The following is a 57,671-nucleotide window of genomic DNA, read 5'->3' on the forward strand; positions in this document are numbered from 1 at the left end:
TTCAAACAAACTGAACCACTTCTCTGGGAATCACTCATAAGATTGTTGTGAAAAATTAAAATAATGGAATAAATATAGAAAACTACATTAATCACCTAACACCATTTAGCCTCACATTGCACTTTGTAATTAATCTTGTATAAGTGTCTTATGAAAACAATATTGCTTACGATTTTACTAATATCGAAGTAACCGGAGAAAAGATGGAGAGCGAAGAAAAGATGCCGTACCTCACAGAGAATGGAGAACTCATAATCTCAAGTGACGCGTGCGATAAATACAAATGGTGGGCCGGTGGTCAATCGGTAAAGGAGACTTTAGAAGAGCTTGAGGCTCCGGAAGAAGTAGTTCATAGATATATCAGCCAGATGAAAGGGCTTAAAACTTGATGATTAAGATTATATATATATGGCTACTCCAGATTTTACTGATTGCCGCCCTTCCTCTGCAGGCCCAGGCACTGACTGGCAAAGTTATCAGTGTTGCAGATGGCGACACCATCACTATACTCGATTCCTCCAGGAGGCAACATAAGATCCGCCTCTACGGTATCGATACCCCTGAGAAGAAGCAGGCCTTTGGTAAAGCTGCCAAGAAGTACACATCACCCTTACCTATAAGAAACAAGCAACTGTAACCACCTACGACACCGACAAGTACGGCCGTACTGTGGGGGTTGTGAAGGTTGGCGGCACGAACGTGAATGAAAGTTTGATCAGGTCTGGTTATGCCTAGCAGTATTGGAAGTATTGTAAGGAGAAGTTCTGTAAGAGTTGGCTACGGCTCGAGGAAAGAGCCAAGACCTCAAGCATCGGTTTGTGGAAAGATAAAGATCCGATACCGCCATGGCAGTGGAGGAAGGGAAAGCGTGACAGTAGCAGCGTGAAAAACGTTTCAGGAAAGTATTCTGCTGTTTCTGGGGGCTATCATGGTAACGTGAAGTCTCATGTGTTCCATTCACCATCGTGTAGGCATTATAATTGTAAGAACTGTACTGCTACGTATTCAACTAAGAAGGATGCTTTGAAGGTTGGATATCGTGCTTGTGGGCAGTGTAATCCTTAGACCTTATACAGCGATGAAATTCATAGACACCATTCCAGAGCATCGCAAGACTCCTGACATCACACTTGACCTGCATACTAAGTCAAAACGCGATCAACTGTGTAAGGAAATATCGGGTCGAACAAAGATTTATTTAGATACAAATTTTTGGATAAGATTTCGGGACGTTCTTTTAGGAAGAATTACAGACACTACGATTCAATCAAGCCTAGATGTCCTGCGTAAACTTGTTGCTGAAAACAAAGTGATTTGCCCAATCAGTGATGCGATTTACTATGAACTACTTTTACAAACTGACCATCTCACATTACGTAAAACTGTTGAAATAATGGATGAGTTGTCTCAAGGGGTGACGATACTCTCCACCGATGAAAGAGTTAGGTTTGAGATACTGTATTTTTTGCGTAGTTTTTATGATGGCCAAGATTCGATTTTACAACCAGATGAAATGATTTGGAGTAAAGTCGCCTATAGCTATGGTTTAACTCATCCAACCAATACATTTTTCAATGAAGCTGAAGAACTTGTTATTCAAAAAAGTTTTTTTGATCAAATGTGGTCGATGACCTTAAATGACCTAATAGAAATAATGGGGATGGAAAACATACGCAAATGGCCGAGGCATAAAGATCTTTCGGGAAAACTTACAAGAGAAAAGGTGCAGTATGCGCATGAGAATAATTCTTTCAAGCAGGTGTATTTATCTGAATTAGCAGGTGTTTTAGATGTTTATAAATCAACAATAGTAGAGGGGTTTATATATTTTTACAGAGAGAAAACGGGTTCAACAGAGACGATAACAGACCATGAGAAGAAGGAGTCTCAGAAGTTTGTAAACGCAATTTACAACCTCTTCAAACTGAACAAATTGGGGGTGTTTTTCCCAAGCTTTATAGTTGAGGCTGGCCTGTATGCTTCTGTTCGCCATGATATCAGGAGAACCTTCAAGAAGAATGATCTGCCAGATTTTAGTCATGCTAAAGCAGCGATACCATATTTTAACGCCTTTTTTACTGAAAGAAGCTTAAAAGATCTAATTTGTCGTAACAATGTTGCATTGGATTTGAAGTACTCTTGCAAAGTCTTCTCGAAACCCAAGGAAGCGAAGGAATACTTAGTTTCTTTACATAAATAGGAAGTGAGATGGCCAATAAAGCAAAACCAGAAGATGTTGTACCGCTTTGTGACGCTTTGAACATGGAGATCATGACCAACCAGGCATTAATCAATCTACTAGTTTCAAAAGGTACCATTACCCAGGAAGAGCTGATGGCGAAGATTGACCTAAAGTCCACATCTTTCCACTCGGTCTTTCCAGGTCCATAGCAGATATCTTTACTTTTGACCTCGGCGACATCTATCTAGCCCCCCCTGCACATTTTCATAAAAGGATGCAAATCTTTCTTTCAGGACCAAAATCAAACTGAAAGGAGGATATCATGAAAGTAGCCGACACGATCACCTATTACATCAATTACCACAAAATAAACTCACGGCCAACCACTCTCGCAAATTACGAATATCTTCTTGGGAAATTTGGACATTGTTATCGGAACAGAAACATTAATGCCATAACGACAGAGGAAATGATAGCATTTCTGGCCACTATAACTGAAGGGAGAAGAAAAAATACCAAACGGACCAGATACACAACCCTATCAGCTTATTTTAACCTCATCATCAGCACTTTATAGCCTGAGATGAGAAATCCATGTCTATCACCTGCTGTCAAAAGTCTCTTCCAGAAGCCCAAAGCAACTCACTGGAAGATCTTCGACAAAGACATCATTGATGAAGCGACCTTCAGGACACTGAATATCCGAAACAGGTTACTCCTTGAACTTATGGCCAGAGGTGGCATGAGGATAAGTGAAGTGCTTGAACTTAAACCTAAGGATCTCGACGGTCAAAAGCTCTTACTCCATACACCCAAAAGTGGGAGGGAACAGGAGATTGTCTTTATTCCAAAAAATTAAGTAACCGCCTACACAATTACATTCGAGATATACCCATTGCTTTTGACCATCTTATTTTTCCTATCACATATGCTGGTGCTAGAAAAATAGTAGTTAAAGTTGGATATATGGTTGGAATTAAGTTAAGACCCCATGACCTTCGACGCCATGCTGCAACCTATATGCTTCAAGATCAGGAGTTCCAATCGAGATTGTCAGCAAAGTAATCCTTAGACATGCTGATCTATCCACAACACAACGGTATCTCGGTAAGGTATCCGATCATGAAGCGATTAGATGGATTGAGAACCTCCATGGGTAGATATGTAGGTGGGATTAATTACACATAACAGTAGAAATCGTAAGGTGGTGCTCTGTTACATTTTTGAAAGATGTCCTTGGTAACTCTTCTTTAGAGTTACTCCACTTCTATACCATCTCATGAAAGTAGGCATGTCTGCCCTCACTGGAATAATGTACACATCAGGTAAGAATAGAATCTCAAGATATTCATATTGCCACTACCAACATGTCATTATCGGGCGATTTGAAAGTGACCGTACTTTTCCCAAAGGTTTTGCTTGAAATGCCTAACAGGTCCTCATTCCTATCGAGCTTGTAAAGGTGTAGTTTCAGTCTTGTTGTCCTCACAATAACTAAAGAAGTTGATACTCCTATCAATAAATGGTAGCATTAATACACGCAAAGGAGGGTGTTGTATGAGTTAGGAGTGACAAGGGATAAATATCTGAAACCTAATCGTAACTATTTGCTATGGGACATTTTATATGGGAACAATAGAACCTGTTACTAATGATGCAGATGAACGGCTACCAGGAATCAATGACATTCCAAATGATGCTGTCATAGACAGAAGCACTACTTGGGTGCTTGTAGTTGGAGTCATTTTTGTAGCCGCGGCTATTGTCTTTCTTATGTCTGTTACTGTTGTTAGTTTTTTTAAAGAAAGTTTGCCAGCTGATGCGAGGCCTCTTATTATTTTCATATTTTCTGCGTGTATGTCTATGGGGTCAGGTTTTATTGGTGGATATGCAGTTGCAGAAGGTAAATTACCTATGCTTAATGATAAAAGTCCATTAACCTTTGGGGTTGGAGGTGGAGTGGCTGTTTTAATAATATTATTAGGTGTTTGTTCATTAATATATCCCTCGAAAGTGATTCAAAACAAAGATCAAAATCAGTTAACTACATCTGAACAACAGGTTAATTCTTTACGGAGAGATATAGCTGCTCTTCGAGGCTCATTTGAAACTCTAGGTGAAGGGAATAGTTCTGCATTAGATAGAGTATCAATCGATGCACCTAGGTTAGGTGACAAAATAACAGGACTCGACTCCAATAAGATGAAATTGGGCTACCAAATTGACCAGTACCAATACGGTGCTTACGCGTACATGATGGCAGCTGATGCTGCATCAAGAAAAAAGGGTTTTACAACAAAAAGAAATGAATACATCGATAAAGGAATGGAACTAGCGAATAAGGCGCTTTCACAGGTTGAGAAAGCACGTATTAATTATTCGAATGATATAAATATGAAATATACGGCTAAATTGATAGATGAAATTGAAAGTAACAACGATAAAGAAAGGATTAAGTATATAAAAGTAATGCTCATGGCCAATGATGCTCTCACCAGAGGGAAATATAGCAGAGAAGACGTTGTTGATGCTCTTAATTCAATCGACAAAACAATATTGTCCCAACAGTTAGAAGTATTCCCAGAGAAAGATGCGTGGATTAGTCAGGTTATCAATAATGGAGGAAATTGATATGAAAAATGTATTCACCAAAATGTCAGTTACATTTTGTCTCGTTGTGGTAATTACTGCGGGATCAAGTATGTTTTTAACAATGCTTGATATCACTTCACCTGCCTTTGCTACAGAACAATCTAATAAAGATAAACAAGATCCAAATGAACGTGATACTTTTAAACGTGCACCACTTCCAGGTCAAGATAAGAGCTAACATTTTATCTGTAAGAAATCATCGTGTGTTAAATTTGATACTGCTAAGATGAGTCATAGCGTCCGAATATTACGAAACATATTACACACTGAAATTTAGGGCATGTCAATATGCTTAGACAACGTAAGGGCCGTCCTCCCTGCCTTACTGGAAGCCGTCAAGTAGATTTATTAATACCAATTAACAAGTGATATTTTTGTTTCATGTAACAATTTATTGGCTGTGAGCGATACCTTGTGCCGACATTGAGAGCATTGGTGAAGATTTCTGGTGGTAATAAATCTATATCAACACAGTCTGATAACCTGTGGTTTTAGTTTTTTTCTACTGATTGCCACCATGGTTTCCACTATGTCGAAATCCGTGAAATTCCACAAACACTTGCAGTATTACGACAATCACAAACGCTGCTTATGACTGTACCAATGACATACATAGTGAGGACATTTAAAACAAATGAAGATAATTATTGCTACCGCTATAGCATTATTTTTATCAGCAGGCTTGGCCACCGCTTCAGTCCCAGGAGCAACCATAACTGAGACAACCATTGTTTCCAACTCTAAAAATAATTTTTCAGTCCGTGGCGGTGCTGGTTTTGTATTCGGCCAGAGTGATGAGTATGTGTTTAAGACTAAGGATAGAAACAAAAAAGAATCTGAGCTCAACTGGACTGTTGATAGTTTATTGATGGTGGGTGTAGGCGCCACATGTACCTATAATTACAGGTTTAAGGTGAACGTTGATGGTTGGTTTAAAGCCACCGAAGGTAGTGGCAATATGGACGATTATGATTGGAGGAGCATGGACCCATCTGGTAATGGGTATTGGTCTGATCATTCATGGCATGACTCTGAGATAACCGATGCTTCTATGGTTGATATCAATCTCGAGACTGTTGCCTATAAGACAGAGGATATGACCTTCTCAGGAATTGTTGGATACAAACGTGACTATTTTAGATGGGACGCCACTGGTGACTCTTACATCTACTCAGAAAATGGCGGCTTTAGAAATGAGGTGGGTACCTACCCAGATGGATGGAAAACAGTCAGTTACGAGCAGATTTTTGAATCAGTATACTTTGGAATTGGCACCACCTATCAGGCTGGACCTGTTGCAATTGCAGGTCGCATTATCTATTCTCCATTCGTAGAAGGTGAGGCAATTGACAAACATTGGTTCAGTATGGGGTCATCAGATGAAATCGATAATGGCGATATGTATGGATTCGATGTGTCAGCCACATATGCCTTAAGCGACACTCTTGGTCTGGAACTAACGTACCATTACCAGAATTACTCTAGAGAGCAGGGTGATTCTACTTACTCCTGGGAGGACGGTTATACCAAAGAGTATACAAATAAAATTGGTATGGAGCACTATTCCAGTCTTGTATCTGTCGGCCTGCAGTATACTTTCTAAAGTATTATACTATCGTATCTGTGTTTTTTATACTGTCGTGAACAATTCCACACCCACAACAATAGCTTTATAGAGGATTTGATTTTTCTGGTACAGTATTGATCCACGGTTAGGGGGATGATTTCCATTAAGCATGGAAGTTAAATGTAGCCCAGGTTAAAAATGACCCGATCCACTGCCTGTACGCCATATTATAGAGCACTCAAAGAACTTAGCAGTGCTTCACCTTTGCAGCGGACCTCCGTTTCAAGAATCAAGGTCTACCCCCATACTGAGACAAGGCTTTATCTTGAAAAATAGGCCGTTCTAAAAACCTAACCACAAAATTGCAACTCCATACTAGGACTTAGTCCATGAACACCTTTGCCTAAGAGGTGAGGTAGCTGTAGCTGAGCTAATTCCTGATAAGGTTGCTGTCCAGTATACGTAACAAATCAGCTTGACCAAAAGTCAACATATTTCCACTACACCTTGAATTTGACTCCTGACTCAGAGTTAAAAAGGTAAGTCACCACAATGTATCACATATGAGTATTATAATTTCAAACTCATCGGAACAATACCAATAACATGTTGTGATTACAAAAGGTTTCTATCCAAAAAGTGCAGCTCACAAGAGCGGTTTTCATATGAAGAGCTGAAAGTAAACTGGTTACCCAAATTTCTCCAAAAAAACTGCGGTCACCTACCCGTCTATAACTGTAAGTCCATGTCCAAGAAAAAAGGAAGGGGGAGAGGCTACTTTGCAGGCCACCGCTTAGTGTAGTTGACCGCCTATTAATCTGTGTTCAGAAAAGTATATAATGACGAACAGTCTACAAACTGCCATTCCACATGTTCTTTAACGTCTAAATTTCATTTTTGAACACAATGTATAAGATAAGCTTAGGAGTTGCTGAACAGTCGACACAGGAGCAAAAATGGCTTGAATCCATTGAAACAAATGCGAGCAATTTATCACTTAGAACTGAAGGTTGTATCTCTTGATTTTCTTATCCAGCCCTTGTCTGGAAATTTTCAGTAATTTAGAAGCTTTGGTTTTGTTGAGGTCACAACGCCTCATAGCTTTATTAATAAGTATGATTTCCAGGCGTTTAACCTGATCTACCAGTGCCAAATCCCCTTCAGCTTCCAAATTTGACTGCTTTGCCAATTTAGTATAGAGGGAATAAAGGTCGCCCGAAAGCTGCACTGATCTAATCAACTCGCCATTTTCGGTAAGCGCTACAAGGCGCTCTATTTCTTTTTGTAACTGCCGAACATTTCCAGGCCACCAATAATTTTCGAAGACAGACAGCACCTCTGGAGAGAAGCCAATAACATTTTTTCCAAAACGTTCATTGGTTGATCTCAGAAACGACAAAGACAGAGGCAGAATGTCATCTTTTCGATCTCGCAATGGAGGAATGTGGATTTCTACCGAAAAAAGACGATAGAACAGATCTTCTCTAAAACTGCCCTGCTTGACCTCATCTGCTAAGTTACGGTTAGTAGCACTTATAAGTCTTAAGTTATACTGTCGAAGATGATTACTACCAAGTCTCTGCCCTTCGCCCTCCTGAATAGCTCTTAATACTTTGGGTTGGATCATAATTGGCATTTCACCAATTTCATCCAAAAACAAGGTTCCTCCGCTGGCCTCCTCAAATAACCCACTTCTACTACTGTCAGCCCCAGTAAATGCCCCTTTCTCATGACCAAAGAATTGACTCTCTGCCAAACTTTCTGGCATTGTTGCACAGTTAACAGGCAGAAAAAGAGAACTTTTTCGGTCACCATAGTGGTGGATCATTCGAGCAATTAACTCCTTACCAGTACCATTTTCTCCTTGGACAAGTACATTTACCGGAGATTTACTCACCATGCGTACCATATCCAGTACCTCCCTCATGGCAGGGCTCTCAGCAATTATTGTCACCCCATGTATTGTTTCTTGCTGTAGGTTACCTACTTCTTTTCCCATAGACTCGGCTATACGAGATATTTCATTGATAAGTACAATAGACTCAATTGAGAACGATAGGTAATAAGCTATCTCTTCAAGCCTTGCAAAATCCTCTTCAGTAAACTGTTCCGAGTGTAATTTATTAATCAGCTGGACTGCACCAGACACACCATTACCGCTAAGACTATTTATTGGGACACACAGCATATTGTGTCCTGTAAATCCGGTGAGTTGTTCGATGTGTGAGTGATAGCCTGCATGATTTTGCAGATCGTTGATCATTCTTCTTTGACCAGATTTAATAACATCCCCTACAATACTTCCGTCCATGGGAGGAACAAGTTTTTGGTCTAGGCCCGTTCCATAAACAGAACAAATCCTGTCACTTTTTAGTTCTAAAACAAAAACCGTACATCGTTCAACCCCCATTATATTTGGGATAATCGAAGAGTAAAATCGAATAAAATTCTTATAATCATCAGTACTCCAAATCCCTGCTATCTTGGATAGTTTCCACTTTAGTTCAGTGAGATATGAATCAAATCTACCCGAATCATTCATCTTCTTATTACCTCTGTAAACTTTGTTTACTACACTTACGACAATCCAAAATTATCTTCAGAACTCCTCAAGGTCAGACAGTTACAAAAACACATTTTTGATATCAATCCGACCACACGCATTTCAAGTACCACTTCAAGTACCTAATGTTTTGCATGTTTATGTGATCATAGATAGAACCTCTATCTATGCAGTCAAATATTGTCACCTTCAAGATGAGTGTCAACTTTGTTTACAGTATTCTTTATTCGCCGCGATTTACAAATTGTCGACATAGAATAAATAGGAAGCCAAAGGGATAATTTTCTTTTATCTCGGCCCAATCACCACCATAACCAACTAGAATAATATATATTTTACCATTCTCATCACAGACAACAATATTGTCGTCATACTTCTGGCACAGGAAGTGCTATTACAACACAAAACAGGGCAACTATTGACCTAACCTAAACTTCACAGGTAATAATTATGAGAATTGACAAGAACAAATTACAACTTCGACAAAATGGAAAAGGCTTTATCGTTGTTAACATTGATGGATTAGCTGGAAGAAGACTCACAAAAACCTTCATCGACCAGAGTAGGAGAATCTATGTCAAAATCAACGGTGAACTCACTCTGCTTACGGCGGCACACAACCTACTACCCATAGATTGACCATAGTGAAAAAAATCGCTGATACTTGAGCCTAATCTAGTAATAATAAATTCAGTGCGTACAAAAATGTAAACTCGAACAGTATCTCAGTTTTTAGCTTATTAACTATTTGTATTCAAACGAGGGGAGATTCAATTTGGCTTTCTTTATGATTCGTGATCCAACCACGCCAAAGAATAATAGATGCAGGCACATGAAAAGCCGTAAAAAGAGAAGGAGGTTTACTCTTACTACATACAGTTTTCAGTAATATAATTTTTGCAACCTACAATTTCAGCCGAGGCTTTCGATAACCGGTCAAGAGATGATTGGTCCGCCTTGCCGGGGTCTTCTAAGATAGACCTGACACGTTTTACCACATCTTCCATTTCATTTTTTGTGTGACTTTGGTCTTTATAATCGTAGTAGAGAGCGAGACACCTGCCGCTGGATATTTCCTCATATTCATGCTTGTCTTTAATACCGCACATACTATTTTTATATTCTTCCAGAAAGTCGACGTCTGCTTTCATTTTCGACGGTGACTCACCGTACAATGAGGAATAGGGATTGCTACAGGAGCTAAGTAAAAGCACTGAAGCTATCAACGGGAAAACAATAGTGAGTAGCTGATTTTTTTTGATAAAAATTGACACCGTTTTATGATCGTGTGATGAGTTTGGAATGTACATTAGTAACCGATGGTTGGCTTCCTCCATAAATAGGGCCTCCGCTATTAGAGTCTTATGAATCAATAGATTGTAAAATTTGATCATCCTTACTTACGATAGTAGTAGTTTCAGTATGATGATCAAAGACAATAAAGGCATCTTTAGATTTGAGTTGACGTAAAACTTGGGTCATTTTAGCTTCAAATGAGATTTCGGTTTCACCGTAATCAGTCCCATTACGTGTTACAAATTCTTCAATAACACCGTTCAAGGCCTCTTGGCTCAATTGATCATGTGGAATTTTAACAGCATTCATTTTATAATTTTCAAATAGGTGAGACCCTGAAGGCACAGGCCTGAAGGCTCTCCAGTTGGGATATATCAATCAAACTAAGCTGACTAGAAAACCAAATGCATTGAGCATGGGGTATAAGAATTACTCTTGAGTCTCTGCGTCCTTAACTTGCTGAGTATGTTGATTAGCCAGCTCAGCAGTTTCCTTGGCCTTATCCAGCGGATCTTTTATGTAGTCAACTGCTTCCTGGGCAATCTTATCTTGCGTCTCTTTGAGGCTTCCTTTCTCACCAGTATCTTCAGGACCAGAACATGAAACCATCAGAGACAAGACAACTATCTGAAATATATACAAACCTGTTCGTACCATCATAGTGATATGACCTTTGCAAGAGTATTATAGTATTATAAATAAGAATCAAACAACTTCAAAATTACCATAGACGAGGAGGGAAATACATTATTTTCACAGCCAGGACTATTCTTACCTTGTTCCAGTTATGATCAGGAAAACAGTACTTCCAAAACCTGAATTATCGCTACAAATACAACACCCTACCTAAAACTATTATAAGAAAAATTCAGTCACATAGTAGACAAGTAAAACTGGACAATAAAAAACGACCTACCGAATGATGAGCCCGACAGGTCGTTTAGGAGAATTAAATGGATTAAAAGAGCAAGGGGAGAATCCTTGCTGAGTCTGAATAATAACCGATTAAATATTCTTTGCAATAAAAAAGTTAGGTGTTCCTTATTTTTTATTTGTCATCAAACAACAAACCTCCCCCCTCTCTCGCAAACATCAAAAAAAACGAGTCAACTCTCCTTCAATCCGACAGACTCCAAGGTTAATTGTTCACACCTCCTGCGCCGCCCAACCATAAAACAAAATACAAAGAGATAAAACTGAGGTAAATAAAACGGCTTATATGTACCACCTCAATCTTGCAATTAACAAGTTTACCGGAGATGCGAGGCACCGGAGTTACATACGTATAAATATACTGCAAAACTCCGGAAACAACGCAAATTCGGTGAAATTGTTAATCCCGAAGGGTAGCAATTATGAAAAAATATGACTCATAAAAAAGTAAGCAGTCAGTGTAGATAATTCATCCATAAAGCATTGTTATTTCGTTGAAAAATTATTTTTTAAATTGCGCGGGCAAGATTTAGGTACCATATATAAACAATACAATTACGGGGTAATGATTTTACATAATCAGGTGTCTGCATTAATGAGGATGGTATGCAATTGAAAACAATAAAAATCTTGATGGTTCTACTCGCTCTAATCTTGCATTATGAACAAGTATTAGCTGATGGTAGTAGGTTGTTACGGTCGTGTGAAATATTATTAGACTGGCCTGCTGATCCCGCAAAAGGAGAGCGCTATGAGGCTGGATTCTGTTTAGGGTATATTTCAGGTGTATATGATCTCAATGCCTCATACCAAAATGATCTTAAAATTCCCAATCCATATTTTTGCGCGCCAGATAAAGGTGTAACCAACGGCCAAAATGCTCGTATTTTGATAAACTATCTTGAGGAGCACCCCGAGAAGCTTCGGCAAGGAAACTTAAACCTCACACTCGCAGCTTTCATTGATGCCTTCCCATGCCAGAAATGAAGCAGATCGTGAATTAAAATATTGCTCAAAATGTAACATCATACGTAACGGCGCAGAGAAGTGTGCCCCAAGGTTTGCCATAGAGGAGCGCATTTTTTAATTTTACAGATATGCCACATTGTCATACACTGTAGTTATGAAACAACAGTCTAAGAAACAATGGAGGATTTTATGACGGACCCTAAAGATATGTACCAATGCCAAATCACCAATTGTGGATTTGTCTATGATCCAACGAAGCCAAATCGGAAAACCAAAACGCCGGTAGGAACAAAATTCGAAGCTCTACCAATGCATTGGAAATGTCCGGTTTGTGGAGCATCAAAGGATAAGTATAGACCGGTCATCGGACCTGGATCCGTAGCCGAGGACGGATCATAACATTCACTCCATTTTTAATGGAAAACGTTATCGTCATTACTTAAGAGCAACCGAGTCAGCTCACCAAAAAGCTGACTCATGCTACATCAACGAACTGCTATTTAGAATTGCAAGTCTATTATGTATCGTAAGCAACTAGCCTGACACAAAGTTTCTTTTCCAGGTTTTTAATCTTTAAAAGATCATTCTCATCCAGATTAGATGTCGCTGGTGGGGTATAGTAGGCCATAAGTCTTTTGCCTAATTTTTGTTCCAATTTTGCTATTGCCTTGATTTCTTTTTCGCCGAGATAGTCCGCATACGTGTAATCAAAATCCATTTTAATCTCCTTTGATTTTGCAGCTGAGTATTAATTGCCGGAAAGCACTTAATCGGCTGTTATAGTGGCCCAAGCCACCATTGAATATACATACATTAAGAACTGACATAAAAAATAACAGGTCTCACCATACATTAGCTTACGTGGAACAGTTTGAGAAAAAGGTTTTATTATCACTTATAAGGTGTGAGTTTTAATAGACGTCCACCAACTTTGTCTTCTAAAACCCAAATAGCACCATCCGGTCCCTGTTCCACTTCTCTTATTCGTTTCCCCATTGGGAATCGTTCAACTTCTTTAGCGGAGTCTCCTGAAATTTCCACTCGAATAAGAGCTTTAGAGGCAAGACCTCCTATAAATACATCCCCCTTCCAGCTTTCAAAAACATCCCCCGAATAGATGACAAGACCGGATGGAGCAATAGTTGGAACCCAATATGCTTCAGGAGCGTGAAAATCGGGCCGTGTGTCATGATCCGGAATATCAAGACCAGAGTACTGATTGCCCCAGGAAACAATTGGCCAGCCGTAATTATCTCCCTTCACTATCAAGTTGAGTTCATCCCCATGCTTAGGCCCCATCTCATGGGTCCAGAGCCTTCCTTCTCCATCAAAGGCGATCCCCAAAAGATTCCTGTGCCCTAGTGACCAAAAAGATTTTGCCAGCTTCCCCTTATCCTGGAAGGGATTATCTTTTGGGACTGAACCATCATCATTGAGCCGGATGATCTTGCCTAGGTTCTGTGACCAGTCCTGTGCAGGCTTCTGTTTTTGTCGCTCACCTGAGGTGATAAACAATTTTCCATCAGGACTAAAAGCTATTCTATGGGAATAGTGACCCCTTCCCTTCACTTTTGGAGTTTGCCGCCAGATAACGTTAAGATCTTTCAATGCAGGACCATCCTGATCCACGACAAATTTTGCTCGCCCGACAACTGCCCCTCTTCTGCCAAAGCGCCCCTTCTCTGCATAGGACAAATACACCAGTTTATTGTCAGCAAATTCCGGATGCAGAACGACATCACCTAAACCACCCTGTCCACCATAGGCAACCTCGGGAACTCCAGCAACCTCACGTTTTGCAAAACTATCTTTACTCACAAGGTACAAGATGCCTGGCTTCTCAGTAACCAGCATATTTCCGTCTGGAAGAAAGGTCATGGCCCACGGCTCATTAAATTCAGTAATGCTTTGAGCATTTAATATTGACCCTGCCGTCCCCGTTATCCGCCGTAACTGTGACGCCTCAAGCGCACTATTAAGTGGCATAACAATCCCTACAACGAACAAGATCAACACTACAGTAACTAGGGGAAATGTTGGTATATTACGTACTACAATTTGTGCAAATCTCTTACGAAAAAGAGAAATCATAGCAATTCTCCTCTGATGATTTTTTAGCTCTTCAAATAGAATATGCATTCAACTACCAAGAGTCATGCAGATTCATATTTATTGTTAGAAAACAACGTTTCAGAGAACTTGCATTAACAGGAGTAGTAAAAGAAGTAGTGGCAGGCTTAGCCAGTCATTACGGGAGGCTGTCAGCACAAGGCCGGTTCTTTCTTCAGTGTAACACCTTGAAGTCATGGCGATTGCCAGTTGATCACCATTTGTAAAGATCCGATACATGAGTGGGATGGTGAGCTTAACCAGCCTATAGACCGGATTTTTCCGCACTTCCACACATCTTGCCTTTTGTGCATCAAGAGTATCCTGAACCTGACGCAGGATGAGAGGTATGAATCTGATGAGAAGACTGAGCATTGTGGAGACCCTTTTTTCCGGAACCCCAGGCACCTTTGAAAAATAAAATTCCACTGCTGCTTTTATCTGATTAGAAGTGGTGCTGGTGATAAAACCAAGACTTATGAGAACAATAAGGGAAAGACGCCAGCAAAAATGTAGCCCTTCAATGGCTCCCTGATAGGTAGGAGAAATAACTGAAAAAACAAATATTGGATCGCCCGGAGTGGTGAGGCTTCTGGTACAAAAAATAAAAAAGAGAAAATAAGGGAAAACTTTAAGTTCTTTTGGCACTGCGAGAATGTTTACCTGCGCTGCAAACAGTGCTGTAAGTATCACAATAGTCACTATTGCAAGCCCAACAAATCCGCACGACACAGTTCCCATACTAAGCAGAACCATGTATAGCAACTTAAACCTTGGGTCCAGTTGGTGGAGTTGCGAGTCGCCCTTCTGGTAACAAAATACTGTTACTCCAGCCATGACCTCACCTCTCCACCAATCCTGGAACTACAGGGCTGACGAACCCCAAACTCCTCTAACTCATGAAAGAGTGACTGCGGTTTATCATCACGCACTATCATGCCACCTTCCATGATCAGTAACCTATCTGCATGGGCTATCACTTTTTCAAGGTCGTGGGTGGTGAGTAAGATGGTATGTCCCTGACTATGAAGGGAGACTATTTGTCTGAGCACAGAAATAATGCCAGGAAAATCCAGGTTTGAAAATGGTTCATCAAAAACAAGAATGGCCGGTTCCATGGCAAGAATTCCGGCTATGGTGAGACGCCTTTTTTGACCACCTGAAAGAAGATGGGGGCGATCATCAGTACGTCCTGATAAACCTACTACCTCAAGAGCCATTTCAACCCTTCTGTTAATTTCAGCTCTACCCAGTTTCAGGTTTTCAGGGCCAAAGGCAATATCTTCAAAGACGGTTTCTCCCACGATCTGGCTGTCAGTATCCTGGAAGACCATACCGACCTTTTGCCTGGCCAGTGTAAGATTATCAGAAACTGAAAAACCTTCTACCCTCACCTCGCCTTCCGTTGGAAGGAGTAAGCCATTGAGGTGGCGTAACAGTGTTGTCTTACCAGAGCCATTTCGGCCCCCAAGCACAACAAAACTACCTTTATCAATACTAAGATCTATATCCTTAAGGCCAAGTGAACCATCACTAAAACGGTGGGTAAGATGGTCTATTTCAATAATACTTGTCATTCTGGCCCACTACTTTATTAATTTCTTTGAAATAAGTGGGGATAGCGCCCTGGCAATAAGAACCGCTGCCACAATTTTAATAACATCCCCAACTAAAAAAGGAAGCATGCCTACAGCCAGGGCTTTACCAAATGTCATACCAGTCGCCACCTTTAACCAGGTCACACCTATACCAAAAATAACTACATGGGCGACCACCAAGCTCCCGGCCCTGACAACCAGGGCTGTTGATCTTTTTGCAACAAATCCTACAATAAAAACTGCGGGTAAGTAGCTGATAAGATAGCCTCCGGTAGGGCCAAAGAAGTGTCCTAACCCGGCACCTCCTCCGGAAAAGACAGGCAGACCGCAGATTCCTGCAAGTAAATACAGACCGACACTCGCCATACCCCACCGAGCACCAAGCAGGAGGCCCGCAAGCATCACAAAAAGATTCTGCAAAACGATTGGGACCGGCCCGATGGGAATAGCAATGAAGGCACCCACCGCAATAAGGGCTGCGACAAGAGAGCTATAAACGGTCATTTGCAGCTGGCTGGAAATATTTAAGTCATTTTTTTGTTCAATTGAAACACTCATAACTGAATCCCTTGTGTTGATTAAGGTGTGACTACCTTAGAAGTTCGTTTGAAGTTATCGTTTTTCTGATATTTTATGAATCGATTTTTTTTTTATACAGACCTCTACAGATGAAAACAATCACCGTAGATAATTTTCTTTACTGTGCCATCGTCCTGCTGCAACATCAGTGCTCCTGAATCATCGACATCGATGGCCTTACCCTCAGCAGTTTCTTTTAAGGTGACAATTTTCACCTGTCTACCAATGGTCATAGTGTATTTTTTCCACTCTTCTACTGCATTACCCGTTTGCAGATTATCAAGCCTCACGGCAAGTCTATCCAAAAAGCCTGTCAGCAGATCTCTTCTTTTCACTTCTCGGCCCAGCTCGTTTTTAAGAGAGGTCGCCGTTTTTTCTTTTTTTGTTGGATCATTATTCACGTTGATCCCTATGCCGATATTAACAAACGACACCAGCTCCTCTGATGCCTCAAGCTCTGACAACATACCTGAAAGTTTACTCTCACCAATCAGGATATCATTGGGCCATTTTACCCGTGCGTCCAAACCGGTCTGTTCTCGTATTGTCTCAACCAGTGCAGTGGACGTGATAAAATTCATGAGAAATGCTGATGTTGCGGGAATTTCTGGTCGAAGAATGAGAGTGAAGTAGAGTCCGCCTCTATCGGAAAACCAGATGCGCTGCATCCGTCCTCTTCCCTCTTTCTGATAATCAGCCAGTACGACTGATTGATCAGGAGCTCCCTGCCGAGCGACTTCCTTGGCCTTGCTCATGGTCGAGGCCAAACTGTCAAAGTAATAAATTTGCGACTCTCGGCCTGCAAACTCCCAGGCGAAAAGAAAATCATTATCGGCGCTATAGCTGTAACCCTTTGGACTCGTGAGGATATTATACCCCTTCTCCTGCAGGGCCTTTATATGCTTCCAGATTGTAACTCTGCTCACCTGAAGTTCCAAACTCAACTCTTCACCGGAAATTACATCAGGGGCCTCTTTTAGAAGCTGCAATATTTTTGATTTCATTACAATTGTTTGATATCGTTTTTCTCGTTAACCTCATCCAGAGACAAGGGTAACGAAATTATCAATATTGTCAATTAAATTCAGATATGAGACATCAAGGGTTGCTACATATTTATAGGATTATGACTCAGCGGAAGGACTCCGCAACGATTATTACAAGAAATAGAATGTAATACACAACTACAGTCAGGATAAATCACACTGGGACTCGTGGACCAACCGATTCCAGAGTTGTTCTTGAAGGTCGGTATCAACATCTTCAAAACGTACACAAAACCTATCACCATCTACCCATGTGACGACAGCCTTTGTCTTAAACTCTTCCAGCAATCCTTCATGGGCAGCAAACTTAACAGAAAAGGAGATACTATCTTCCTCCTCAAGGGCAAAAGTCGCCTTCTTCATTTCACATATATGCACTGACAGGGATACAACTATTGCAGTACCTTCCCGATCTCCGTGAACATAGCTGGCATCTTGCCCCTGAAGAGCAAAGGAGAGTCCCGAGGTCGTTGTAGAATTGGCTAAAAACTCATCAGCTGCTTCAAGGCTATTGAAGATATCAGCTGTATAACCTTGCATTTGACCAGCCATATTGATCATTTGTTTTTTTATGATTTTCGTTTCATCTATGACCCGAACCACCCTCCCCACCCTGGCATTCACAAGGTGATTGGTGATTTTCCTAAACGTTGGCAAACTATTCAATGCAGCAAGGGAACAGGCAGAAAGGTCTGTAATAACATCAAAACCAGGCTTAAGATCAGCCACACCAAACCTGATTTCCGTATAGATATTGTCCACACTCTTTTTCGTTATTTCCTCGGCAACAGTTATGGTCAATCTGTTTTTCTTTATGTTAACCGCCACTTTAGATTTTTTTACAGTCATCCTGAACACACTATGAAGTTATCAATTGTACTAAGAGATTTCTCCAAATAATGTTATCGCAAATAGCTGTGAAATAAAAGGCAGCAAGTTGGCCCGCTTCAAAGCAAATGAAACTGATTTTACGTTAACCAAGGGCCTTTACAGTGTCATACCGACAACAATCTACCAGATGATCATTTACTATGCCCATGGATTGCATGTAGGCATAGCAAATTGTCGGGCCTACGAATTTAAAACCTTTTTTCTTCAGATCTTTGCTCATCTTTTCTGAAAGTGGCGTTAAAGCGGGAATCTCGCTGGTATCCTTCCAAGCATTCTGAATAGGTATTCCATCAACAAACTTCCATAGATACCCACCGAGGGTCTCCCCCTGGTCATAGAGATCCAACACACACTTTGCATTTTGCACCACCGCCCCAACCTTTAGCTTGTTGCGGACAATCCCTGAATCAGCAAGCAGTCTTTGAATGTCTTCATCTCTATACCGAACAATCTTTTCCTTATCAAAATTATCAAAGGCACGCCTATAGCCCTCTCTTTTTTTAAGGATTGTTATCCAACTTAAGCCCGCCTGGGCCCCCTCAATACAAAGTAATTCAAACAACTTTTGCTCATCATGCAGTGGGACTCCCCATTCTTTATCATGATAGTCAATATATATGGGATCTTCACCGCACCATGTACATCTTTTTTCCATTCTCTTCTCCCATATCCTTAGTACATTTCATTATCACCCAAACGATTACAACTCGCGCGAGTCAGACTTGATTAACCAGACTAAAAAAAAACATTTCACCTATATTACGAATACATTATGCAGACAGGCAAAGATTGATTATGATTTGAGGAGGTATAAAATTCCAGCCAATGCTATGCAACCTTACCCTAGATAACCTGAAATGGAGGCCTATGCAATCCATGCTCAGACAAAATCTACTCAAGCTACGATCTGAAAGCCCAAATGATGATGCCCTTATCCAGAACATTGAAATACTCGTAAAAGAGGAAGGGCCACTCGCCATCCAACAGACGTTTCATCTCTTAGGTGACGTCGATCTACCTTTGTCTGAATGCTATAGACACTGGCGCAACCTCCTTGACCATCGCCAGGAGATGATGACAAAATTAGGGCGACCTGTCAATCTCACCACCGTATTCTGCGATTACCTGCAGAACACGACACATTTTTTAGATTACCCACGCATCATTGAGACTGCTCGCTACGAAAATGCAGTGCGTAAAAGCCATTACGACACCCTTACCGGACTTTTTAACCGGAGTTATTTTGATGAAGTATATAGCCAGCAGGTCGCTGTTGCCAAAAGATACAGTGAGGATTTTACCGTACTCTTTCTCGACATAGACAATTTTAAAGCTATAAATGATGACTATGGTCACCATAGCGGTGACACTGTGCTGAAAACAATCGCTGGTATTATCGCCAAAGAAAAACGAGATAGTGATATTGCTGCACGTTTTGGAGGAGAAGAGTTTATTCTTCTCCTTACCCATTCAGACAATATCAGCTCCTATGTATTTGCAGAACGACTTCGACAAAAAATAGCTGAACATGAATTTTCCTTCTCTGGTACCACACGAAAGATTACCATAAGTGGAGGTATTGCTTCATTCCCATTCAATAGTGGAAACCCGGAAGAATTGATTGAAATGGCAGATAGTGCCATGTATCTTTCAAAAGGTGCCGGGAAGAATCGTATATCCCATTACAAATATGAGAAGCGACGCTATATACGAGTGAAAATTGAGGAACAGGTTCTCTCTAAAGAGTTGGATTTTAGCAGCACACCACCAGTCAACGGTACAAGCAAGGATATTTGTGTAGGAGGTATTCTCTTTGAAAATGACAAACCACTCCTGCTGGGATCGCTCATTTCAGTCCAAATACAGCTGGCAGAAAGCCAAAGTCCTGTCATACTGATCGGCAATGTTGTACGAGTCGAATTGCTCGACTCAGGTAAATATGATATAGGAATGACCACCTCTTTCAAGGAACTCGATGACATCGTATATAAGGAAATTGCGTCCATCCTGCCCATCGATTAATCACATCAACACCCAACCCTTTAACACTGTTTTACGGTTGTTTTAACTCACTGACCAATAATGCTTCTCGAAATCGATAATTTCAATTTATGGTTTAACGGTTACGACCAAAATGGTCACAAAACCAGAACCCAAACTCTTTTTGACATCAGTCTCACCCTTGACCGTGGCAAAACACTGGTACTCGCGGGTGAATCCGGCTCTGGGAAATCAATTACTGCCCTCTCTATTCTTCGCCTGCTTGAAACAAGCACCAATGTATCATCAACCGGTACCATCGCCATTGATGGTGTTGATCTATCTTCTCTTACCAGTGCTGAAATACGCTCAATTCGAGGCAGCAAAGCAGCAATGATTTTCCAGGAGCCCATGAGCTCACTTAACCCGGTATACACCATCGGCAACCAGCTCATAGAGCCGCTCATGCTCCACAGAGGGTTTGATAAAAAAGAGGCGCGTGAACAGGCCTACCATTACCTTGCTAAAACCGGTATCGACGATGCAGAGCGACGTTTTTGCTCTTATCCCCATGAACTCTCGGGTGGACAAAGACAACGGGCGATGATTGCAATGGCACTTGCAGGAAATCCTTCTCTCTTAATTGCAGATGAACCAACGACCGCTCTTGATGTAACCATTCAAGCACAGATCCTTACCCTTATAAAAGAGCTGCAGATTGAGCTCGCCATGGGCCTGCTTCTTATCACCCACGATCTCTCCATAGTGCGTGACCAGGCAGACCACGTCTGCATTATGAAAGAAGGATGCATCGTTGAATCCGGCCCCACAGGGCAAATATTTACGAACCCACAACATTCCTATACTAAAACGCTACTCTCGGCACTACCGCAAGGCACAAAGCAACCTGCACCATCCGGGCCAATACTACTGAGTACAAAAGATCTAACCTGTAGTTTTGATCAGAAAAATAAATGGGCAAACCCGTTTAAGAAGTCACAAACAACGATAAAGGCAGTTAATAAAATTAACTTATCGATAAAGGGAGGGACAACCTGCGGGATTGTTGGAGAATCAGGTTCCGGTAAGACCACTCTTGCCATGTCTCTGCTACGACTCAATCAGAGTGTTGGTGATATTTTTTTTAACGGGGTAAATCTACAAAGTCTTTCCCAAAAAAAACTGGGACCACTTCGCAGTGATTTTCAGATAGTATTTCAAGATCCTTTCTCATCCCTTTCACCCCGTCTTTCTGTTATGCAAATTGTCGAAGAAGGACTTCAGGTTCACCGCCCCGAGCTGAGTCGTGCCGAGCGCGCAGTCCTGGTAAACGAGACATTACATGAAGTGGGTTTAGATGAAGAAATGTCCAGTCGCTATCCCCATGAATTTTCTGGTGGACAGAGACAACGAATCGCCATTGCACGGGCAATCATACTTAAACCAAAATTTATTATACTCGACGAACCGACATCTGCTCTTGATGTAACCATCCAGAAGCAGATCATAGAACTACTACTCGCCCTGCAGCAAAAACATAATATGAGCTATATGTTTATTTCCCATGACCTCAGGGTAATCAGAGCAGTTTCAGATTATGTGGCGGTGCTTAAAGATGGAATTATTGTAGAGTCCGGGCCCACTGCTCAGATCTTTGAAGCACCTGAGCATGAGTATACCCGAACTCTTTTTTCAGCCTTGAACTTAGAGAAAATAGCACCTCTCTAACCGAGCCTTAAAAATAGTTACTCTTCAGTGACCAGTTCTTTTTCTTTTTTCTGAGAGCACTTATCGCCTGCGATGTCATCTTTAAAAAGAGAGTGCCCTCTTTCCATCGCACAGAAATCACCGCACATGGTACAGGTGGACTCATTCTCTGGCTTTCTACTTTGACGAACCTCTGTCATTTTTTCAGGAAACATTGAAAGCTTGAAATACTCTTCAAAATCACTGTCTCTTCTGGCAATGGCTGCCTTCTTTTCCACCTCTCGCTTCTCAGGATATTTTGCAATATCACCGATTCTTGCTGCAAGCCGTGTAGCCCGAACGCCTTCACGAACATCGTCTTCAGTTGGCAGTGCCAAGTGCTCGGCGGGGGTAATGTAGCAGATTAGATCTGCCCCATGCCACGCAGACTGAGCAGCACCAATGGCTGCTGTAATATGATCATAACCGGCACCGGTATCTGCAGGGAGTGGTCCAAGTACATAATATGGAGCCCCACCGCTCATTGCCTTTTCAAGCATGATATTACCGCTTATCTCGTCAAGAGGAACATGCCCCGGGCCTTCCACCATCATCTGGCAACCCATGTTTCTACCAAGTTCTGCAAGTTCACAGTTGATGATCATTTCAGCCATCTGCGCCCTGTCATGACTATCGTGAATTGCACCTGCACGAATACCATTTCCAAGGGATAAAACAGCATCATACTTCTTCATCAGCTCACAGACCCTGTCGAACTGCTCATACAGAGGGTTTTCTCTGTTATGGTATTCCATCCATGAAACCATAAAGGTACCACCTTTAGAGACAAGGCCTCCATAACGAAACCCCTGCTTACGAAGTCTCTCGATGGAGAACCTGTTAATACCACAATGGATAGCCATGAAACTAATACCATCCTGAAGTTGTCTTTCAATAAGTTCAAAGAGGTATTCAGGATCCAGCTTATTGGGGTTTCTATACTTTTTAGTGGCTTCGGCAAATGCCTGATAGAGAGGAACGTTACCCACAGGAAGAGAGCAGCTGCCAAGGACAGATCTGCGGATTGCATCAAGATCCCCGCCAGTTGAAAGTTCCATCAGGGTATCAACTTTTTCATGCTCTGCAATACGAGCTTTTCTGATCTCAAGTTCAACATCAGATATATCCGACGAAGTACCTATAGATGCGTTGATTTTTGTCCGTAGACCTTTACCGATTCCTACTATTTTCTGGTGGGGTCTAACAGCACATCCAGGGATTACAATATGTCCTTTTGCAACACGATCCCTAATCTCTTCTCCGCTGAAACCTTCATCATTTGCAACCTGTTGCATCTGAGCGGTGACCGTCCCTTCATTTGCCAATTCAATCTGTGTTTTCATTGCATTCTCCATACAGTTACCCCACCCATGGGCAATAAAAAAGTCCGTACCACGGCAAGCGTGATACGGACTTTTTTACGGACGGGAAAGTCTATGTTCAAACAGGCAGGTCTTCTGACTTACGGATCATCCTCCATCTGCACCTTCCCACTTTTTGAGTATTAAAAAGCAGTGGTGTATAGCAGATGTTGTCCCCGCTTACAGCGCTGGCCCAACGCTACGGATTTTCACCGTATTCCCTTTTCAGTAACATAACAGTTACCACCTGTGAGATATGTAGTTTTACTGCAGGCAAATTACAGGAAAAATTTATTTATGTAAATCCCTATTTTGCAATTGTAAGCATGTAGCCTTTTTGGAAAAATGTTGTACCGTAAACCAGGTGAGACAAGTGAACACAGACATATCACTCTCAACAAAACCGTTCGCCAGCACCACTACAAAAATTTACGTTTTGATCGTAAATACAGATCCATACAAAGAATTACTAAGGTTATTTACAACACAATGTTTCCCCAATCAATTCTATCATCAGCCCCGCACACACCGGGGGTTTACATTATGCAGGACCAGAAATCCACAGTCCTGTATGTAGGCAAGGCCAAGGATCTGCATAAACGGCTGTCATCATATGCACGGTTTTCAGCAGCCGAACATAATAAAACCAGCATAATGCTTCAAAAAGTCAGTAAAGTTGACGTTCTACTCACCCATACCGAGAAAGAAGCTCTGATCTTAGAGGCTTCTCTTATTAAAAAGCATAAACCCAAATATAATATCATTCTCCGCGATGATAAAAACTACCCATACATCAAGGTTACAGTACAGGAAGAATGGCCAAGAGTACATATGGCAAGAAGGAAGTCCCGTGACAAGGCACGCTACTTTGGTCCATACTCATCATCTGGAGCCATGTGGTCTACGCTCCGTCTTATCGCAAAGCTTTTCCCTCTTCGAAACTGCAAGGGTGGCAAGCTGAAAAAAAGAGACCGCCCCTGCCTCAATCGTCAAATTGGTAAATGCCTGGCACCATGTGCAGGAAATGCTGATCGTAAGCTGTATATGGAGCATGTGAAAAAAATCATCATGCTGCTTGAGGGGCGTAACAGAGACCTGATCAAATCATTAAACGAGCAGATGCAGGCAGCCGCACAAGCACTCGAATTTGAAAAAGCAGCAACGCTCAGAGATCAGGTTGGCGCTCTATCTAAAACACTTGAGAAACAGGTCATTTCTGCAAGCCACACCATGAATCAGGATGTCTTTGGCTTTGCTAGAAAAGACGCCGCTGTCACTGTCTCTCTGTTATTTATTCGCAATGGACTGATTAATGGCAGTCGGTCCTTCTTCCTCGCTGACCCTTATGGTGATGACGCCTCAATCCTGTCTCAGGTACTCAGCCAGTTCTACACAGATGAGACAGTAGTGCCCTCTGAGATTCTCCTCCCCTTTAGCCCAAGCGACCTTGACCTCCACAGCGAATTCTTAAGCGATAAATCAACCACCAGGGTCGAGCTAAAAATTCCCCAGCGGGGTGAGAAATTACAACTCATAGCCATGGCGAATACCAATGCAATGCAGGTCTTTGAAGAAAAGGAGAAAAAGAAAAGTTCCTGGGAACATTTAAGTAAAACAATGTGCAAGACCCTCCACCTCGACCGCGCACCAAACCGTATTGAGTGTCTGGATATTTCAAACATCAGCGGCAAGCAAGCTGTGGGCTCACTTGTATGTTTTACCAATGGTGAAAAGGACACCTCCAACTTCAGGCACTATAAAATTCGAACCGTTGATGGGCCAAATGACTACGCCATGATGAAAGAGGTCCTTGAAAGACGACTCACAAGAGGGATTGAAGAGGACACCCTTCCTGATATGTTTGTGGTTGATGGTGGCAAGGGGCAGCTTGGTATGGCACTCGCCGTGGCAAAAGACCTTGGTATTACCAAAGATATTGATTGGATTGGCATAGCCAAAGAAAAGGAAGATGAAGGTGAAAAACTGTACAAACCTGATCGCAAAAACCCCATCGTTCTGCTGCCCCATAATCCGATCATCCTCTATCTCATGAGAATTCGTGATGAATCTCACAGGTTTGGTGTAACCTTTCATAGAAAGCTGCGTAACAAGGCAACACTCACATCAGAACTTGACCGAATACCTGGCATTGGAACGGAGAAAAAGAAACAGTTACTCAAACACATGGGAAGCCTCAAACGTGTAAAAACAGCGAATATTGAAGAACTGTGCGAGGTCCAGGGTATTGGTCCTGAAATCGCATCAACAATATTCAATTTCTTCAACCAGTCAGTAACTTAAAGCGAATACCTAATGTTTCTTGGAGCGCAATTACTCCAGCAGTAGACGAGATAAAACATCAGTCAACTCCACTTGACTCTCACCTATTTTGCTGACATAATTATAGAATAAAACAAACAATTTTATGGACCGGGGGGCCCAATGAATTTTCTTGATGAGCTGTACCTTGAAAAAACTATGTCAGGTACATCGACTGGCACCAAATGGCTTGAAAGTAATGGTAAAAAGAAAATAGCTGTCACGTCACCAGTTGACGGTGAGACTTTTGCCCATGTCACCAAGGCCACGGGGAAGGATTATCAGCTTGTCATCGAACAAGCTGAAGAAAGCTTCAAAGCTTGGCGTACTACGCCTGCCCCCCAAAGAGGTGAAATAGTCAGGCAGATAGGCTTGCGAGTCCGTGATTTCAAACTGCCACTGGGTACCCTGATATCCTACGAAACAGGTAAGCCTCTCCAGGAAGGTCTGGGTGAGGTCCAGGAACTCATTGATATATGCGACTATTGTGTTGGACAGTCCAGAATGCTCTATGGAATGACAACCATGTCTGAAAGACCTGAACACCGCCTCTTTGAGCAGTACCAGCCCTTAGGGATTGTAGGTATTGTGACCGCCTTTAATTTCCCCATGGCAGTTTGGGGGTGGAATGCCATGATCGCAGCCATCTGTGGCGATGTGTCGGTCTGGAAACCTTCTTCCAAGGCTCCAGTATCAGCGATTGCTCTACATAAGATCATTGCAAGGGTTCTTGACCAGAATCACCTTCCTGAAGGCATCTTCTCCCTTATTATCGGTGACCGCGACAATGTTGGCAAAAAGCTGCTGGAAGACAAACGTATCCCACTTATCTCTTTTACCGGCTCCGTTAATTCAGGAAAGCTCGCAGCCAAAACCGTTGCAGACAGGCTGGGTAAGAGCATACTTGAGCTTGGTGGCAACAATGCAATTATCATCACAGAACACGCCGACCTAAAACTTGCTATCCCGGCCGCCGTCTTTGGAGCTGTAGGAACAACAGGCCAACGCTGCACCTCAACAAGACGTCTTATCATCCACAAATCCCGCTACAAAGCAGTTAAAGAACACCTGATAACTGCCTACAATAGCGTCAGTGTTGGCAACCCCCTCCTTGAACTAAACCACATGGGGCCACTCATCGACAAGGAGAGCGTCAAAACATACCAAAAGGCAATCAAGGCCATAGCTAAGCAGGGTGGCGAGATCCTCTTTGGTGGAAATGTCCTTAAAGGCGAAGGGTATGAGTCACAGTGTTATGTGGAGCCTACAATTGTACAAATAGACAAAGACGCCGCCATTGTAGCCGAAGAAACATTTGCCCCCATCCTCTACCTCCTTGAATATGACGGCCCTGTTGAAAATGGTATAGCCATAAATAACAGCGTTAACCAGGGACTCTCATCGTCTATTTTCAGCACAAATCACAACGAAATTGAGAGATTCTTAAGCGCCAGCGGCTCCGATTGCGGTATTGCAAATGTAAACATAGGCACCTCGGGGGCTGAGATTGGAGGAGCATTTGGCGGGGAAAAAGATACAGGAGGCGGACGGGAATCCGGCTCCGACTCATGGAAGGCATATATGAGGCGGCAAACTGTAACCATAAATTTTGGCAACAGCCTGCCACTGGCACAAGGTATTCGTTTTAATATTGAATAATTATTTTGGAGTACATCTCTAAGGAGAGCAGTCATGACAAGCGCAGCCGAGGTTAAAAACATTCTCAGCAGGTACATTCTCGCAGATGGGATGGATATAATCGTCGATCTTGATGTATCTAAGGGAAGCTGGCTTGTCGATAAGCGTAATGGAGATCGCTACCTCGACTGTTTCTCCATGTTTGCCTCCATGGCAATTGGCTTTAACCATCCTGCTATTGTTGAGATATCGGATAAATTAGGCAGACTTGCTATTCAAAAGCCCGCCAACTCCGATATGTACACAGAGGCCATGGCTGAATTCCTGGAAACATTTGGCCGTGTTGCCATGCCCGACTACCTCCCCCACGCCTTCTTCATCGAAGGAGGCGCTCTTGCTGTCGAAAATAGTCTTAAAGCAGCCTTTGACTGGAAGGTTAAGCGTAACTACGAATCAGGGTTAAAAGAGGAACGTGGGCACCAAATAATCCATTTTAAGCAGGCTTTTCATGGACGCTCCGGGTACACACTCTCCTTAACCAACACTGCCGACCCTCGTAAAACCCGATATTTCCCAACCTTTGACTGGCCGCGAATAACTAACCCAAAACTCAGTTTTCCCTCTACAGAGGAAGGCCTGCAGCTGACCATGGCCCTTGAGCAACAGGCTTTAGCTGAAATTAAAGTTGCTCTACACAGAAGTGGACCAGACATCGCAGGCCTTATTATTGAACCCATCCAGGGAGAAGGCGGTGATAATCACTTCCGCAATGAGTTCTTTGTCAGTCTACGCGGGATTTGTGATGAGAATGACCTTTTATTTATCATGGATGAGGTGCAGAGCGGCATCGGTTTAACCGGAAAATTCTGGGCCCACGAACACACCTCTGTCACTCCTGATCTCATCAGTTTTGGTAAGAAAACACAGGTTTGCGGAGTTCTTGGCTCAAGGCGACTGGATGAGACACCAAGTAGTGTCTTCACTGAGCCCAGCAGAATCAATTCAACCTTTGGCGGCAACCTCATTGATATGGCCAGATGCTCTGCCATTCTTAGGGTAATTGAACAGGACAACCTGATCGAAAATGCCCGATTGAGAGGCGATCAGTTACTACAAGGTCTGGAAGCACTGGCTGCACAATACCCACAGACTATATTCAGCCCAAGGGGCAAAGGGCTTATGTGCGCTTTTGACCTCAAAGATTCAGCTACCAGAGATATCTTTTTAGAAAAGACCTTTAAAGAAAAGCTACTGCTCGTTGGTTGTGGAAATAGGAGCATCCGTTTTCGCCCCCACCTCACCATCACCGAAGATGAGGTGGATATAGTACTCACCAGACTAAAAAACGTTATTACAGCAAGTTAATAAACAAACCTCTAATATACATCTCCTTAAAAAGGAACTTACAATGAGCAATAGTGTCGACTTTACCGATTATATGAATCTGAAAGAACTTCTCAGTGATGAAGAACGACTCGTACAACAGACGGCACGGGAATTCATCAATGATGAGGTCATGCCAATAATCGACAGTTGCGCCCAGGAAGAAAAGTTTCCACTCCATCTTGTTAAACAAATGGGCGGTCTTGGTTTTTTAGGCCCGACACTTCCTGAGAAGTATGGCTGTGCTGAACTGTCCAATGTAGCCTATGGCATTCTCATGTATGAACTCGAACGTGGTGATTCAGCCATACGAAGTTTTGCCTCGGTACAGGGTTCTCTTGTTATGTTTCCTATCTTCACCTATGGTAGTGAGAAGCAAAAACAACATTGGCTGCCAAAGATGGCAGCTGGCGAGGCTATTGGCTGCTTTGGACTTACAGAACCGGACTTTGGCTCCAACCCATCAGGAATGCGGACCAAAGCAGTTAACAATGGAGATGGGACCTGGACCTTAAATGGCTCCAAAATGTGGATCACCAACGGCTCCATTGCCGATGTTGCAATAGTCTGGGCAAATAGTGCCGATGGTATTCGGGGTTTTCTTGTAGAAAAAGATACTCCAGGCTTTAGCACAGTCCATATGAAGGGCAAGTGGAGCCTCCGCGCCTCGGTTACTTCAGAGCTAATTCTCGATAATGTTGTACTCAACGAGACACACTCAATGCTGCCCAAGGCAAACAGCCTTAAAGCCCCGCTCAGCTGTCTCACTCAGGCAAGATATGGTATTGCATGGGGTGCACTGGGTGCTGCAGACAATTGTTACCAGACCGCCCTTGAATACTCCCTGCAACGGGTTCAATTTGACAGAAAAATTGCTTCATTTCAGCTTCAACAAAAAAAACTTGCTGAAATGGTCACCGAACTCACAAAAGGACAACTTCTGGCCCTGCAACTTGGCCGCTTAAAAGATAAGGGAAGTTATAGTCCTGCCCAAGTCTCAATGGCAAAAATGAACAATGTTAAGATCGCGATGGACATCGCAAAAACTGCTCGAACCATGCTTGGAGCAAACGGCATCATGGGCGAGTACCCGATCATGCGCCATGCAAACAACCTGGAATCGGTCTACACATACGAGGGAACCCATGACATGCACACCCTCATCATAGGTGAGAAAGTGACAGGAATCCCTGCATACAGATCATAACACCACGCAACACACAAGAAGGAAAAGGCTCCCATTTACAGCGATTTGCAAAAAAAAAACCACAAAAAAAGTTAATCACATTTTTTCTCGATGGTCACTTGCGAACTCAATATCTACCATCTCTTTTTACTTTTCATGGTAGATTTGATCATCTTACCAAAGGCCTTATCCTTCTTTCTTTTTTCGGAATATGACATTTCGTAAAAGGCTGACTCGCTTCTCATCTTCAAATAGTTTCTGTATCGCTTCTCGGGCAATCTTCCATCTTTGATAGCTGCTAAAACAGCGCATCCCTTTTCGCTTTGATGACTGCAATCACTAAACCTGCACTCATCAGACAGGGTGACAATCTCAGCAAAGGTCTCATCCAGGCCAATATCAATGGCGATATTACCCAACTCTCTCATACCAGGAGTATCAAGAAGAAGTGCTCCACCTGGTAATTGCACCAGCTCTCTTCTGGTTGTGGTGTGTTTGCCCTTACCTCTTCGTTTACTCACCTCCTGGGTTACAAAGGCCTCACTACCCATAATATTGTTCAGCAAACTGGTTTTGCCCACCCCAGAAGACCCAAGAAGACAGTATGTCTGACCTGAACAAAGAGTATCTCGTATTGGAGCTGTACTTTCTTCAGACAGGTTACTAAAAGCAATAACTTCAGTGCCTGGACTGACAGCGCTGATTTGCCCCTTAACGTCATCTACCAAATCGTTAGATATCAGATCACATTTACTCAGGAGTATTACCGGTGTAATGCTGCTTTCATGCACCATAACAAGATATCGCTCCAGACGATTCATATTCAGATTATCGTCCACCGCCTGAACGATGAAGGCAATATCGATATTAGCCCCTATGAGTTGGTACTCAACAGCCTTCCCCGAAGTCTTTCGTTTAAGTAAGGTCTTCCTCGGTATCACTTCATGAATTATTGCGTGACTGTCATCATCATAAAAATCCGCCCAAACCCAGTCACCTGCAGTGGGTAGTTCAAGCGAAGTTTGAGCTGTATAGAGTAGATTGCCAGTTAGTTCAGCAAAGACATCCCCCCCTCCCTTACTCAGGATATAACTTTCCCTATGAACTGAAACAACACGTGCAAGCTCATGGGGAGCAATCTGTTGGCTCTCAGCATGGCTCTGAACCCAACTGTCATAACCTAGTTTTGTGAGTGAGTGCATGATATTCACTATCCTCCGTAAATTTATGTTCGTATTACTACAAAAGATTAAGCGATTAACAGTCAAACTGTATGATTCGGTGTCCCGCAAAAAATCCAGCTCTGGTAATCGCTTTTTGTGCTGCGATATTCTCTTTTTCTGTGGAGCATATTGGCTTTAATCCCTTCCCTTGAGTAATGCGTACTAACTCAGTCATTATCTGAGTGCCAATCCCCTGCCCTCGTAGTGCCCTATCAACAATGAGTCCAATATCACCATAACCTGACTGAACATGATCATCACTCCGGCTTTCCCCCGCAGCAACAAACCGACCATTTTGTAAGAGACCAAAGAGTTCACCTCGATTAATCAACGCACTATAGTAGCCCATTAACCATCCTTCATGGGCTCCAACGTTGAGCTTTGCAAAAGCAACGGCCTCTGCCAACTGATTGTGAGTTAAGGTGGTTAGCTGAAGAGGTGCTGTATTAATTTGATCTTCAGATTGGAAGCTACCCAACTGATACATAAAGGTGTGAACCTTGAAACGTGGAAAGAGATCAAGGCAAAGTGCCAGATATCCAGGTTCTGCAGTACTTACAAATGCGCCATTGACTTCAGGCACCACTTGGTGTTTGTGAACCAGCAGTTCCTCAAACAGTAATCCTGCCTGATCTTGAAATTCTTGACACACATACAACTGCAGTACATAACCATCATCATTTATACAACAATAACCGACCAGTTCTTCATTTTCATAAAAACCAAAATGGCTTGCCCTTGGCACAAATCCACGGAGCCACATCCCATCTAATGCAGCTGTAGTCTTCTGTAGATATTGCTGTTTAAGTTCATCAACCTGCGCGATTGATACGATTTTTCTTATTTCTGCCATTTTAATCTTCTTTTTCGTTCCGACATAGACCATATACTGACTCTATGAGTTTGGAGCAAATTGTGCCGAGAGGATATTGATTATAAACTGCAAAACAATGTAAGGCTACCCCATCTAACATGGCAAGAAGTATTCTACGTTTATGTCAAGCGTATTACTTAAAAGAAGCAACTGCCTGACAACGCAGATAGAGTTATAAAAAACATGATTTTCAGCAGCACTTAATGTACTGTCTTGGGCACGAAGATCAGGATTCACATACCCACGACAGAGACGCAGCGAAAAACAACCAGACTAATATTTCTGAATATAATAGAATGCTTACCCTAAATGATGATCTAAAAATAAGTCATGGCAAAACAAGAGATTGCTATGAACACCCTGCAAATCCAAATCTCGTTGTCAAAACAGCTTTTGCAGGAGATAAGGAAGGTGACTCATCAAGTATCATGGAGATGCAAGCATATCAGAATTTGATGCGCCTGCACCCCGATTTATCATGCATAAGCCACTGTCATGGTTTTATTAGTACAAATAAAGGTAAGGGATTATTATGTGAATGCATCCGTAATTACGATGGCTCAATAGCAAAATCAATATATGATATAATTCTTTATCAAGAGAGCTGTGATATTCAACATATTGAGATGATTATATCCAATTTCTGTGACCATCTTTGTGCCCAAGATATCTTCATCTTCGATATAAACCTGAAAAACATAGTCCTACAGTTACAGGAAGATGGAACCTACATACCCTATATAATAGACCTTAAGAGTCAGGTTGATACGAAAGAATTCATTCCAATCACAAAATACAGCAAATATTTTGCCCGAAAAAAATTAGCTCGTAGAACAACTCAACTAATCAGCCGTATCAGCGAGTACTACCAGAGAAGATCGTAGCTCATAGGGCAAGATAAGAATAACAACCAACTTTAGCTTTTCGCTTAATTATCCTTAATCTGCACCATAATTAACATCCCTTTAGCCGTTACGACACCCTCTGCCGCCAGGGTAACGCCCACTGTCACCTTACGACCCTTAATTTCCTCTACCTTAGCCCTCAATTCTACTTCAACTCCAACTGGCGTCGGTTTTTTGTAGTCTACTTGTAAGGATGCTGTAACAAACCGTGGCATTGCCCCAGGTTTTAAAACAATACCTGATTCTCTCGCTTTTGCAGCCGCCGCGGTCCCTGCCCCGTGACAATCCATAAGTGATGCAATTAAGCCCCCATAGAGAATCTCTTTCATCCCACCGGAATAATGATTTTCCGGCAGGATATGACAAACACTCTCATCTCCATCCCAGTAACTTTTTATCTGGTGTCCTTTCTCATTGAGGCGACCACAACCATAACAGTGCGAATAATCATCAGCATAGTAATCTTGAAAGGCCTTATCAGACATCACATCCCTCCCCAGTCGATTTAAAGTGTTTTTGTTATTAGTCGTAGAAACAGTAACAAACCTTATGTGATAACATACTCAAAAAGTATCAGTTCAGCAGTATAACGAGGTCTGCTACTATTTCACCATTTCTTACAAGAGCAACACCCTCTTTTCCTGCAAAGTTATCCCAGGTTTCATCAGGTGAACGAAATTGATACAACGTATCATCTTTCCGCATCAACTTTAAGATCACACGCCACTGGCTGTTATTATTGCCAAAAGGAACATTATGACCATCAACCCAGACCATGTTTAACGCTGTAGCTTCTTCTATTGAGATCTCATCACTAAGCCATGCAGGCTCCGCCTCTATTTCCTGATCGCGTAGAACAATATCCAGCTGATATTTTTGATAGTGATAGGACAATTTACGAAACAGTATAACAGGATAAAACGCGACCACAATAACCGAAAGAATGAGTCGCAACACAACACTCTTTACTGCTGTAATGTTTTCATTTTTGATCAGACAATGCATTTTCAAGTCAGCAACTTCCCAATCAACAAGTTGTCGAATTGGCGATTTAACGACAACAAAGACCATCCCTAACACGACGTAGCTCAATAAATATTCCATATTTTTTCTCCATGTATAATAATTCATAATCACTCAAACCAATCTCCAGGACCCCGCAACACCCTGTGTTTTTTTTGATTTGGCCTTTATAATTATTTACGTTAACATAGTTGGTAGGACAAATAGTGTCCTACCAATATTTAAATAGGAGAAAAATGAGTAAATTTAAACCACAGCACAATCGTCTGCTCTTCATCGACAAAGAAATATCAAAAGGAACGTATCCAAACTGCAGTTTTTTAGCGAAGGAGTGGGAGGTAAGCCACAAAACAATCCAGCGGGACTTGGACTACATGCGCTATCAACTCAACGCCCCACTGGAATATTCTGCAAAGCATAGGGGCTACTACTATACTGAAGAAAACTTCAAACTTCCGGCTCTTTCCATGAAAGAAAGTGAGCTGTTTGGCATGTATCTCTCCGCAAAACTCCTTGTTCAGTATGAAGGAACCCCTATTTATGATTCTCTCTGTGCAGTATTTAAGAAAATAGAACTATCCCTACCCAACAAAATTAATATAGACCCCAGTACTGGTCAGGAAAAATTCACTGTCATCCCACCCTTTAGCACCACAGTTACACCTGAAGTATGGGAAACAACTCTGGAAAGCTTACGGACTTCACAACAGATCCAACTCAACTACAAGGCTCCCGGTAAAAGCCTTGAGTTAAGAGTTATCGATCCCTACCATGCAGTCCGTTTTGAAGGTGACTGGTATATCATTGGTTACTGCCACCTACGTAATGAAATACGAACCTTCAGCCTTTCTCGAATTGTCTCCGCTGGGAAAACTGGAAATACGTTTCAAATACCCGATGATTTTGACTTTAAAAAGCTATCAGGTAGTCATTTTGGAGTGCACTGGAGTAACGAGGAGATCAAAGTAAAAATACGTTTTAGCAATAGAGTTGCAGACTACGTTCAAGAACGAACCTGGCACCCTAGTCAAAAAATCACAGGATGTGAAAACGGCGACCTTATCTTGTCTCTTTCGGTGAATCACCTTCTCGAATTAAAACGCTGGATCTTATCCTGGGGGGAAGATGCATGTGTAATAGAACCACATTCTTTTGCCAGAACAATCGAAGACACCTTGAAAAACTCTATCCACAATTACTCAAACAACCAGTAGCTTCTAACCTGCAACAAGCTGGTTAGAAAAGAAAAACAATTTGGATTTGTAAAGTTTTTCCGTAGGGGAGCATATGCCCGGTCTTGACTTCTACTCGCAGTAGATTTTTCATCGTATGGGTATGTACACAATGTATCAGAGCCAATTCAATTTTTGCTTATCAGGCCGCCAGATGATAAAATGCAGGTTGTCTTGTGTTACAATTTACGTTCTTCCTGCCCTAGAACGAGTTCAGTACAACAAAAGCATAGACAGCCCTACTTTCGAGGAGATTTTAATCGATGCCTGACACACCCACCTATAAAGAGTTGCAGCAGCGAGTAGCTCTACTCGAGAAAGAGTTAGAACAACATCAGCGCGTTGAAAGAATAAATACTACGTTGTTCAATATTTCCAATGCTATAGAAACTACAGCTAGTTTAAACGAACTTTACAAAACAATACATCTCGCCCTCAGTTCCATAATCGACACGACTAATTTTTATATCGCTTCCTACAATAAGATCGATGATTCGGTAACTATTCCGTATATCGTTGATACAGTGGATGTTAACTATCCACCGGTAATAGAAATCAGTAAAACTGCCTCTTTAACAGCAGAGGTAATCAGAACTGGTACCCCTATCATGATTACCAAATCAGAGATATTGGCCCAGCGAGAGAAAAGCCGTTTAATAACTCCTGAATGCACACCAGCAGAAATTTGGCTTGGAGTTCCTTTGAAGCATTTGGGAGAGATAGTTGGGGTCATGGCGGTTCAAAGTTATGACAATCCTCTCTGTTATGATCAGACTGATATGAAGGTAATGGCTGCTGTGGCTGATCAGGTTGCAATTGCTGTTGAATTAAAGCGCACAGAAAAAGCATTGATGGAAAGTGAGGTCCGATTTCACAAACTTTTGCAAGAAATTCCATCCGTATCAGTGCAAGGCTATAATTTGGATGGGACTACTCATTTTTGGAATCAAGCTTCTGAGCGTTTATACGGATATACAGAACAAGAGGCAATAGGCACAAATCTTCTGGACCTGATCATACCGCTTAAAATGAAGGGTGATGTCAAGCAGGCGATACAAGAGATGGCCGAAACGGGTGTTCCGACTCCGGCATCAGAATTATCTCTTCTTCGTAAAGATGGTTCCAGTGTCACAGTATTTTCCAGCCATGCAATTGTTGCGAGTCCCGGACGGGAGCCAGAGTTATTCTGTATTGATATTGATCTCACTGAACGTAAACTGGCAGAACAAAAGCTTCGAGAGAGTGAAGAAAAATTCCGAAAGTTAGTAACGACATCACCGTACGGAATTCAGCTTACAAATATCGAGGGTAAAATCATTTTCAGCAATCCAACCCATCACAAGATCCATGGATATTCTGATGGTGAATTGACAGGAAAGTATATTTGGGACTTGATATTAGACGACAACGATAGGGCCCACACCAAGTCCTACTATCAACATTTGGTACGAGAACAACCTGCGCCAGAGATCTTTTATAGCCGAGACAAAACTAAAGACGGTCGGGAAATTGATGTCCAGATAAACTGGGACTACATGTACGATTCAAGTGGGAATCTTGAAGGCATCATCAGTATAATCAGTGACATAACTGAGCAAAAGTTGGTTGAAAATGCTGTAAAAGAATCTGAGCAAAAGTGGCGAAACATACTCGTTAACACACCTCAAATTGGTATCAGTCTGGACCAAAATGCAACAATCACTTTTGTTAACAAACATTTTCAAAAACTGACAGGATGGGAGGAGCAAGAAATCGTTGGTCAGAACTGGTTCGATATGTTCATTCCCAACAATATCCGTGAAGAGGTCAGTAAAGCTTTTTTAACCGTGATGAAGCAAAAGAATACTACTGGATTTTCCACTTTTGACAATGAGATCCTTGACAGGTATGGCACTCCTATCAATGTGTCCTGGTCTAATGTTCTTACCAAAGACATTCATGGGGATATCATTGACGTAACCTGTTTAGGTGTTGACCTGACAGAGCGTCAGCGAGCTGAAACAGCACTAAAAGAGAGTGAAGCCTACATGCGAAGCATCTTCCGGGCCGCGCCGACAGGCATTGGTGTTGTTCAAGACAGGGTCTTCAGGCAAGTTAATGATAAATTTTGTGATATGCTCGGTTACTCAAAGGATGAATTAATTGGCAACCAGTCCTTACTTATTTATCCTTCAGTTGAAGAGTTCGAGAAAGTAGGCCAGGAGAAGTATGAACAAATAAAGACAAAAGGAACAGGGACTGTCGAAACAGTAATGAAGCGGAAAAATGGTGAACTTACAAATGTTTTAATGAGTTCAACACCTATCGAAGTAAATAATTTAAGTGCTGGCGTTACTTTTACAGCACTTGACATTACTGCAAAAAAACAGGCAGAGAAGGCACTTCAGGATTCACATAAACAATTTCTCACTGTGCTGGACAGTATTGACGCCAGTATCTATGTGGCAGATATGGATACCTATGAGATTCTTTTCATGAATCAGCATATGATTGATAGTTTTGGCCAAGACATGACAGGTGAGATATGTTGGAAGGCTTTCAGGGGAGAATCCGCCCCATGTCTGCATTGTACCAATGATAAGCTTGTTGATACAAACAATGTTCCAACTGGTGTTGTTGTCTGGAATGATGAAAATCCAAAAACTGAGAAGAAGTATATTAACCATGATCGGGCAATAGAATGGACTGATGGTCGTTTGGTACGACTTCAGATCGCAACAGATATTACAGATCTATTGTCAATGGAGGAACAACTTCGCCAGGCTCAGAAAATGGAATCCGTCGGAAGGCTGGCAGGTGGTGTAGCGCACGATTTCAACAATATGCTCAGCGTGATCCTCGGTCATGCAGAATTGGCTATGGAGGATTTGGATCGAGAACATCCTATTTATAATGATTTACAACAAATCCAACAGGCCGCCAGTCGTTCCAGTGATATCACCAGACAACTTTTGGCCTTTGCCCGAAAACAGATCGTTTCACCTAAAGTGATTGATCTGAATGAAACCGTGGCTGGGATGTTGAATATGTTGTTACGACTTATTGGTGAGGATATCGATCTCGCATGGTTACCAGGAAAACAACTGTGGCAGATAAAAATAGACCCATCACAAATCGATCAAATTTTGGTCAATCTCTGCGTCAATGCCAGAGACGCCATTGCAGGAGTTGGTAAAATCACCGTTGAAACTGAAAACTGTATGCTCGATGAAGAATACTGTTCGGCTCACGCTGGCTTCGTTTCTGGTCAATACGTAAAAATAGACATAGGCGATACTGGCAGTGGCATGGATAAGGAAATAGTGTCCCATATCTTTGATCCATTTTTTACTACCAAAGATGTTAATGAAGGTACCGGTCTTGGTTTGGCCATGGTTTATGGTATCGTCAAACAAAACAACGGCTTTATCAATGTTTACAGTGACACTGAACAAGGAACAACCTTTTCGATTTACCTTCCTCGATATGCGGAAAAAACTAACACTGGAGAAAGTGAAGCCACGGAGGAATCAGCTCGACATGGCATTGAAACTATTCTGCTGGTGGAAGACGAACCGACAATGTTGAGTATGACCACGACGATGCTTGAACGCCTAGGCTATACCGTGCTTGTAGCGGGTACTCCCAATGAAGCCATTCGTCTAGCTGGAGATCATTCTGGAGAGATTCATCTTGTCCTGACTGATGTAATCATGCCTGAGATGAATGGTCGAATATTGACGGAAAGACTTATGATAATTCGACCTGGGCTGAAATGTCTATTTATGTCAGGATACACAGTAAACGTGATTTCCCATCAGGGGGTGTTGGATGATGGTGTAGATTTCATCCAAAAACCATTCGCCAAACGAGAATTAGCGACAAAAATTCGACAAGCATTGGGTAATGAATAAAAAAATCGGGTAATTGCACTGACACAATTACCCGATTTTGGTCTACCTGGTAGACTTTAGAGTTTTTGGCTAATACCTGTTAGCAGTATGTACTATGCTGATCGTATTTCAATCGTTCTGGGCTTAGCGGCCTCCGCCTTTGGCAAATGAAGCCTAAGTGTCCCATCTTTGAGTTCAGCATTTACTTTTGCAACATCAATTGTTTGAGGTACTGAAAACACTCTTTTGTATTCTACATCACCAAACTCTTGCCAGCTTTCAACGCCCTTTGTCTGAAGATTACGGACAGCTGAGATTTCCAGTTTACCATTATCTACGTTTACTACTATTTTATCTTTTGTTACACCTGGCATATCTGCGTGGAGCAATATTTCTTCATCGTTTTCATATATATCCACGACAGGAGCAACAGTAACTAAATCTTGTTGCTTTTCAACCATATTCTCTGATCTTTTTGTAACTTCCATATTTTTATTCATTGCTTCACCTCCAATAAATCATGAAATAGATAAATGGAATTTTTTAGTTGATAGTAATCTGCTTAGGTTTGGCAGATTCTGCCTTAGGAAGCACCAGTGTTAACAGACCATCTTTCAAGACAGCTTCAATCTTGTCGGCATCAACGTCAGCGGCCAGGGTGAAACTACGTGTAAAGGTTGATTGGTCGCGCTCAGCCCTATGAATTTTATATCCTTTAGGTGCATCAGATTGTCGAGTACCGCTTAGTTCCAGGTAGTTACCTTGAATCTTAATATTGAAATCTTCTTTATTCACACCTGGCACCTCTGCAACAACCTTAAATGAATCGCCATTATCATACATGTTAGTCTTTGGGAAACCGCCTACTACCCTCCAGCCTGAACCTTCACCATAGGACCTGTCAGAGTTAATTGAACGAAGCAGATCCATAGCGGAAAACATACGATCAATCTCATTCATTCTTGTCCACATAACTGTACCTCCTTTTATAGTTGCTCTTTCTCTCCGGCTGCCTCAAAACAGCACAGACTCATGCCTCATATAGATTGTTTTTCCAGTGACATAGCCGATTCATATGTCAATATTTTTCTGCCATCATTTCTCTTTGATGCAAAAATAAATACGGTGATATCTCATGTCAATACCGTAAATAACTTTTTTCACACTAGCGCCATATATTACTTTAAAGGCTACTATTGACAAAGTAATATCAGCTAGGTATTTTATAAAAAAGGAGGTGTTAAGATGAATAACAAGAACAAGTTAAGTCTTTTAGAACAGCCGAAGATTTCTTTTGATGATCTAAGAATGAAACAATCTGTTCGAACGACATTCAAGTTACCAGAGGAGGTCATTAACTTACTTGGCATAATTGCGGGTCAGTTGGGTATTAAGCAGAAATCGCTTCTGGATCAGTTAACTGAAGATTCCAGATTACTCCTTAAGCTTGCCAAAGAGGTGAATATCACCACCAGTAACAAAGAAAAGCGCCAAGCAAAGACGTTTGTAATCAGTAGAAGTGCGCTGCAATCAATTAACGAAGTCGCTCAGAAGCAGAAAGTTCCTCGAGACATTCTTGTGGAAATATCAATAAAAAGATTGTTGCCAATTATAGAAGGAGAACTCGAAAAACACCTTAAACGAAAAAAGATCCTTGATAGGATGAATCAGTTGATGGAGCAAGGGGAAGCACTTCGTACTCAGGCAAAACAGTCCCTGGGTGAAGATGACGATATGTATAAAATGATTGATAACCAGGTCCAATTAGAAAAGAAAAATATCACAACAGCCCAAACAATCATTAAAAAAGGGATGCCAATGGAAGACTGGTAAGATGTAGAGGATTGATCAAGAAAGCATTAGCCTTAACAGCTAACTTGAACTGTTGATAGACAAAAGACAGATGCACAATTATTCCACAGATTATTCTGGACAATATTGAAGTCATGATTTTATTCAGGAGGATCTACAATGCCCCAGAACTATTACATAATACTAGGTATACCGAAGAACTCATCACAAGATGAGATAAGAGCCGCATATCGAAGACTTGCCAAAGAATACCACCCCGATCATTATGGAAATGATCAGGCCCCTTTTCAGATACTGCAAGAGGCTTATTCAGTACTCAGCAACCCAAAGAGCAGAAAATCCTACGACCACTCACTGCAGCCAGAATCGAGAATGAGCAGCCCAGTAAGGCACACCGAGAATGAGCGATATGCAAATATAAATATTGAGCCACTTATTCCTGGGACTGATATCAATTTAAGTAACCTGAACTCTTCTAAGCGATCTTTTCAACAACAAAGACCTGGTTTCGATGATATGTTTGGTCGATTGAGGTGGGAAAATAGTGAACTATATGATTCTGAAATAATGCGACCACAGGACGTTTCATTTGAAATTTCTCTATCACGTGTGCAGGCACAAATTGGCGGCAATGTTCGTGTCCACCTCCCTGTTCAGGTAACTTGTCCATCATGTCAACGACATTTCAGGTACACCTTTGTCTGTAGGCGGTGCAATGGTACTGGTGTTTTAATGACTGAGAGGCCTGTGCTGATAAGGTATCCGGCAGGAGTAAGAGATAATCACGTTATTAAAAGTGTATTACATCCTCATGATACTCAAAAGATTTATATGAATGTAATTTTCAAGATCCACTAGAATCCAATCCTTACAATGGAGACAGCGACGTACCATTAAACTTTACATTTCCAAACCGATGGCAACAGTGCTGGTTTACCCTTTAGCTTAGGGGGCAGGTGAAACATTTCACCACAGCTATACAGCTAATATTATGCGATAAATTTTTTACCGTATGGATGAAGTTGGGCTGCCATGTTTTTAGGACAGCCCTTTTGATTTGAATTCGCGGTAGATATACTTCAATCAGCTCTTTTTCTGGAAGTTCGAATCGAAATTGTTCACCTCAAATTCACCAAAGAAATTACTGACCGGATGCCCTTGTTCAATCCAGGCTAGAACTCCACCATCGAGATTGAAGACTTGGGTATAGCCGAGCTCTTTCAGGCTCTGGGTTGCAAGAACGCCCCTGGCTCCTTTAAGGCAGTATACCACGATGGGCTTGTTCAGGTCTTTTACCTTTTTGGTGAATTGAAACTCGACTAGGCCGCGTGGGATTGACAGATAATCGTCCGCCTCAATTTTTCCAGCATTCACTTCACCTGGTTCGCGCACATCGAGCAGAACAAATTCTTTCTCATCGGCATCAAGCCAGTTTCGTAAGGTTTTACTGTCAATGGTTTGAATGTTTTGTTTGGCAGCTGTAATCTTGTTTTTTAGTATCTGTGCCGGATCATTGAGCTCTGCTGCAAAACTGCTTGCCGCAACAAAAACACTGAGGATAGACGCGAGGATTGCTTTTTTAATCATTGGGTTACTCCTTGATTCTTCAATGGTTTTACAAATAGTCTATGGTCGGACAGCCCGAACATAACCCGTTTTCCCGTTATAAAATGTGCGGGATGGGCCGCACTGATCTCCAATTTCAAAGGTCCCGACGTATGGGGCCCCGTGATTCTCTGCCAGCCAGTAGCTTCCTTCCAGCCTGATCATGACATTACCGTTATCTTTGAAGTCAAAGATGTTGAACAGATTTTTTAACTCATGTTTGGTGGGTAGTCTCCAGTTGTTAAATTCACCCTGATTAAGTTGATTAATGTATGCAATGGCATCTTGGGTGGTTTTGATTTTTTTAGATCGTTGCACCTGCCAAACTCTCCCAAGATTTTTTTCCTGAAAAAGACTATCTGAGATCTGCACTAATGATTCTTCTGCCCGGCAATTGCCTTGGAAAAAACTACTAAAAATGAGAGTCGTGCAGAGAATTAAACTCGTTATTAGTTTTTTATGAAATCCTTTACGATGCATTGGTCACCTCTTAAAGTTACTGGATAGGAACAATGGCATATCCTCTGTTTTGATAACCGGTAAGGGAAACAAAAGTGTTTCCTACCACGGATATTCCCGGTAGAAGAGTCTCGCTATCCACCTTGAACAAGTTTATAGCTATTGCACAGGCTTCAAGACGTACGCCTAATTGAGTAAGTTCTGCCATTAAGCCTGCTGCCTGACTCAGGCTTTGCTGGTCCTCTTCTTCAAATAAACCTGTTTCACTGTTGATAAGACGAACAGAAGGACCACGAAAAGCGATAACCATCTTGGGCTTTAGTCCTGCACTGACAATATCGTCATACGTCATCTTGATAACTTGAAGATAGAGTGCAAGTTTTCCAGCATCCTTGATATTAATATCAAATATTGTTTGGGTGCTTTCAAGACCATCCAGGGAAATATCATTGTTGAAAGTTTTAGAGTGAGCTGATATTGCAATGGCAATGATGGAGCAACTCATTAACGTGATGATAATGCTTCTGATAGTTCTAGTCATGATTGTCCTCGCTTAGGTTAAAATGAATGTTCGTTCTAGTTGTTGATTTTTTAAAAATCAGAGACTGCCACACCTCTCCAGGCGCAGTCCCAACATTCGTCGAGATACGTCGGAAGAGGATTTTCAAGAACACCGTCCAATCGTAGAAAAATCAGTCGAATAGCTCCACCAAAGACTGTTACTGCGGCTACGTTCGGGTCTATATTCCGAATAACTCCCTGATTGATTCCTTCAATAATAATCTGCTTCATAAGGGTAAAAGGTTGAGAAGAGCAGACCGGTTTTTCTTCAGGCATAAACTCACTATGTTTTGCATAGAGCATGTATTGCATAGTGGCACTTGTCTCTTCGGTAAGAGTAAAGAGATAGGTTATTACAGCCTTGCACCGATCATGGACTGTTTCATGCTCGGCCATAATGTTAGTGACAGTGCTAGTCATTTTCTCTTCTATATGATGAAAGAGAGCCTTGGCGATAGCCTCTTTATTTCCAAAATGATGATAGATTGAACCGATACTGACGTTGGCTTCTTTCTGTATATGATGCACGGAGGTATTAAAATATCCATGTTCTGAGAAGAGGCGGAGGGCTGTGGTTAATATCACTTCCCTGCGGTCTGTAATTGTCGGATCGATCATTCTCACACTCCTTTGAAAGTTTATAGAACAAGCGTTCGTTCTAGTGTAAGAATGACCTAATTTAAGAATTAAGTCAAATAGAAAAATACCACATATGACCTATTAAGATAACTGAATGTGATTAACGAAGGCTCTACTACTTAATATAAGGTGTACTATTACCAGTTACCGATCACCTTCCCGGAACATATGCCCCTCAATAGCAGCCGCAAATAACAGGGGTTATACAAACCCTTAAGAGCTTCACCAAAGATAAGGTTTATAACAACTGAACCTACATATTCCTCTGTTTCAAAACGTACTGAAGTCACATTGGATAGTTCAATTATTCATCATCGAGCAGAAGAAAATAAAGCCAAGGCATAGTCTTGCTGCTCTCGGAAGGTTGTTTCATACACTCAGGACAGACATCTTCAACACTTATTTCATCACCAATAAACAGTTCGAGATCATCAAAGTACATGTCAAGAACATTAATTTTATTTTCAGGATCACTCCATTTATTGTAAAGCCCTGTTTTGAAGTGAAGGAAATCGTCCTCGGTCGGATCGTAGGAATCTGGCAGAGTTTTCACATTATCAGCGGAGGCAAGTAGCTCGCCATCTTTATATACCCGCCAAAAACCGTTGTCGGACGTTGTCCACAAAATTTCATAGGTAAAGGACATCCATTGTCCTATATTGATCTGGAACGGCACCAAAGTTTCATCGGGGATAGCCCTGTATCGAAAACTGTATATTGAAGGGTCTTCCTCATCCGCTTTTTTCAAATCATTAAAAATGCCACCACCATAGGCTATAGTGTCATCGGTGGCAGTCGTGCCCGGCCCATTCGGATACTTTGCAGCTCCCGAATGAATCTGGTTAAAGGACATCCAGTTCCAGACAATGTCGATGTTCAGAATATTATCGTTTGTGAACAGGACCTTCCATCTCATTATATGATGCTGATCCGTCAGCAGTCCTTCTCCGGTGGCTGTAGTTAGAACATATTCTGATTTTTCGCAATCGCTGGTATCCGGAAGAGGAAGTGATGGAAAAGAGTGGGATACACCTACATAATCGGAAGTATTAAGACCTGCTTTTATGGGGTTTTCCACAACTTCAGTATAGGACTCCTGATCGTTACCCCAAACTGCCCAGAAGTTTGAGAATTTCACAGGTTCCAGCCTTCCCCACTCAAAATCTGCAAGGGAATAGGCGTCAAACTCCACGGCCCGAACCACCCCTGACATTTCTGACATCTGTGCAATTTCCAGATCAGTTAACACCCTGTTGTAGATTCTCACATCATCAATAAAACCTTTATAAAAGTAGCTGGCGCTAGCGGAGTCTGTACCAAATGCGAGGCTATAGTCATAATCCTCCAATGTTGGATAATATGTAATGGCTCCCTCATTCACGAGTACCCCATTCACATATTTTTTTAGGGTTTGGCCATCATATATAAGCGTAAGGAGATACCAGCTATGTTCATCAAATTCATCCTTTGAGACAGATATCCCCGTCCAGGAATAATCATAAAAATCTGTCCGGAACATCCCATAATCATACCAGTAACTTACTGCGTATCCACCATGACGACCATAGCCATAGGAAACCATGGGAACAGAATATCTGTCTTGCGCCTGATCAGGCTTTGCCCAAAACGACAGTGTCCAGCCTTCGGTATTGACGTTGAGAAGCGAATGATCCGCAGCAACAATTATACTGTCGTTACCATCGAAGTAGTAGGCGGAGGCCGTATTACCATTCCTGTCTGTTGCCGGGGTCGCGCCAGTCTTAACGCCGTGGTGCCCGCCTCCTGCAACATCATTGGTATTACCATCGAATGGAAGATGGAGAATCAGCCCTTCAGCAGGAGCTGTGGCTTGAGCCAGGCTACCTTGAAGCTGGCAGAAAATCAAAAAAACAGGTAACAGTAACAACTGCATCATCATAACTATCCACGTGTCATTTGTAAAAAATGAATTTCCCTGCGACTGATTTATTTTGGCAGGCTCCTGGGTTTCAGTATAATTTCATGCAGGATATTTTGTCCATGGTTAAACACATACTATATGTGGACCTTAAGATAAAAGTAAAACTACCCCCGATGAAGGGATAAGTGCCTTGGTGACAAGACTAAACTTACGATTTCAAATTCAATACCTGAGTTGCTTGTTTTTTTATGACAGGCTTTTAGCAGCAAGGCACTAAAGAGTCGTTAATATGTTAAATTATTTCAAAATTTTACCCTTATCTGACTTACGGTATCTATTTTTTATTCTATTTATTTCAGCAGGCTATGGCCATGCGGATTTTGCACTCGGCGAAGACATACGCTCCGCGGTGGGCAGAGGTTCGGGCTCTGACACAAACATCTATGAAGAGATATGTGCTCAGAGAGCCTATGCTAACTGTTACTATGTTTCAAATTCCGGCAATTACCCCGACAGTACCGAGGGTAAACACCTTTTTATTGAGGACATCTCTACACACTCCTTTGCCCCGGGAGATATCATCCTCTTTAGAAGAGGTGATGTATGGAGGCAGGAAACAACAGATTCCATAGTAACGTTAACCTCGTCCGGGACAGAGGAGAGTTATATCATTCTCAGCGCTTTCGGATCGGGGGCAAATCCCGCATTTCTTGGCTCTATCAAAGCAACGTCCTGGTTCAATATTTCCGGCAACATATGGGGGTCCGGAACGAATATCCCAATAGATCCGAACACCATAAATTACGGGGCCGAGTTGTTTTTCGAAGATGCCCAGGGAAGCGCCTTTTTTGGCCATCGAGAAAACTCGACCACGGGATTTGACAGGGCTGGAGACTGGACCTGGAGTAACAACCGGGTATATATCTACTCAACCGAGGACCCTAACAGTTCCTATGCATCTATCGAAGTACCCCAGGCACAAAGGCTCATCCGGCTGAATAATCAACAGTACGTTGGAATTGATTCCATTAGCCTCAAATACATGGTCAACGCAGGCATTTATGACAATTACGGAAACGCTGCTGGGCTGAAAGGCCTGCAGATAACCAATTGTGAGATCGGCTACATCGGCGTAAAAAACAGTGGCTCTGCCTACGGAATATCACTGGAAAGATCCGAGGTCTACATTAGGAGGAATACAATCCACGACTGTGGCCGCAGGTCCATTTCCCTTGTATTATACAACACAGATCCTTCAGTTATTGAAGATGTGATAATTGAGAGCAATCATTTTTTTAACGGCTACCATACAACGGGGGTTGATATCCAGTCAAATACAGCCAGAAGTGGCAGTCACCTCATTCAAAACATCACCATTCGGGGCAACCTCTTCGAGGGCGATCCCAACTACGACATCCAGGGAGAAGATGGTTCTGCAAGTAATCATATTTTTATAAACCAGGATGACAACTCGATACTCAAGAACATTTTCATTCACAATAATATCTTCACCTACGCCCACGGCAGCTCAATAAAAACCTCCAGCGGCGATGGCTACTATATTTACAACAACACCTTCTACGGCTTCAACCACAGCTACGACAATTACCAGGCACACATCTTCGGGGGTAATGATTCAACGAATACGATAATTAAAAACAATATATTTTTCAGCGATGCCACAAACAGCCGATACGCCTGTATCGAGATAGGTTATAATCGCCACAGCCACTACCAAATCGATAACAACCTCTATTTCAATGCAGCGTACAGTGACGCCCGCCTTCTCTGGGTTGACAGAGGAACAAGCTATTTCTTTGATGACGACTGGGGCGACTACACCTCTGTCACAGGTTTTGACAGACACAGCCCCAAACCAGCCGATCCATTATTCGTGGGCGCAACCTGGGATTTTCGTCCTACTCAAACATCCCCGGTGCTTGGTGAGGGAGAGGTTATCAATTGGATTTCTAAAGACTATTTGGGCAATCCCATAAATAACCCACCGGATTTAGGGGCCATTCAAGACCACATTTCACGACCATCGTACATCCCGGCCATATTCAACCTGCTTCTTCAATAAGTAAAGGGGTGAGCTCGGCTATAAAGCTGACAATCTTCGCCTGTGCCTGGAAAAGTGGGTCCACCTTCGGGCCCCCTATATATTTAGAGGTCCCATAATGATTTACCGATCGATATGAAAAGGATACATTTATCTACACTTTTCTGAAAATTAGAACCTCTTTTCTACACTCCAAAAACGTGAGTTCCTATTACCGGTTACCGACTGAATTGCTTTAACACGACCTATTTGTAACCAATTGGAATTATTTATCCGATTTATATTTGGCGGATGTATTGTTTAAATACTTCCTTTATGGTCGAGCTTATGGTATCTCGCGCATCCTCTTCCCAAGATGAGGTTCGAATGGTCTCGATTTGTCCGGTCGAGACGTTTAGAAGATAAACTCTCATATCCTTTACATTACAATTGTCTGACCATCTACAACGTATGTTCATAGTGCCAGTTAAAGCGAATTGAGCTCCAATCTCTATTGATGTGTCTCTGATTAATTCTACAATTGGTTCATCATTATTATAAAATTCGTTGGCTCCTGGCACATTGAGTTTGGCGATTTTCTTCATTTTGTAGTACGACTTATCTAATCTCAGCTCTTCTGAATCATTAATGTAATATTTAATATTCTCACTCAGAATAGTTACAAATGATCCAGCTTCACCCTTTAGCAACCAAGGAAAAATTGCCACTGACTTTTCGCTAAGAGATTGAACTGGAGTGGGTATTAATATTGTTTTTTCAGGTCTTTGAATTTTTGCTATTGAGTTCACAACCTTTTCATAAGGATCTTTTCCCGCTGTTTGAGTATTTTCTTTAGGTCCGTTAGCAGTTTCCTGGTATGACTCAATTTTTATATCTTCAGCAAAACCTTCCTGAAATTTTTCTAAAAATTTTTTCTGCTCATTTCCCAAAGACGCTGTACCCTTCCAATCTTCACATTTATATGGAGGAATTTCCCAGGTATAGCGTAAATTAAAAACGTCGTGAGTGTCAGTGAAAGCAGATAGATCACGAATTAATAAACAATTTGCCGTGGAAGGATGATAGACTAAGTCTTGTATATACCATTTTTCTCCATACATTTTAGTTGCAAAACGTTTGATTTCTGTACTCCCTGAAGGAGCTTGAAAAATCCAGTTTTCTGGGTTGTCGTAATAATCTATTTGGGTCTGGTTAGCCTCATGAAGAAAAACATGTATGAATGCAGTACGGTGGTTCTCCTGGTCAATGAACTGATGCTGGTATTGTCCTAAAACACCTTTTCTATACTCAAAATTCTCGCCGAAGGTTATTTCAAGACTCGGGTTCCGCGTTGAATAATAGGTGTTACTGTCAAGCATTCCTCTCTTTGTTGTAACACATCCAGTAAGTGCTAATGATGCAAGAATGCAAGATATGAGTAGATAATACATACGTAGGTAATCTCCACCTGTATATTTTGGGTTTACCTTTTCCTTGGAACCTATTTAAGATGAAATACTCTATTCAATGTTATGAGGATATCTCTCGTAGACTCAGCAAGAAGACTAGTTTTATAGGGATCATTAGGAAATCGAATGTAAACAGGTCGAGTTTTAATTGTGCCTCTACTGGCATCAACTGTCAGCCAGCGATCGTCAATGTAGACCTCATTCCAAGCATGTAGTCCGAAACCTTGACACCAATCCCCAATGTATATAACACCTGTCACTTCACGACATGGAATACCCAGTGAACGAGCAAGTGTCATAAAAAGAAAAGCGTGCTCTGTACAATCTCCTCTTTTGCTATTTAATAACTGTGATAAATTGGCATCAAAGACATAGGCATCATCAAGATATTTATCGACAAAAAATGCGAGCTTTTCAATCTGTTTTTCTGGGTCTAGAATACCTTCGACCACCTCTTCAGCTATTCTCTTAACTCTTTTTTCTTCAGACTTCATTCGACTGGTCAATTGTGTGAATTTATGGTTGATTTCTTCCTTAATATCACTCTCCATCGATGTGTCAATCAAGTCCGTCTCAATTAGAGTTACTTCACAATGTTCTACTGTCTTGCACATTACTTGTTGACCAGGATAAGACTCCAGTAAATGTACATTCGGCCCCGAAATACTCAGCTGGAGCTTCTGTATGGTATCAATTTTTCCAATTGTTTTATCAATAGGAATTATATTACTCGTATAAATGTCTTTTGAATTTTGAGTTGGAAGTAGTGGTTTGTAGTTCTTCAACTGGTAAGTAAGTTGGGATGATCCTGACATAAAAAGAAGTTTACCTGCTTCATCGAAGTTTAAATGGCTAAAACCGTCATTTTGGAACGTGGTCATAACGTCATAAACACTACGACCTTTCTCAGAAGTTCTTATATCCTGGACTTCTGCTAAAATTACTCCAACGTCAGGAGTGTCAATTGTAAGACATGAAAACGATTCAGATTCTCCTTTTCTTGGTTTTGTCCGTACCCACATTTCAAGGTCCAGCTCATCAGATAAATTAAAATATTGTCCTGTTAACGTCTGATTTTTTTTATTCTTCCCATGCTGTAACGAATAACTGTAATTTCCAGCACCTAATCTATGAACCCATAAAGAACTATCTGACAGCCGATCTTCATAGCTATATGCTAGTAAAGGGTAAGGTGGTATGGATGAGAATTTTTTTATTTCACGTGTAGAAAAAATATTTGTCGTGCCGAGTATTTGTAGACGTAGTTCCTTTTCCTCTGAGAACTTGTAAATTGTTTTTCCATCTTCTTTTTGAATAGTCCTCTCACTTTTAGCATGACCAATTCTTACACCAGCAAATTGCACTTCATACCAACGTACTCCCATAGAATCCTTGAAGTGATTAATAACAGGAGAATCTGTTGTACTGTTATTGACAACCGTATCAGTCCTATCTTGAGGAGTGAAACTACAACCCGCAAGTAAAGTGATAAATAATAAATGAAACAAGTTATAGGAGCTTTTCTTCGAAAAAAACGGTGTGTAAAACATTATAGATGCAAGTGGTAGTAATTTAACAGTTAGCTCATCAACGGCTCAGTTGAAACATATGAAGAATATCAAAATTATTGAGTAATAATCAAATTTTATTAAAATCTGTGACCACCTCTATTACATTTACAAAACTGTATGGTGAATTTTCATCATCCATGGGTCAAAACAACGATAAGAGTCTGAAATCCACTGAGCTAACATAAAATAGAGCAACTATGTATCCCTTCGTTTGGTAAGACCTTGAAACTCGTTTCGGCGATATTAGGCGCATTGGAGGATTCTATGGTATTGTCGTGTAATCTTTTTGATGATAAGAGCTCATCGCTGCCAGTCTAAAAGGAGTAAAAAACTTCATGAGCTTTATTGCAGAGTAACGACTCCTTTCAAAGACTCTAACGGCACGTCAATGAAACATCTTAACAAGATGATATACTAGAATTTTTCACTGACACTTAACTATCCACGAAGCGGTAAACTAGAATTGGTGAATCGATTGCAAAGCGGTTATCTGGGCATGTAGCGTGACCACCGCTGTATCAACTTTTAAAATTCTGTTTCCGATAGTACAACAATCAAACTTCTGACCTGCAAACTTCTCAACCTCGTATTCAATCCAGCCACCTTCCGGCCCGATTGCAAGGAGTGTTCGGCCTTTTTTTCCTACAATGACATCCACAAGATTTTTATCTCCCGTAGGATGAGCACAAACCAGACTACTATATTCATGGATTTTAGAAGGAAGATAATCCTCAACAAAGGGTTTAAACTTATCATGTATTTCTACTCCAGGAACTCGTGTGTCAACTGCCTGCTCAAGACCCTGTAACAGATGGACCCTATATTCAGATGGCTCTAGAATAGATGCTCCCCAAAAACTCTTTTCAACTCTTTTAGCATTTACAAGAAAAATTGTTCCCACCCCAAGGGCTGTTACCTGGCTCAGAATTCTTTTAAGCATTATCGGTCTGGGTAAGGCCAGAATAAGGTCCAAATGCGGTTTTGGTCTCATCTCTTCAGACAGCTCCACCCGTAACTCAACTTCAAATGGATATTTTTTCTTGATTGAACATATTTCACCCAAGCCTAATTTCCCATCAACACACCCAAGCTTTACCTTTGCTCCGACATCTGCCCGCAAAACTTTTACAATATGTTCTGCTCTATTGTCGCTAAGATATACAGTGTTTGCTTGTATTTCTTCTTCCTGTACGAGTATTATGTTCATTCTATACTACTTACCTATTTAGATGTGCCGATTTATGGACATCATTGTATTTATAAAAATTCCCAAAGGGAAACAGTACCAAACCCGGTAAACGAAACAATTAGCAAGGATAGTTTCCTTGAAGATCTCTCTTTGGTCGCTATCTAAGAATACTTCGAGGTCTTGATTTTCAAAATTCTCTCCGGGTTGCTTATGTATTGCAGCCTCTCCGGAGTAAGGTACTAACAACTGATTGGACGTACTATGTTTATTCTCTATAATATGCTGCAGCTACTCTTCCTAGTCGTTTTTTGCCCTTTTATTCTTATCTTTGTGCTCTGTAGCTCAAAGTATAGAGACAGAATTCCAGCCCGCCTTGGTTTTGGGCTCAAAGCTAAACTACGCCAGAAAAACCTCGCGACTGACGCCCCTGTTACCTTCTGGATACACGCTCTCTCTGTTGGGGAAACAACCTCCGCCGAACCATTAATTCGTGGGCTTAAAACTCACTATCCTCACTGCAAAATAATATTTTCTGTCACCACTAAAAGTGGTAAACATGTCGCTGACACACGCTTAAAAACATTAGTTGATGTAGTTCTGGATGGCCCTCTGGACATCCTGCCAGTTGTCCACTATTTTCATTTAATGATTTGTCCAGATTTTTTTATTCTCGTTGAAACCGACTTTTGGCCTAACAATCTACTACTTCTCAAACAGAAAAACGTTCCTACGATACTCGTAAATGGCAGAGTCTCAGAAAAATCCATAACCGGATATAAGCGCATGCCATTCTTTTTTGGGCCGATGTTTAAAAGCTTCTCAGCACTTTGTATGCAAACTGCTGGAGACAAATCCAAGATGGAATCCCTTGGCATTCCGGCTGCTAATATACTCACACTGGGAAATCTCAAGTTCGACACCCCAGAGTTCATCTTTCAAAAAACATTGTTCCAAAAGCATTTGCCGAGTAAGCGAACCGTTTTTATCTGTGGCTCCACGCATCCTGGAGAAGAGGAACTCCTCATATCAAGTTATCTCGAAACTCGACATGAATACCCTGAACTATTTCTCATCATTGCCCCACGTAATATCAAACGTGCAGGTGAAATAAAAGATTTTGCTATTAAACAAGGTTTATCGGTTGCACTTAAAACGGAACCTGACGCTGGAGAAATTGATATATTAATCCTGAACACCATTGGTGAGCTTGCAGCCTATTACAGCATCTGCCAAATAGCATTTGTTGGCGGAAGTCTAGTGGCAAAGGGAGGACATAATCCCATTGAGCCTGCATCAATGGGAGTTCCTGTTCTTTTTGGCCCCCATATGGAGGATTTCAGTGAAATAGCCGAATCTCTTATTACCTGTGGCGGCGGCAAGACAGTGAGAAATACAATTGAACTTGGCCTCGCACTGAGAGACTATGTAAACAATATTGAACACCGAGAAACTAACGGGGCTGCTGCGAAAGCATTCGTCAACAACCATAGAGGTGTAATTAGAAAACATATCGACCTCATACAGACATTACTTTGAAAACACCAGGCTCATATCTCTTACACTATTTCCTTCCCCTGCTAACGGTTTGTTGTATAACAGGGATATGGTCTGTTCCGATACTTAGTCCACATTTTTCTATTGAACCCTTCTCCCCTATCCTGGCAACGTTTCTTTTTTCCTTAGTTGCCATTCTATATCTACAAGGTAAAGGAGCCACAACAGTATTTCTATTAGCTGTATGCTCCTTGTTTGGTGGTTATCTTCACGGCAACGCCCATATACAACCGCCCCATACTTTGCACCATATCTACAATCTCATTGAGAAAAAATCAGAGGTTGTTCTTACGGGGCACCTCCATGAGATGGTAACCTACGATGGGAAAATGAGTAGAGCTGTTGTCAACCTCGATTCCATACGTGAAAAAAAAGATACATTCCACACACCTGCCCAGGGTATGGTGAGACTGTCATATCATGGTCGATGGCCCGCGGATATCTTACCGGGCGATTACCTGGCCATACGAGCAAGCGTAAAACGGCCTCGAAGTTTTTATACCCCGGGAGTATTTGACTATGAAAGGTATCTAGCTCAAAAAGATATCTGGATCACAGGTTTTATTGGCTCTCCCCTCTTTATTCAAAAACTTTCAAATATCGATTTCTCTCCGTTTAGATTGAAGTATGTTGCTGAACGATCACGGACACGAATTGGTTCTTATCTGGACAAAACGTTACCCCATGAATTTGCATCACTTTACCGTGCACTATTGCTTGGAGATCGAAGCCGGGTCACTTCTAAGCATTTAGAACTTTTCAAGGCCACAGGCACCTTTCACATACTTGCTGTATCGGGGCTACATATTGCTGTAATTGCAACACTTCTTTACATAGCATTCTATTTCATACTGAGTAGATCGGAAACGCTACTACTCCGATTTCAAATTAAAAAAGTAGTCGCCATTCTTACAATCCCTTTACTACTTAGTTATGCACTCCTGGCGGGTATGAACAGCCCAGTCACCCGGGCTGTTATTATGAGTACAATTGTAATACTGGCTCTTTGTTCAGATCGCAAAAAATCTCCAGCGCACCTTGTGGCTGCTGCAGCCCTTCTCATTGTACTATTTGAACCCCAACAAATTTTTACCGTTTCCTTCCAACTTTCATTTACGGCCACAATGGGTATCCTCTTTATATTTCCGCACCTGCAGCGCATACTTACAAGCACGATCCAACAAGAACAACAACGTTTACCGCAACAAAAATTCTACCTGTATATATTCTCAGCGTTTCTTGTTTCCCTTGTGGCAACAATTGTTACTGCTCCAATCACTGTTTCAACATTTAACAGAATTTCAACAATCGGTCCTTTTGCAAACCTCATTCTGGAACCGCTTATTTGTCTCTGGTGCCTCCCTTTTGGGATCCTCGCCCTACCATTTATATGGATATATCCACCAATAGCAGATCTACTTTTACAATTTGGCTCGTATGGTATCAGTTCAGCACTATATATTGCTGAAATCTTAGCAGACATCCCTCTAACATTTGTTTACCTGGCCGATCCTCCTCTTCCTCTGACTCTTGTCTACATAGCTGTTCTCTGTAGTTGTGCCAGCGGTCTACTATTACGATCCTCAAAGGCCATAATACTGACTGGTTCTATCATCACATGCATGACCCTATTAATGTTTGTACCATGGTCACTGGGAAGAAAAACAACACCTCAGATATCATTTTTAGATGTTGGACAGGGTAGTGCTACAATCATTGAAGATGGTGACAAAACAATCCTCATAGACGGTGGAGGGTCTTCTTTTTCAAGTAGAACAGTTGGCGAAACAGTCATTGCCCCTTATCTATGGCATAAGGGCATTCAACATGTTGATACTATAATTATTACCCATCCCGACGCAGACCATTACAACGGGATGAGCTATATTATTGAAAAGTTTAATCCGAAAGCAATCTGGGTTCGCGATGTTGAGGGGCATGATAAAGCCTACAGAGATGTATTAGCATTAGCGCAGGAGAATAGAGCTAAGGTTATTGTCCCTCAGTCAGGAGATATAATTCATGAAGGTGCTATACAACTACAATGTCTTGCTAATCTTGGAAAATCAAACGTCAAAAAGACTCGATCTGCCAGCTCTGCCAACAGCGGACTGATCCTCAAGGGGTGTGCTATGGATACGTGTTTTCTCCTTCCTGGAGACATCAACTCATCCATGGAACACTATCTCATTGAACAGAATTATGATTTATCAGCTGATATTATGCTTAGTGCGCATCATGGATCGGCAACATCAAACTCCACGGAGTTTCTTACACAAATATCACCACAATATGCAATAGTGTCTGCTGGTGCGTCCAGTAAGGGCTACTTCCCGCACAACAGTTTTATCAAACAATGTAGAGAAAAAGGTATAACGATATTCAACACCTCAATTGACGGAACGATTGAAATCAGCCTGGCCGCAAACCAAATAAAATCACAAAAAACCAAGAAATATCAGAATAATCCTCTCTACCCTTTTAGAATGGAGGATATTCAATGACGACCTCTCACAACAAAAAAAAAACCGGAATGAAATAGTAATTTCATTCCGGCATCAACCTTGTACTGCATTACAATTTACACTTCAGTAAAATCAGATGGAGCTTTTTTCAAATACTTAACAAACTTAGCCTTCTCAACTGCATTTGAGTACGCATCATCTGCTCCAATCATCTTCTTGTCGAGGAGGAACTGAATAGCATCATCCAGGGTCTGCATGCCGTACTTTTTACCAGTCTGCATGGTGGATAAAATCTGAAATGTTTTTGCATCTCTGATCAAGTTTCGTACCGCTGGTGTCGCAATCAGGATTTCCAGTGCCGCACACCTGCCCTTCACATCTACCCGTTTAAAAAGAGTTTGGGAGACAACAGCTTTCAGAGCATCCGCTAAGGTTGACCGCACCTGTCCCTGCTGGTTGGCAGGGAAAATTTCTATGATACGATCCACCGTCTTCATGGCGTTAATAGTATGCAGGGTTCCAAAGACAAGGTGACCTGTCATAGCAGCTTCCATGGCAAGGGAGATTGTCTCAAGGTCACGTAACTCACCTACGAGGATGATATCCGGATCCTCACGCAATGCTCCACGGAGTGCCGCTGAAAAACTTTCAGTGTGGGTATGAACCTCACGGTGATTCACGATACACTTTTGACTCTTGTGAACAAATTCTATCGGATCTTCAATGGTTAGGATATGGTCCTTACGTGCCTTATTACACTCATCAACAATGGCAGCAAGGGTCGTTGACTTACCAGAACCCGTTGGTCCTGTAACCAAAACCAATCCCTTTGGCAGATGGGCCAAACGAGAAATAACAGGCGGTAACCCCAACTGATCAACAGTCATGATCTCACTTGGAATTTCACGAAAAACGGCACCGACACCATACTTTTGTTGAAAAAAGTTACAACGATACCTGGCAAGACCGGGGATTTCGTAACCAAAATCGATATCTCCTGTCTCTTCAAAAACTTTGATTTTTTCTTCGGGGCAAATCTCGTAGAGCATGGCGCGTAGTTCGTCATTCTCCATCTTCTTGAACTTGACTCTCTCCATATCCCCACGAATACGCAGAAGTGGTTGCTGCCCTGCAACCATATGTAAATCGGATGCTCCTTCGTCATTCATCAACTTAAAAAAGCCATCTATTTGAGCCATATCTTACCTTAGTATTATTAAAAGAATTACGACCTTTACAAAAAATCTACTGGCCGGAATTCTCTTTTAAATATTGAACT

Annotated in this window: 56 protein-coding genes and 1 riboswitch (1 of these 57 running past the window's edge); of the genes, 27 read left to right on the forward strand and 29 right to left on the reverse strand. The window is 41.7% G+C overall.

Translation table 11 applies throughout. The annotated features are described in order from the left end of the window. Positions 1–203 precede the first annotated feature (203 nt). From ACX6CI_RS10405 to ACX6CI_RS10450, 10 genes are all read left to right on the forward strand, one after another. Positions 204–389 (forward strand): hypothetical protein, encoded by a 186-nt coding sequence (locus ACX6CI_RS10405; RefSeq protein ID WP_458778092.1) that lies wholly within the window; start codon positions 204–206, stop codon positions 387–389. Continuing rightward, a complete protein-coding gene (locus tag ACX6CI_RS10410; RefSeq protein WP_458778093.1) occupies positions 389–637 on the forward strand; it encodes a thermonuclease family protein in 249 nt (82 codons plus the stop codon). Before ACX6CI_RS10405 ends, ACX6CI_RS10410 begins: the two co-directional genes overlap by 1 nt. Then, complete coding sequence (locus ACX6CI_RS10415) at positions 604–735, forward strand: thermonuclease family protein (RefSeq protein WP_458778460.1); 132 nt, start codon at positions 604–606, stop codon at positions 733–735. The genes ACX6CI_RS10410 and ACX6CI_RS10415 overlap by 34 nt, the downstream gene beginning before the upstream one ends. A gap of 295 nt (positions 736–1,030) precedes the next feature. After that, positions 1,031–2,200 (forward strand): hypothetical protein, encoded by a 1,170-nt coding sequence (locus ACX6CI_RS10420; protein ID WP_458778094.1) that lies wholly within the window; start codon positions 1,031–1,033, stop codon positions 2,198–2,200. Between the two features lie 8 nt (positions 2,201–2,208). Further along, positions 2,209–2,391: a hypothetical protein gene (locus tag ACX6CI_RS10425; RefSeq protein ID WP_458778095.1), complete on the forward strand. Its 183-nt coding sequence runs from the start codon at positions 2,209–2,211 to the stop codon at positions 2,389–2,391. Positions 2,392–2,504: 113 nt separating this feature from the next. Next, entirely contained in the window at positions 2,505–2,759 is a 255-nt protein-coding gene (locus ACX6CI_RS10430) for a hypothetical protein (protein WP_458778096.1), read from the forward strand. A gap of 6 nt (positions 2,760–2,765) precedes the next feature. Continuing rightward, complete coding sequence (locus ACX6CI_RS10435; protein ID WP_458778097.1) at positions 2,766–3,041, forward strand: tyrosine-type recombinase/integrase; 276 nt, start codon at positions 2,766–2,768, stop codon at positions 3,039–3,041. A 767-nt stretch (positions 3,042–3,808) separates the two neighbouring features. After that, entirely contained in the window at positions 3,809–4,813 is a 1,005-nt protein-coding gene (locus ACX6CI_RS10440; RefSeq protein WP_458778098.1) for a hypothetical protein, read from the forward strand. Further along, the gene (locus ACX6CI_RS10445) at positions 4,800–5,012 is read left to right on the forward strand and encodes a hypothetical protein (RefSeq protein WP_458778099.1); all 213 of its coding nucleotides are present in this window, start codon (positions 4,800–4,802) and stop codon (positions 5,010–5,012) included. Before ACX6CI_RS10440 ends, ACX6CI_RS10445 begins: the two co-directional genes overlap by 14 nt. A 456-nt stretch (positions 5,013–5,468) precedes the next feature. Continuing rightward, entirely contained in the window at positions 5,469–6,437 is a 969-nt protein-coding gene (locus tag ACX6CI_RS10450) for an omptin family outer membrane protease (RefSeq protein ID WP_458778100.1), read from the forward strand. A 961-nt stretch (positions 6,438–7,398) separates the two neighbouring features. Here ACX6CI_RS10450 and ACX6CI_RS10455 read toward each other — a convergent pair. Beyond that, the gene (locus ACX6CI_RS10455; protein WP_458778101.1) at positions 7,399–8,943 is read right to left on the reverse strand and encodes a sigma 54-interacting transcriptional regulator; all 1,545 of its coding nucleotides are present in this window, start codon (positions 8,941–8,943) and stop codon (positions 7,399–7,401) included. A 471-nt stretch (positions 8,944–9,414) separates the two neighbouring features. Here ACX6CI_RS10455 and ACX6CI_RS10460 point away from each other — a divergent pair, with 471 nt between their 5' ends. Further along, the gene (locus ACX6CI_RS10460) at positions 9,415–9,603 is read left to right on the forward strand and encodes a hypothetical protein (RefSeq protein WP_458778102.1); all 189 of its coding nucleotides are present in this window, start codon (positions 9,415–9,417) and stop codon (positions 9,601–9,603) included. A 230-nt stretch (positions 9,604–9,833) separates the two neighbouring features. Here the strand turns inward: ACX6CI_RS10460 and ACX6CI_RS10465 are convergent, their stop codons facing one another. From ACX6CI_RS10465 to ACX6CI_RS10475, 3 genes are all read right to left on the reverse strand, one after another. Next, a complete protein-coding gene (locus ACX6CI_RS10465) occupies positions 9,834–10,115 on the reverse strand; it encodes a hypothetical protein (RefSeq protein ID WP_458778103.1) in 282 nt (93 codons plus the stop codon). A gap of 211 nt (positions 10,116–10,326) precedes the next feature. Further along, entirely contained in the window at positions 10,327–10,569 is a 243-nt protein-coding gene (locus tag ACX6CI_RS10470) for a YheU family protein (RefSeq protein ID WP_458778104.1), read from the reverse strand. Between the two features lie 120 nt (positions 10,570–10,689). After that, positions 10,690–10,920 carry a hypothetical protein gene (locus ACX6CI_RS10475; RefSeq protein WP_458778105.1) on the reverse strand — a complete coding sequence of 77 codons (231 nt, stop codon included), beginning with the start codon at positions 10,918–10,920 and terminating at the stop codon, positions 10,690–10,692. Between the two features lie 879 nt (positions 10,921–11,799). On the opposite strand from ACX6CI_RS10475, the gene ACX6CI_RS10480 reads away from it, so the two are divergent. Beyond that, positions 11,800–12,180, forward strand: a complete 381-nt coding sequence (locus ACX6CI_RS10480; RefSeq protein ID WP_458778106.1) for a Rap1a/Tai family immunity protein — start codon at positions 11,800–11,802, stop codon at positions 12,178–12,180. 171 nt (positions 12,181–12,351) lie between these two features. Then, a complete protein-coding gene (locus ACX6CI_RS10485) occupies positions 12,352–12,561 on the forward strand; it encodes a rubredoxin (RefSeq protein ID WP_458778107.1) in 210 nt (69 codons plus the stop codon). Positions 12,562–12,679: 118 nt separating this feature from the next. On the opposite strand, the gene ACX6CI_RS10490 is transcribed toward ACX6CI_RS10485, so the two are convergent. The 8 genes from ACX6CI_RS10490 to ACX6CI_RS10525 all read right to left on the reverse strand — a co-directional run bounded on the left by ACX6CI_RS10490 (position 12,680) and on the right by ACX6CI_RS10525 (position 19,040). Beyond that, positions 12,680–12,880, reverse strand: a complete 201-nt coding sequence (locus ACX6CI_RS10490; RefSeq protein ID WP_458778108.1) for a hypothetical protein — start codon at positions 12,878–12,880, stop codon at positions 12,680–12,682. A gap of 173 nt (positions 12,881–13,053) precedes the next feature. Beyond that, positions 13,054–14,148 (reverse strand): PQQ-dependent sugar dehydrogenase, encoded by a 1,095-nt coding sequence (locus tag ACX6CI_RS10495; RefSeq protein ID WP_458778461.1) that lies wholly within the window; start codon positions 14,146–14,148, stop codon positions 13,054–13,056. Positions 14,149–14,352: 204 nt separating this feature from the next. Next, complete coding sequence (locus ACX6CI_RS10500) at positions 14,353–15,108, reverse strand: energy-coupling factor transporter transmembrane component T family protein (RefSeq protein WP_458778109.1); 756 nt, start codon at positions 15,106–15,108, stop codon at positions 14,353–14,355. Beyond that, the gene (locus tag ACX6CI_RS10505) at positions 15,096–15,848 is read right to left on the reverse strand and encodes an energy-coupling factor ABC transporter ATP-binding protein (RefSeq protein ID WP_458778110.1); all 753 of its coding nucleotides are present in this window, start codon (positions 15,846–15,848) and stop codon (positions 15,096–15,098) included. Before ACX6CI_RS10505 ends, ACX6CI_RS10500 begins: the two co-directional genes overlap by 13 nt. A 9-nt stretch (positions 15,849–15,857) precedes the next feature. Continuing rightward, on the reverse strand, positions 15,858–16,427 hold the full coding sequence (locus tag ACX6CI_RS10510; protein ID WP_458778111.1) for a biotin transporter BioY: 570 nt from the start codon (positions 16,425–16,427) through the stop codon (positions 15,858–15,860). A 104-nt stretch (positions 16,428–16,531) separates the two neighbouring features. Beyond that, the gene (locus tag ACX6CI_RS10515; RefSeq protein ID WP_458778112.1) at positions 16,532–17,452 is read right to left on the reverse strand and encodes a biotin--[acetyl-CoA-carboxylase] ligase; all 921 of its coding nucleotides are present in this window, start codon (positions 17,450–17,452) and stop codon (positions 16,532–16,534) included. A gap of 186 nt (positions 17,453–17,638) precedes the next feature. After that, positions 17,639–18,343, reverse strand: coding sequence for a hypothetical protein (locus tag ACX6CI_RS10520; RefSeq protein ID WP_458778113.1), 705 nt, complete (start codon positions 18,341–18,343; stop codon positions 17,639–17,641). A 124-nt stretch (positions 18,344–18,467) separates the two neighbouring features. Beyond that, on the reverse strand, positions 18,468–19,040 hold the full coding sequence (locus ACX6CI_RS10525) for a DNA-3-methyladenine glycosylase I (RefSeq protein ID WP_458778114.1): 573 nt from the start codon (positions 19,038–19,040) through the stop codon (positions 18,468–18,470). 212 nt (positions 19,041–19,252) lie between these two features. Between ACX6CI_RS10525 and ACX6CI_RS10530 the strand changes: the two genes are divergently transcribed. Continuing rightward, complete coding sequence (locus ACX6CI_RS10530) at positions 19,253–20,407, forward strand: diguanylate cyclase (protein ID WP_458778115.1); 1,155 nt, start codon at positions 19,253–19,255, stop codon at positions 20,405–20,407. Positions 20,408–20,467: 60 nt separating this feature from the next. Continuing rightward, on the forward strand, positions 20,468–22,093 hold the full coding sequence (locus ACX6CI_RS10535; protein WP_458778116.1) for an ABC transporter ATP-binding protein: 1,626 nt from the start codon (positions 20,468–20,470) through the stop codon (positions 22,091–22,093). 17 nt (positions 22,094–22,110) lie between these two features. On the opposite strand, the gene thiC is transcribed toward ACX6CI_RS10535, so the two are convergent. Further along, positions 22,111–23,454 (reverse strand): phosphomethylpyrimidine synthase ThiC, encoded by a 1,344-nt coding sequence (gene thiC, locus ACX6CI_RS10540; RefSeq protein ID WP_458778117.1) that lies wholly within the window; start codon positions 23,452–23,454, stop codon positions 22,111–22,113. Positions 23,455–23,541: 87 nt separating this feature from the next. Next, positions 23,542–23,738: riboswitch (cobalamin riboswitch) on the reverse strand. Positions 23,739–23,961: 223 nt separating this feature from the next. Between thiC and uvrC the strand changes: the two genes are divergently transcribed. The 4 genes from uvrC to ACX6CI_RS10560 all read left to right on the forward strand — a co-directional run bounded on the left by uvrC (position 23,962) and on the right by ACX6CI_RS10560 (position 30,019). Beyond that, entirely contained in the window at positions 23,962–25,773 is a 1,812-nt protein-coding gene (uvrC, locus tag ACX6CI_RS10545; RefSeq protein WP_458778462.1) for an excinuclease ABC subunit UvrC, read from the forward strand. 141 nt (positions 25,774–25,914) lie between these two features. Continuing rightward, positions 25,915–27,450, forward strand: a complete 1,536-nt coding sequence (gene amaB / locus ACX6CI_RS10550) for an L-piperidine-6-carboxylate dehydrogenase (protein WP_458778118.1) — start codon at positions 25,915–25,917, stop codon at positions 27,448–27,450. A gap of 33 nt (positions 27,451–27,483) precedes the next feature. Beyond that, positions 27,484–28,794, forward strand: a complete 1,311-nt coding sequence (gene lat / locus ACX6CI_RS10555; RefSeq protein WP_458778119.1) for an L-lysine 6-transaminase — start codon at positions 27,484–27,486, stop codon at positions 28,792–28,794. Positions 28,795–28,837: 43 nt separating this feature from the next. Beyond that, positions 28,838–30,019 carry an acyl-CoA dehydrogenase family protein gene (locus ACX6CI_RS10560; protein WP_458778120.1) on the forward strand — a complete coding sequence of 394 codons (1,182 nt, stop codon included), beginning with the start codon at positions 28,838–28,840 and terminating at the stop codon, positions 30,017–30,019. A 113-nt stretch (positions 30,020–30,132) separates the two neighbouring features. On the opposite strand, the gene rsgA is transcribed toward ACX6CI_RS10560, so the two are convergent. Both rsgA and ACX6CI_RS10570 read right to left on the reverse strand, forming a co-directional pair. Next, positions 30,133–31,200 carry a ribosome small subunit-dependent GTPase A gene (gene rsgA, locus ACX6CI_RS10565; RefSeq protein WP_458778121.1) on the reverse strand — a complete coding sequence of 356 codons (1,068 nt, stop codon included), beginning with the start codon at positions 31,198–31,200 and terminating at the stop codon, positions 30,133–30,135. 55 nt (positions 31,201–31,255) lie between these two features. Further along, positions 31,256–32,074, reverse strand: a complete 819-nt coding sequence (locus ACX6CI_RS10570) for a GNAT family N-acetyltransferase (RefSeq protein WP_458778122.1) — start codon at positions 32,072–32,074, stop codon at positions 31,256–31,258. 224 nt (positions 32,075–32,298) lie between these two features. On the opposite strand from ACX6CI_RS10570, the gene ACX6CI_RS10575 reads away from it, so the two are divergent. Next, a complete protein-coding gene (locus tag ACX6CI_RS10575; protein WP_458778123.1) occupies positions 32,299–32,979 on the forward strand; it encodes a YrbL family protein in 681 nt (226 codons plus the stop codon). A 44-nt stretch (positions 32,980–33,023) separates the two neighbouring features. Here the strand turns inward: ACX6CI_RS10575 and ACX6CI_RS10580 are convergent, their stop codons facing one another. Both ACX6CI_RS10580 and ACX6CI_RS10585 read right to left on the reverse strand, forming a co-directional pair. Next, positions 33,024–33,485 (reverse strand): PaaI family thioesterase, encoded by a 462-nt coding sequence (locus ACX6CI_RS10580; protein WP_458778124.1) that lies wholly within the window; start codon positions 33,483–33,485, stop codon positions 33,024–33,026. Positions 33,486–33,573: 88 nt separating this feature from the next. Then, positions 33,574–34,104 (reverse strand): hypothetical protein, encoded by a 531-nt coding sequence (locus ACX6CI_RS10585; RefSeq protein ID WP_458778125.1) that lies wholly within the window; start codon positions 34,102–34,104, stop codon positions 33,574–33,576. Between the two features lie 155 nt (positions 34,105–34,259). On the opposite strand from ACX6CI_RS10585, the gene ACX6CI_RS10590 reads away from it, so the two are divergent. Both ACX6CI_RS10590 and ACX6CI_RS10595 read left to right on the forward strand, forming a co-directional pair. Continuing rightward, complete coding sequence (locus ACX6CI_RS10590; protein WP_458778126.1) at positions 34,260–35,237, forward strand: helix-turn-helix transcriptional regulator; 978 nt, start codon at positions 34,260–34,262, stop codon at positions 35,235–35,237. A gap of 281 nt (positions 35,238–35,518) precedes the next feature. Next, positions 35,519–39,148 carry a PAS domain S-box protein gene (locus ACX6CI_RS10595; protein ID WP_458778127.1) on the forward strand — a complete coding sequence of 1,210 codons (3,630 nt, stop codon included), beginning with the start codon at positions 35,519–35,521 and terminating at the stop codon, positions 39,146–39,148. Between the two features lie 92 nt (positions 39,149–39,240). Here the strand turns inward: ACX6CI_RS10595 and ACX6CI_RS10600 are convergent, their stop codons facing one another. Then, the gene (locus tag ACX6CI_RS10600; RefSeq protein WP_458778128.1) at positions 39,241–39,627 is read right to left on the reverse strand and encodes an Hsp20/alpha crystallin family protein; all 387 of its coding nucleotides are present in this window, start codon (positions 39,625–39,627) and stop codon (positions 39,241–39,243) included. Positions 39,628–39,670: 43 nt separating this feature from the next. After that, positions 39,671–40,099 carry an Hsp20/alpha crystallin family protein gene (locus ACX6CI_RS10605; RefSeq protein ID WP_458778129.1) on the reverse strand — a complete coding sequence of 143 codons (429 nt, stop codon included), beginning with the start codon at positions 40,097–40,099 and terminating at the stop codon, positions 39,671–39,673. Positions 40,100–40,372: 273 nt separating this feature from the next. Between ACX6CI_RS10605 and ACX6CI_RS10610 the strand changes: the two genes are divergently transcribed. Beyond that, entirely contained in the window at positions 40,373–40,960 is a 588-nt protein-coding gene (locus ACX6CI_RS10610) for a hypothetical protein (protein ID WP_458778130.1), read from the forward strand. A 138-nt stretch (positions 40,961–41,098) separates the two neighbouring features. Next, positions 41,099–41,797: a DnaJ domain-containing protein gene (locus tag ACX6CI_RS10615; RefSeq protein ID WP_458778131.1), complete on the forward strand. Its 699-nt coding sequence runs from the start codon at positions 41,099–41,101 to the stop codon at positions 41,795–41,797. Positions 41,798–42,022: 225 nt separating this feature from the next. Here ACX6CI_RS10615 and ACX6CI_RS10620 read toward each other — a convergent pair whose 3' ends face one another. The 5 genes from ACX6CI_RS10620 to ACX6CI_RS10640 form a co-directional block, all read right to left on the reverse strand. Next, the gene (locus ACX6CI_RS10620; protein ID WP_458778132.1) at positions 42,023–42,526 is read right to left on the reverse strand and encodes a rhodanese-like domain-containing protein; all 504 of its coding nucleotides are present in this window, start codon (positions 42,524–42,526) and stop codon (positions 42,023–42,025) included. Between the two features lie 39 nt (positions 42,527–42,565). Then, complete coding sequence (locus tag ACX6CI_RS10625) at positions 42,566–43,024, reverse strand: Lcl domain-containing protein (RefSeq protein WP_458778133.1); 459 nt, start codon at positions 43,022–43,024, stop codon at positions 42,566–42,568. Positions 43,025–43,040: 16 nt separating this feature from the next. Next, positions 43,041–43,544: a DsrE family protein gene (locus tag ACX6CI_RS10630; RefSeq protein WP_458778134.1), complete on the reverse strand. Its 504-nt coding sequence runs from the start codon at positions 43,542–43,544 to the stop codon at positions 43,041–43,043. A gap of 50 nt (positions 43,545–43,594) precedes the next feature. Beyond that, complete coding sequence (locus tag ACX6CI_RS10635; protein WP_458778135.1) at positions 43,595–44,182, reverse strand: TetR/AcrR family transcriptional regulator; 588 nt, start codon at positions 44,180–44,182, stop codon at positions 43,595–43,597. Between the two features lie 325 nt (positions 44,183–44,507). After that, positions 44,508–46,121, reverse strand: a complete 1,614-nt coding sequence (locus ACX6CI_RS10640; RefSeq protein WP_458778136.1) for a LamG-like jellyroll fold domain-containing protein — start codon at positions 46,119–46,121, stop codon at positions 44,508–44,510. A 271-nt stretch (positions 46,122–46,392) separates the two neighbouring features. Between ACX6CI_RS10640 and ACX6CI_RS10645 the strand changes: the two genes are divergently transcribed. After that, on the forward strand, positions 46,393–48,186 hold the full coding sequence (locus tag ACX6CI_RS10645) for a right-handed parallel beta-helix repeat-containing protein (RefSeq protein WP_458778137.1): 1,794 nt from the start codon (positions 46,393–46,395) through the stop codon (positions 48,184–48,186). Positions 48,187–48,443: 257 nt separating this feature from the next. On the opposite strand, the gene ACX6CI_RS10650 is transcribed toward ACX6CI_RS10645, so the two are convergent. From ACX6CI_RS10650 to ACX6CI_RS10660, 3 genes are all read right to left on the reverse strand, one after another. After that, positions 48,444–49,523 carry a hypothetical protein gene (locus ACX6CI_RS10650; RefSeq protein WP_458778138.1) on the reverse strand — a complete coding sequence of 360 codons (1,080 nt, stop codon included), beginning with the start codon at positions 49,521–49,523 and terminating at the stop codon, positions 48,444–48,446. A 122-nt stretch (positions 49,524–49,645) separates the two neighbouring features. After that, complete coding sequence (locus ACX6CI_RS10655; protein ID WP_458778139.1) at positions 49,646–51,163, reverse strand: transglutaminase-like domain-containing protein; 1,518 nt, start codon at positions 51,161–51,163, stop codon at positions 49,646–49,648. A 478-nt stretch (positions 51,164–51,641) separates the two neighbouring features. After that, positions 51,642–52,391: a 16S rRNA (uracil(1498)-N(3))-methyltransferase gene (locus ACX6CI_RS10660; protein ID WP_458778140.1), complete on the reverse strand. Its 750-nt coding sequence runs from the start codon at positions 52,389–52,391 to the stop codon at positions 51,642–51,644. A 243-nt stretch (positions 52,392–52,634) separates the two neighbouring features. Between ACX6CI_RS10660 and ACX6CI_RS10665 the strand changes: the two genes are divergently transcribed. Together ACX6CI_RS10665 and ACX6CI_RS10670 are read left to right on the forward strand one after the other, a co-directional pair. Continuing rightward, on the forward strand, positions 52,635–53,909 hold the full coding sequence (locus tag ACX6CI_RS10665) for a 3-deoxy-D-manno-octulosonic acid transferase (RefSeq protein WP_458778141.1): 1,275 nt from the start codon (positions 52,635–52,637) through the stop codon (positions 53,907–53,909). Then, positions 53,906–56,431 carry a DNA internalization-related competence protein ComEC/Rec2 gene (locus ACX6CI_RS10670; RefSeq protein WP_458778142.1) on the forward strand — a complete coding sequence of 842 codons (2,526 nt, stop codon included), beginning with the start codon at positions 53,906–53,908 and terminating at the stop codon, positions 56,429–56,431. The genes ACX6CI_RS10665 and ACX6CI_RS10670 overlap by 4 nt, the downstream gene beginning before the upstream one ends. Positions 56,432–56,508: 77 nt before the next feature. On the opposite strand, the gene ACX6CI_RS10675 is transcribed toward ACX6CI_RS10670, so the two are convergent. Further along, a complete protein-coding gene (locus ACX6CI_RS10675; RefSeq protein WP_458778143.1) occupies positions 56,509–57,591 on the reverse strand; it encodes a type IV pilus twitching motility protein PilT in 1,083 nt (360 codons plus the stop codon). A gap of 46 nt (positions 57,592–57,637) precedes the next feature. Further along, a protein-coding gene (locus ACX6CI_RS10680) for an LOG family protein (protein WP_458778144.1) crosses the window boundary here: on the reverse strand, positions 57,638–57,671 show its 3' portion. It continues 647 nt past the right edge of the window; 34 of the gene's 681 nt are visible here — the last part of the coding sequence; its start codon lies beyond the right edge, outside the window — the gene reads right to left on this strand; its stop codon occupies positions 57,638–57,640.

It is taken from the genome of Desulforhopalus glucosivorans (genome assembly GCF_054397165.1).

Bases quoted from the DNA above. Each gene is read 5' to 3' on its own strand.
- ACX6CI_RS10405 (WP_458778092.1), top strand. From the start codon at position 204: ATGGAGAGCGAAGAAAAGATGCCGTACCTCACAGAGAATGGAGAACTC.
- ACX6CI_RS10410 (WP_458778093.1), top strand. From the start codon at position 389: ATGATTAAGATTATATATATATGGCTACTCCAGATTTTACTGATTGCC.
- ACX6CI_RS10425 (WP_458778095.1), top strand. From the start codon at position 2,209: ATGGCCAATAAAGCAAAACCAGAAGATGTTGTACCGCTTTGTGACGCT.
- ACX6CI_RS10430 (WP_458778096.1), top strand. From the start codon at position 2,505: ATGAAAGTAGCCGACACGATCACCTATTACATCAATTACCACAAAATA.
- ACX6CI_RS10435 (WP_458778097.1), top strand. From the start codon at position 2,766: ATGAGAAATCCATGTCTATCACCTGCTGTCAAAAGTCTCTTCCAGAAG.
- ACX6CI_RS10440 (WP_458778098.1), top strand. From the start codon at position 3,809: ATGGGAACAATAGAACCTGTTACTAATGATGCAGATGAACGGCTACCA.
- ACX6CI_RS10445 (WP_458778099.1), top strand. From the start codon at position 4,800: ATGGAGGAAATTGATATGAAAAATGTATTCACCAAAATGTCAGTTACA.
- ACX6CI_RS10450 (WP_458778100.1), top strand. From the start codon at position 5,469: ATGAAGATAATTATTGCTACCGCTATAGCATTATTTTTATCAGCAGGC.
- ACX6CI_RS10455 (WP_458778101.1), bottom strand. From the start codon at position 8,943: ATGAATGATTCGGGTAGATTTGATTCATATCTCACTGAACTAAAGTGG.
- ACX6CI_RS10460 (WP_458778102.1), top strand. From the start codon at position 9,415: ATGAGAATTGACAAGAACAAATTACAACTTCGACAAAATGGAAAAGGC.
- ACX6CI_RS10465 (WP_458778103.1), bottom strand. From the start codon at position 10,115: ATGAAAGCAGACGTCGACTTTCTGGAAGAATATAAAAATAGTATGTGC.
- ACX6CI_RS10470 (WP_458778104.1), bottom strand. From the start codon at position 10,569: ATGAATGCTGTTAAAATTCCACATGATCAATTGAGCCAAGAGGCCTTG.
- ACX6CI_RS10475 (WP_458778105.1), bottom strand. From the start codon at position 10,920: ATGATGGTACGAACAGGTTTGTATATATTTCAGATAGTTGTCTTGTCT.
- ACX6CI_RS10480 (WP_458778106.1), top strand. From the start codon at position 11,800: ATGCAATTGAAAACAATAAAAATCTTGATGGTTCTACTCGCTCTAATC.
- ACX6CI_RS10485 (WP_458778107.1), top strand. From the start codon at position 12,352: ATGACGGACCCTAAAGATATGTACCAATGCCAAATCACCAATTGTGGA.
- ACX6CI_RS10490 (WP_458778108.1), bottom strand. From the start codon at position 12,880: ATGGATTTTGATTACACGTATGCGGACTATCTCGGCGAAAAAGAAATC.
- ACX6CI_RS10495 (WP_458778461.1), bottom strand. From the start codon at position 14,148: ATGCCACTTAATAGTGCGCTTGAGGCGTCACAGTTACGGCGGATAACG.
- ACX6CI_RS10500 (WP_458778109.1), bottom strand. From the start codon at position 15,108: ATGGCTGGAGTAACAGTATTTTGTTACCAGAAGGGCGACTCGCAACTC.
- ACX6CI_RS10505 (WP_458778110.1), bottom strand. From the start codon at position 15,848: ATGACAAGTATTATTGAAATAGACCATCTTACCCACCGTTTTAGTGAT.
- ACX6CI_RS10510 (WP_458778111.1), bottom strand. From the start codon at position 16,427: ATGAGTGTTTCAATTGAACAAAAAAATGACTTAAATATTTCCAGCCAG.
- ACX6CI_RS10515 (WP_458778112.1), bottom strand. From the start codon at position 17,452: ATGAAATCAAAAATATTGCAGCTTCTAAAAGAGGCCCCTGATGTAATT.
- ACX6CI_RS10520 (WP_458778113.1), bottom strand. From the start codon at position 18,343: ATGACTGTAAAAAAATCTAAAGTGGCGGTTAACATAAAGAAAAACAGA.
- ACX6CI_RS10525 (WP_458778114.1), bottom strand. From the start codon at position 19,040: ATGGAAAAAAGATGTACATGGTGCGGTGAAGATCCCATATATATTGAC.
- ACX6CI_RS10530 (WP_458778115.1), top strand. From the start codon at position 19,253: ATGCAATCCATGCTCAGACAAAATCTACTCAAGCTACGATCTGAAAGC.
- ACX6CI_RS10535 (WP_458778116.1), top strand. From the start codon at position 20,468: ATGCTTCTCGAAATCGATAATTTCAATTTATGGTTTAACGGTTACGAC.
- thiC (WP_458778117.1), bottom strand. From the start codon at position 23,454: ATGAAAACACAGATTGAATTGGCAAATGAAGGGACGGTCACCGCTCAG.
- uvrC (WP_458778462.1), top strand. From the start codon at position 23,962: ATGTTTCCCCAATCAATTCTATCATCAGCCCCGCACACACCGGGGGTT.
- amaB (WP_458778118.1), top strand. From the start codon at position 25,915: ATGAATTTTCTTGATGAGCTGTACCTTGAAAAAACTATGTCAGGTACA.
- lat (WP_458778119.1), top strand. From the start codon at position 27,484: ATGACAAGCGCAGCCGAGGTTAAAAACATTCTCAGCAGGTACATTCTC.
- ACX6CI_RS10560 (WP_458778120.1), top strand. From the start codon at position 28,838: ATGAGCAATAGTGTCGACTTTACCGATTATATGAATCTGAAAGAACTT.
- rsgA (WP_458778121.1), bottom strand. From the start codon at position 31,200: ATGCACTCACTCACAAAACTAGGTTATGACAGTTGGGTTCAGAGCCAT.
- ACX6CI_RS10570 (WP_458778122.1), bottom strand. From the start codon at position 32,074: ATGGCAGAAATAAGAAAAATCGTATCAATCGCGCAGGTTGATGAACTT.
- ACX6CI_RS10575 (WP_458778123.1), top strand. From the start codon at position 32,299: ATGTACTGTCTTGGGCACGAAGATCAGGATTCACATACCCACGACAGA.
- ACX6CI_RS10580 (WP_458778124.1), bottom strand. From the start codon at position 33,485: ATGTCTGATAAGGCCTTTCAAGATTACTATGCTGATGATTATTCGCAC.
- ACX6CI_RS10585 (WP_458778125.1), bottom strand. From the start codon at position 34,104: ATGGAATATTTATTGAGCTACGTCGTGTTAGGGATGGTCTTTGTTGTC.
- ACX6CI_RS10590 (WP_458778126.1), top strand. From the start codon at position 34,260: ATGAGTAAATTTAAACCACAGCACAATCGTCTGCTCTTCATCGACAAA.
- ACX6CI_RS10595 (WP_458778127.1), top strand. From the start codon at position 35,519: ATGCCTGACACACCCACCTATAAAGAGTTGCAGCAGCGAGTAGCTCTA.
- ACX6CI_RS10600 (WP_458778128.1), bottom strand. From the start codon at position 39,627: ATGAATAAAAATATGGAAGTTACAAAAAGATCAGAGAATATGGTTGAA.
- ACX6CI_RS10605 (WP_458778129.1), bottom strand. From the start codon at position 40,099: ATGTGGACAAGAATGAATGAGATTGATCGTATGTTTTCCGCTATGGAT.
- ACX6CI_RS10610 (WP_458778130.1), top strand. From the start codon at position 40,373: ATGAATAACAAGAACAAGTTAAGTCTTTTAGAACAGCCGAAGATTTCT.
- ACX6CI_RS10615 (WP_458778131.1), top strand. From the start codon at position 41,099: ATGCCCCAGAACTATTACATAATACTAGGTATACCGAAGAACTCATCA.
- ACX6CI_RS10620 (WP_458778132.1), bottom strand. From the start codon at position 42,526: ATGATTAAAAAAGCAATCCTCGCGTCTATCCTCAGTGTTTTTGTTGCG.
- ACX6CI_RS10625 (WP_458778133.1), bottom strand. From the start codon at position 43,024: ATGCATCGTAAAGGATTTCATAAAAAACTAATAACGAGTTTAATTCTC.
- ACX6CI_RS10630 (WP_458778134.1), bottom strand. From the start codon at position 43,544: ATGACTAGAACTATCAGAAGCATTATCATCACGTTAATGAGTTGCTCC.
- ACX6CI_RS10635 (WP_458778135.1), bottom strand. From the start codon at position 44,182: ATGATCGATCCGACAATTACAGACCGCAGGGAAGTGATATTAACCACA.
- ACX6CI_RS10640 (WP_458778136.1), bottom strand. From the start codon at position 46,121: ATGATGATGCAGTTGTTACTGTTACCTGTTTTTTTGATTTTCTGCCAG.
- ACX6CI_RS10645 (WP_458778137.1), top strand. From the start codon at position 46,393: ATGTTAAATTATTTCAAAATTTTACCCTTATCTGACTTACGGTATCTA.
- ACX6CI_RS10650 (WP_458778138.1), bottom strand. From the start codon at position 49,523: ATGCTTGACAGTAACACCTATTATTCAACGCGGAACCCGAGTCTTGAA.
- ACX6CI_RS10655 (WP_458778139.1), bottom strand. From the start codon at position 51,163: ATGTTTTACACACCGTTTTTTTCGAAGAAAAGCTCCTATAACTTGTTT.
- ACX6CI_RS10660 (WP_458778140.1), bottom strand. From the start codon at position 52,391: ATGAACATAATACTCGTACAGGAAGAAGAAATACAAGCAAACACTGTA.
- ACX6CI_RS10665 (WP_458778141.1), top strand. From the start codon at position 52,635: ATGTTTATTCTCTATAATATGCTGCAGCTACTCTTCCTAGTCGTTTTT.
- ACX6CI_RS10675 (WP_458778143.1), bottom strand. From the start codon at position 57,591: ATGGCTCAAATAGATGGCTTTTTTAAGTTGATGAATGACGAAGGAGCA.